Annotated in this window: 57 protein-coding genes, 1 tRNA gene and 1 pseudogene; 33 read left to right on the top strand and 26 right to left on the bottom strand. The window is 33.6% G+C overall.

The features are described 5' to 3' along the window. Positions 1-22 precede the first annotated feature (22 nt). The 11 genes from NBRC110019_RS06380 to NBRC110019_RS06330 form a co-directional block, all read right to left on the bottom strand. Positions 23-253 (bottom strand): DUF3820 family protein, encoded by a 231-nt coding sequence (locus tag NBRC110019_RS06380; RefSeq protein ID WP_281753397.1) that lies wholly within the window; start codon positions 251-253, stop codon positions 23-25. A gap of 50 nt (positions 254-303) precedes the next feature. Next, positions 304-855, bottom strand: coding sequence for a DUF922 domain-containing protein (locus tag NBRC110019_RS06375; RefSeq protein ID WP_281753395.1), 552 nt, complete (start codon positions 853-855; stop codon positions 304-306). After that, complete coding sequence (locus NBRC110019_RS06370) at positions 856-2,772, bottom strand: LysM peptidoglycan-binding domain-containing protein (protein ID WP_281753393.1); 1,917 nt, start codon at positions 2,770-2,772, stop codon at positions 856-858. A gap of 11 nt (positions 2,773-2,783) precedes the next feature. Continuing rightward, complete coding sequence (guaA, locus tag NBRC110019_RS06365) at positions 2,784-4,313, bottom strand: glutamine-hydrolyzing GMP synthase (protein WP_281753391.1); 1,530 nt, start codon at positions 4,311-4,313, stop codon at positions 2,784-2,786. A 137-nt stretch (positions 4,314-4,450) separates the two neighbouring features. Further along, positions 4,451-5,209 (bottom strand): T9SS type A sorting domain-containing protein, encoded by a 759-nt coding sequence (locus NBRC110019_RS06360; RefSeq protein ID WP_281753389.1) that lies wholly within the window; start codon positions 5,207-5,209, stop codon positions 4,451-4,453. A gap of 3 nt (positions 5,210-5,212) precedes the next feature. Continuing rightward, positions 5,213-5,758: an ankyrin repeat domain-containing protein gene (locus tag NBRC110019_RS06355; protein ID WP_281753387.1), complete on the bottom strand. Its 546-nt coding sequence runs from the start codon at positions 5,756-5,758 to the stop codon at positions 5,213-5,215. A gap of 7 nt (positions 5,759-5,765) precedes the next feature. After that, the gene (locus NBRC110019_RS06350) at positions 5,766-6,314 is read right to left on the bottom strand and encodes a YceI family protein (RefSeq protein WP_281753386.1); all 549 of its coding nucleotides are present in this window, start codon (positions 6,312-6,314) and stop codon (positions 5,766-5,768) included. Positions 6,315-6,328: 14 nt separating this feature from the next. Next, positions 6,329-6,685 carry a cytochrome c family protein gene (locus NBRC110019_RS06345; RefSeq protein WP_281753383.1) on the bottom strand — a complete coding sequence of 119 codons (357 nt, stop codon included), beginning with the start codon at positions 6,683-6,685 and terminating at the stop codon, positions 6,329-6,331. Between the two features lie 12 nt (positions 6,686-6,697). Continuing rightward, entirely contained in the window at positions 6,698-7,549 is an 852-nt protein-coding gene (locus NBRC110019_RS06340) for a DUF5777 family beta-barrel protein (RefSeq protein WP_281753381.1), read from the bottom strand. A gap of 5 nt (positions 7,550-7,554) precedes the next feature. Continuing rightward, positions 7,555-7,929, bottom strand: coding sequence for an OB-fold protein (locus tag NBRC110019_RS06335; protein ID WP_281753379.1), 375 nt, complete (start codon positions 7,927-7,929; stop codon positions 7,555-7,557). 128 nt (positions 7,930-8,057) lie between these two features. Then, a complete protein-coding gene (locus NBRC110019_RS06330) occupies positions 8,058-8,660 on the bottom strand; it encodes a Crp/Fnr family transcriptional regulator (protein WP_281753377.1) in 603 nt (200 codons plus the stop codon). Between the two features lie 1,004 nt (positions 8,661-9,664). Here NBRC110019_RS06330 and NBRC110019_RS06325 point away from each other — a divergent pair. Continuing rightward, positions 9,665-9,737: transfer RNA gene (locus tag NBRC110019_RS06325), tRNA-Gly, on the top strand. Positions 9,738-9,771: 34 nt separating this feature from the next. Here the strand turns inward: NBRC110019_RS06325 and NBRC110019_RS06320 are convergent. Together NBRC110019_RS06320 and pepE are read right to left on the bottom strand one after the other, a co-directional pair. Next, positions 9,772-10,686, bottom strand: a complete 915-nt coding sequence (locus NBRC110019_RS06320) for a glutaminase (RefSeq protein ID WP_281753375.1) — start codon at positions 10,684-10,686, stop codon at positions 9,772-9,774. A gap of 3 nt (positions 10,687-10,689) precedes the next feature. Further along, entirely contained in the window at positions 10,690-11,391 is a 702-nt protein-coding gene (gene pepE / locus NBRC110019_RS06315) for a dipeptidase PepE (RefSeq protein WP_281753373.1), read from the bottom strand. A gap of 117 nt (positions 11,392-11,508) precedes the next feature. On the opposite strand from pepE, the gene NBRC110019_RS06310 reads away from it, so the two are divergent. The 6 genes from NBRC110019_RS06310 to NBRC110019_RS06285 all read left to right on the top strand — a co-directional run bounded on the left by NBRC110019_RS06310 (position 11,509) and on the right by NBRC110019_RS06285 (position 17,363). Then, the gene (locus NBRC110019_RS06310; RefSeq protein ID WP_281753371.1) at positions 11,509-12,291 is read left to right on the top strand and encodes a BamP family beta-assembly machinery protein; all 783 of its coding nucleotides are present in this window, start codon (positions 11,509-11,511) and stop codon (positions 12,289-12,291) included. 80 nt (positions 12,292-12,371) lie between these two features. Beyond that, positions 12,372-12,881, top strand: a complete 510-nt coding sequence (locus tag NBRC110019_RS06305) for a DUF6702 family protein (RefSeq protein ID WP_281753369.1) — start codon at positions 12,372-12,374, stop codon at positions 12,879-12,881. A 69-nt stretch (positions 12,882-12,950) separates the two neighbouring features. Continuing rightward, positions 12,951-15,248, top strand: a complete 2,298-nt coding sequence (locus tag NBRC110019_RS06300) for a M1 family metallopeptidase (RefSeq protein ID WP_281753366.1) — start codon at positions 12,951-12,953, stop codon at positions 15,246-15,248. Between the two features lie 118 nt (positions 15,249-15,366). Next, a complete protein-coding gene (locus NBRC110019_RS06295) occupies positions 15,367-15,774 on the top strand; it encodes a BT0820 family HAD-type phosphatase (RefSeq protein ID WP_281753364.1) in 408 nt (135 codons plus the stop codon). 1 nt (position 15,775) lies between these two features. Next, a complete protein-coding gene (map, locus tag NBRC110019_RS06290; RefSeq protein ID WP_281753362.1) occupies positions 15,776-16,594 on the top strand; it encodes a type I methionyl aminopeptidase in 819 nt (272 codons plus the stop codon). 1 nt (position 16,595) lies between these two features. Next, the gene (locus tag NBRC110019_RS06285) at positions 16,596-17,363 is read left to right on the top strand and encodes a class I SAM-dependent methyltransferase (protein WP_281753360.1); all 768 of its coding nucleotides are present in this window, start codon (positions 16,596-16,598) and stop codon (positions 17,361-17,363) included. Positions 17,364-17,446: 83 nt separating this feature from the next. Here NBRC110019_RS06285 and NBRC110019_RS06280 read toward each other — a convergent pair whose 3' ends face one another. Next, a complete protein-coding gene (locus NBRC110019_RS06280; protein ID WP_281753358.1) occupies positions 17,447-18,205 on the bottom strand; it encodes an NUDIX hydrolase in 759 nt (252 codons plus the stop codon). 260 nt (positions 18,206-18,465) lie between these two features. Between NBRC110019_RS06280 and NBRC110019_RS06275 the strand changes: the two genes are divergently transcribed. The 8 genes and pseudogenes from NBRC110019_RS06275 to NBRC110019_RS06240 all read left to right on the top strand — a co-directional run bounded on the left by NBRC110019_RS06275 (position 18,466) and on the right by NBRC110019_RS06240 (position 22,056). Then, positions 18,466-18,843, top strand: coding sequence for a hypothetical protein (locus NBRC110019_RS06275; RefSeq protein WP_281753356.1), 378 nt, complete (start codon positions 18,466-18,468; stop codon positions 18,841-18,843). A gap of 2 nt (positions 18,844-18,845) precedes the next feature. Then, a complete protein-coding gene (locus NBRC110019_RS06270; protein ID WP_281753354.1) occupies positions 18,846-19,853 on the top strand; it encodes a hypothetical protein in 1,008 nt (335 codons plus the stop codon). Positions 19,854-19,932: 79 nt separating this feature from the next. Then, entirely contained in the window at positions 19,933-20,148 is a 216-nt protein-coding gene (locus tag NBRC110019_RS06265; RefSeq protein WP_281753352.1) for a hypothetical protein, read from the top strand. Between the two features lie 43 nt (positions 20,149-20,191). Beyond that, positions 20,192-20,770: pseudogene (locus NBRC110019_RS06260) on the top strand (glycoside hydrolase family 3 protein); the annotation flags it as partial. Then, on the top strand, positions 20,762-21,214 hold the full coding sequence (locus NBRC110019_RS16850) for a glycoside hydrolase family 3 C-terminal domain-containing protein (protein ID WP_309297641.1): 453 nt from the start codon (positions 20,762-20,764) through the stop codon (positions 21,212-21,214). The pseudogene NBRC110019_RS06260 and the gene NBRC110019_RS16850, both read left to right, overlap by 9 nt. A gap of 36 nt (positions 21,215-21,250) precedes the next feature. Further along, a complete protein-coding gene (locus NBRC110019_RS06250; protein WP_281753350.1) occupies positions 21,251-21,391 on the top strand; it encodes a hypothetical protein in 141 nt (46 codons plus the stop codon). Further along, complete coding sequence (locus NBRC110019_RS06245; protein WP_281753556.1) at positions 21,392-21,763, top strand: glycoside hydrolase family 3 protein; 372 nt, start codon at positions 21,392-21,394, stop codon at positions 21,761-21,763. A gap of 26 nt (positions 21,764-21,789) precedes the next feature. Continuing rightward, positions 21,790-22,056, top strand: coding sequence for a fibronectin type III-like domain-contianing protein (locus tag NBRC110019_RS06240; protein ID WP_281753348.1), 267 nt, complete (start codon positions 21,790-21,792; stop codon positions 22,054-22,056). A gap of 355 nt (positions 22,057-22,411) precedes the next feature. On the opposite strand, the gene NBRC110019_RS06235 is transcribed toward NBRC110019_RS06240, so the two are convergent. The 9 genes from NBRC110019_RS06235 to NBRC110019_RS06195 all read right to left on the bottom strand — a co-directional run bounded on the left by NBRC110019_RS06235 (position 22,412) and on the right by NBRC110019_RS06195 (position 30,856). Further along, positions 22,412-23,428: an FAD:protein FMN transferase gene (locus NBRC110019_RS06235; RefSeq protein WP_281753346.1), complete on the bottom strand. Its 1,017-nt coding sequence runs from the start codon at positions 23,426-23,428 to the stop codon at positions 22,412-22,414. 3 nt (positions 23,429-23,431) lie between these two features. Continuing rightward, complete coding sequence (locus NBRC110019_RS06230) at positions 23,432-23,791, bottom strand: DUF8840 domain-containing protein (protein ID WP_281753344.1); 360 nt, start codon at positions 23,789-23,791, stop codon at positions 23,432-23,434. An 84-nt stretch (positions 23,792-23,875) separates the two neighbouring features. After that, complete coding sequence (locus NBRC110019_RS06225) at positions 23,876-24,700, bottom strand: phage tail-like protein (protein WP_281753342.1); 825 nt, start codon at positions 24,698-24,700, stop codon at positions 23,876-23,878. 198 nt (positions 24,701-24,898) lie between these two features. Next, positions 24,899-26,182, bottom strand: a complete 1,284-nt coding sequence (nqrF, locus tag NBRC110019_RS06220) for an NADH:ubiquinone reductase (Na(+)-transporting) subunit F (RefSeq protein WP_281753340.1) — start codon at positions 26,180-26,182, stop codon at positions 24,899-24,901. A gap of 22 nt (positions 26,183-26,204) precedes the next feature. Further along, on the bottom strand, positions 26,205-26,825 hold the full coding sequence (gene nqrE / locus NBRC110019_RS06215; RefSeq protein WP_281753339.1) for an NADH:ubiquinone reductase (Na(+)-transporting) subunit E: 621 nt from the start codon (positions 26,823-26,825) through the stop codon (positions 26,205-26,207). Positions 26,826-26,858: 33 nt separating this feature from the next. After that, positions 26,859-27,581, bottom strand: coding sequence for an NADH:ubiquinone reductase (Na(+)-transporting) subunit D (locus NBRC110019_RS06210; RefSeq protein ID WP_281753338.1), 723 nt, complete (start codon positions 27,579-27,581; stop codon positions 26,859-26,861). A gap of 6 nt (positions 27,582-27,587) precedes the next feature. Next, positions 27,588-28,310 (bottom strand): NADH:ubiquinone reductase (Na(+)-transporting) subunit C, encoded by a 723-nt coding sequence (gene nqrC / locus NBRC110019_RS06205; protein WP_281753336.1) that lies wholly within the window; start codon positions 28,308-28,310, stop codon positions 27,588-27,590. A 3-nt stretch (positions 28,311-28,313) separates the two neighbouring features. After that, entirely contained in the window at positions 28,314-29,501 is a 1,188-nt protein-coding gene (locus tag NBRC110019_RS06200; protein WP_373876993.1) for an NADH:ubiquinone reductase (Na(+)-transporting) subunit B, read from the bottom strand. A 14-nt stretch (positions 29,502-29,515) separates the two neighbouring features. After that, positions 29,516-30,856, bottom strand: coding sequence for a Na(+)-translocating NADH-quinone reductase subunit A (locus NBRC110019_RS06195; protein ID WP_281753335.1), 1,341 nt, complete (start codon positions 30,854-30,856; stop codon positions 29,516-29,518). Between the two features lie 192 nt (positions 30,857-31,048). On the opposite strand from NBRC110019_RS06195, the gene NBRC110019_RS06190 reads away from it, so the two are divergent. The 4 genes from NBRC110019_RS06190 to pruA all read left to right on the top strand — a co-directional run bounded on the left by NBRC110019_RS06190 (position 31,049) and on the right by pruA (position 35,658). Continuing rightward, positions 31,049-32,290, top strand: a complete 1,242-nt coding sequence (locus tag NBRC110019_RS06190) for a type IX secretion system plug protein (RefSeq protein ID WP_281753334.1) — start codon at positions 31,049-31,051, stop codon at positions 32,288-32,290. Positions 32,291-32,324: 34 nt separating this feature from the next. After that, on the top strand, positions 32,325-33,521 hold the full coding sequence (locus tag NBRC110019_RS06185) for a DUF3667 domain-containing protein (RefSeq protein WP_281753332.1): 1,197 nt from the start codon (positions 32,325-32,327) through the stop codon (positions 33,519-33,521). 1 nt (position 33,522) lies between these two features. After that, the gene (gene apaG, locus NBRC110019_RS06180) at positions 33,523-33,909 is read left to right on the top strand and encodes a Co2+/Mg2+ efflux facilitator ApaG/CorD (protein ID WP_281753331.1); all 387 of its coding nucleotides are present in this window, start codon (positions 33,523-33,525) and stop codon (positions 33,907-33,909) included. 120 nt (positions 33,910-34,029) lie between these two features. Next, the gene (gene pruA / locus NBRC110019_RS06175; protein ID WP_281753329.1) at positions 34,030-35,658 is read left to right on the top strand and encodes an L-glutamate gamma-semialdehyde dehydrogenase; all 1,629 of its coding nucleotides are present in this window, start codon (positions 34,030-34,032) and stop codon (positions 35,656-35,658) included. A 161-nt stretch (positions 35,659-35,819) separates the two neighbouring features. Here the strand turns inward: pruA and NBRC110019_RS06170 are convergent, their stop codons facing one another. Both NBRC110019_RS06170 and rsmG read right to left on the bottom strand, forming a co-directional pair. Then, a complete protein-coding gene (locus NBRC110019_RS06170; RefSeq protein WP_281753328.1) occupies positions 35,820-36,536 on the bottom strand; it encodes a hypothetical protein in 717 nt (238 codons plus the stop codon). A 245-nt stretch (positions 36,537-36,781) separates the two neighbouring features. Continuing rightward, positions 36,782-37,411, bottom strand: coding sequence for a 16S rRNA (guanine(527)-N(7))-methyltransferase RsmG (gene rsmG / locus NBRC110019_RS06165; RefSeq protein ID WP_281753326.1), 630 nt, complete (start codon positions 37,409-37,411; stop codon positions 36,782-36,784). A gap of 313 nt (positions 37,412-37,724) precedes the next feature. On the opposite strand from rsmG, the gene NBRC110019_RS06160 reads away from it, so the two are divergent. From NBRC110019_RS06160 to porT, 3 genes are all read left to right on the top strand, one after another. Further along, on the top strand, positions 37,725-38,918 hold the full coding sequence (locus NBRC110019_RS06160) for a pyridoxal phosphate-dependent aminotransferase (protein ID WP_281753324.1): 1,194 nt from the start codon (positions 37,725-37,727) through the stop codon (positions 38,916-38,918). A 128-nt stretch (positions 38,919-39,046) separates the two neighbouring features. Then, positions 39,047-39,775 carry a bifunctional demethylmenaquinone methyltransferase/2-methoxy-6-polyprenyl-1,4-benzoquinol methylase UbiE gene (gene ubiE / locus NBRC110019_RS06155; protein ID WP_281753322.1) on the top strand — a complete coding sequence of 243 codons (729 nt, stop codon included), beginning with the start codon at positions 39,047-39,049 and terminating at the stop codon, positions 39,773-39,775. Between the two features lie 5 nt (positions 39,776-39,780). Beyond that, the gene (gene porT, locus NBRC110019_RS06150; protein ID WP_281753320.1) at positions 39,781-40,491 is read left to right on the top strand and encodes a type IX secretion/gliding motility protein PorT/SprT; all 711 of its coding nucleotides are present in this window, start codon (positions 39,781-39,783) and stop codon (positions 40,489-40,491) included. A gap of 28 nt (positions 40,492-40,519) precedes the next feature. Here the strand turns inward: porT and NBRC110019_RS06145 are convergent, their stop codons facing one another. Further along, positions 40,520-41,242, bottom strand: coding sequence for a TrmH family RNA methyltransferase (locus tag NBRC110019_RS06145; protein ID WP_281753318.1), 723 nt, complete (start codon positions 41,240-41,242; stop codon positions 40,520-40,522). A 48-nt stretch (positions 41,243-41,290) separates the two neighbouring features. Here NBRC110019_RS06145 and tamL point away from each other — a divergent pair, with 48 nt between their 5' ends. The 11 genes from tamL (at position 41,291) to NBRC110019_RS06090 (ending at position 57,612) form a co-directional block, all read left to right on the top strand. Continuing rightward, positions 41,291-43,843 carry a translocation and assembly module lipoprotein TamL gene (gene tamL, locus NBRC110019_RS06140; RefSeq protein WP_281753316.1) on the top strand — a complete coding sequence of 851 codons (2,553 nt, stop codon included), beginning with the start codon at positions 41,291-41,293 and terminating at the stop codon, positions 43,841-43,843. 51 nt (positions 43,844-43,894) lie between these two features. Continuing rightward, on the top strand, positions 43,895-44,962 hold the full coding sequence (gene fbaA, locus NBRC110019_RS06135; protein ID WP_281753313.1) for a class II fructose-bisphosphate aldolase: 1,068 nt from the start codon (positions 43,895-43,897) through the stop codon (positions 44,960-44,962). Positions 44,963-45,028: 66 nt separating this feature from the next. After that, positions 45,029-45,886 (top strand): acetyl-CoA carboxylase, carboxyltransferase subunit beta, encoded by an 858-nt coding sequence (accD, locus tag NBRC110019_RS06130; RefSeq protein WP_281753311.1) that lies wholly within the window; start codon positions 45,029-45,031, stop codon positions 45,884-45,886. Positions 45,887-46,091: 205 nt separating this feature from the next. Further along, entirely contained in the window at positions 46,092-46,361 is a 270-nt protein-coding gene (rpsO, locus tag NBRC110019_RS06125) for a 30S ribosomal protein S15 (protein ID WP_281753554.1), read from the top strand. A 137-nt stretch (positions 46,362-46,498) separates the two neighbouring features. Further along, on the top strand, positions 46,499-48,646 hold the full coding sequence (locus NBRC110019_RS06120; protein WP_281753309.1) for a polyribonucleotide nucleotidyltransferase: 2,148 nt from the start codon (positions 46,499-46,501) through the stop codon (positions 48,644-48,646). 167 nt (positions 48,647-48,813) lie between these two features. Continuing rightward, positions 48,814-49,527, top strand: a complete 714-nt coding sequence (locus NBRC110019_RS06115; protein WP_281753307.1) for a hypothetical protein — start codon at positions 48,814-48,816, stop codon at positions 49,525-49,527. Between the two features lie 39 nt (positions 49,528-49,566). Continuing rightward, entirely contained in the window at positions 49,567-52,359 is a 2,793-nt protein-coding gene (locus tag NBRC110019_RS06110; protein ID WP_281753305.1) for a TonB-dependent receptor, read from the top strand. A gap of 2 nt (positions 52,360-52,361) precedes the next feature. Continuing rightward, positions 52,362-53,588, top strand: coding sequence for a DUF4249 family protein (locus tag NBRC110019_RS06105; RefSeq protein ID WP_281753303.1), 1,227 nt, complete (start codon positions 52,362-52,364; stop codon positions 53,586-53,588). Positions 53,589-53,602: 14 nt separating this feature from the next. After that, positions 53,603-55,315: a hypothetical protein gene (locus NBRC110019_RS06100; RefSeq protein WP_281753301.1), complete on the top strand. Its 1,713-nt coding sequence runs from the start codon at positions 53,603-53,605 to the stop codon at positions 55,313-55,315. A gap of 241 nt (positions 55,316-55,556) precedes the next feature. Continuing rightward, a complete protein-coding gene (locus NBRC110019_RS06095; RefSeq protein ID WP_281753299.1) occupies positions 55,557-56,723 on the top strand; it encodes a hypothetical protein in 1,167 nt (388 codons plus the stop codon). Between the two features lie 121 nt (positions 56,724-56,844). Next, positions 56,845-57,612 (top strand): hypothetical protein, encoded by a 768-nt coding sequence (locus NBRC110019_RS06090; protein WP_281753297.1) that lies wholly within the window; start codon positions 56,845-56,847, stop codon positions 57,610-57,612. Positions 57,613-57,671: the final 59 nt, after the last annotated feature.

The raw sequence follows: 57,671 nt of genomic DNA, 5'->3' as shown, positions 1-57,671 counted from the left end.
ATTGGTTCATGGAGGTAAAAAATTAACCCCTACTGTAGAGCTCCCTTACTTTTCTAATCAAAGGTTCAAGACTGTTAATTTTTATTTCGTACATACTTTGCATCTGAAGCCCCAGCTTATTGTCTGGAAATCCTTTTTGCTTAAACCAAACATAATAAGGCTCAGGAATATCAACTAAGTAATATCCCTTATATTTTCCAAAAGGCATTTTAGCAAACGCTAACTCAACCAGTTTTTCTTTATCGTAATTCACCTGTAAAAATTGATAATCGATATATAATTTATCGACGTATTTTGAAGAGTTTACTGATAATTTTTCGTAGCTTCTAATTCTAGTGCAATTTTATGATGCCAATATGCTTGTTTCTCATCATTCATACTAAAATTAGTTTCTTTATCGTATAATTTCTGAAGCAAATCTAAAGAGTCTGAAACTTCAAAATAAATTTCTTTCACCTCTTGCTTCACGTTTTTAGTAAACTTTTTATTTGCTATTCGTTTTCTAAATTCACGTGCCATTAACTCAGATATATCGAAATGTAATTGCTCATGCCCCAAAGTACTCTTATCTGTCAAATGAAGCTTGCACCAAGATTCATAAGGATAAAAGTAAGCACCTACCTCACAATCCACTTCTACTACTGCATTCTCTTTTAATTCCGCAGATAATTGGTAACTTATTCCTGATGCAGTGATGGCAACAGCCCTAGAACCATCATCTGGAGCAGCTCTAAAATCATCCCAAGACAATCTATGCTCCTTATTCCATAAAATAGGTTTATCCTCTGAGTGAACCGTAAAAGCTAAACAAAAAAAGCTAAACGCAATCCAAAAATACTTCAAAATAAATCTCATTTAAGGAGCTTCAACAATCTCCATATCTTTATACATAACCACATAAACGGCATTGTTGGTAAAATAACCAAGTGGAGACGTAAGATAATAAAATTTATTCTCAACATAAGCAGTTTCACCCGAAAAAATTAGCATTTTATCGTCAATCGGGTCAGAAGAAGCTAAACGAAGTAATACATCCATAGCTACATCGTACCCTCTAGTTACTATCTTATCTGGGAACTTTTTATATTCTTTATAATACTTTTTAGCAAATGATGTATTAGAAGCAGCTGGTTTTTCTACCGTTGCATACAAAAAGTTTAACCTGTTAAGGTATTCATTTCTTATAGCATCTGCAGAAAAAGCATCTGATCTTAAACTTGTAGTCAACTGAATATTCATTTCTTCAGAAACCAAAGCACTTAACATATTAGTTATGTTCGTTAAAAACGGAACATTTGTGGTCTCCGCAAACACAAGATTTTTAGTTGTTGTAGAAAGTAATGGTGTTATACCCTTAATAGTTACCAACTCCTTATTAACCACTTTCGCATTCGGAAAGATTTGAGTAATTCTGTTTTGAGAATCTACATGCTCGTCATCAGCAAAAATTAAGATATTATAATCTAGTTCATGAACCTTTATATACGATAAAAGCGCATTACTTAATTCATTATTATTAGGCACAGTAGAGTAAACATTCGGGAATTGCTTCAAGTTTTTATTAGACAAAGGAGAAAACAAAGGTATTCCCTTTACATATAAGTCATTTGCTAACCTATTAAAAACAGCATTATACAAAGGACCTATAACCGCTTCTACACCATCAAATTCCCCTTCCATAACCATCTTCTCTACAACAGTTTCATCGCCTTGACTATCAAAAACTTTTAAATGTACCTCAACACCACGTTTCTGAAGAGTATCTACTGCCTGCAACACACCACTATAAAAATCTAACGACACATTTAATAGCTTATTGGTTTTTAGCTCACTAACCATATACGGAACAGAATCTATAGACATTCCTTCAGTCTTAAATGGTAATACTAAAGCTACATCAACCCTATTTCTTTTTATACTATCCATTAAATTAATAGAAGGAACCCCTAAAACTTTGTGCAAAACCGTCTTCTGAGATCTTTTAGGCAGTTTAAGAATCATCCCAGGTTTTAAACCATTCAACACCACTTCAGGGTTTAAACTCTCTATAACCTCTTTGGTATATCCCGTATTCTCCTTAATTCTAAAAAAACCTTCGCTCTGCTTTACGGTATAGTAATCGTATCTATCTTCTACAGTAGTATTTTCCGAACTAGTTTTAGTTGGCACCCAAAGCACATCTCCTTCTACCAAAGAATCTCCAATACCAGGGTTCAACTTTTTTAGCTCTTCCATAGTAATACCATGATTGGTAGCAATTCTAAAAATCCCTTCAGACTTTTGAACCGTATACTGCTCTAATTTCTGTTCCCCGTTAGTAGCTGCCGGAACAATTGTTTGCTGAACAAGTGTTTTACTGTATATAGGAATACGAACCTTCTCGCCTTTTCGTAGCTCACGGCTATACAACTCACTATTATACTTTTTGATATCTTCTATAGAGACGCCATACGCTCTGGAAAGTGAAGAAAGTGTTTCTCTCTTTCTCACCTTATGCTCTTTAAAAGTAACGCTTAACTCTCCGTTGCTAACAAGCTCTGTATTACTATTTACAGGGTTTTTAATCGGAATTATCAGAATGGCATCTTCACGCACTCCTCCTTGCACTTCAGGATTAAATTTATAAATATCTTCAGGTTGAATACCGTATTTCCGAGCTATACTTTTAACCGTTTCTCCACGTTCAACCTTATGACTTTTATATCCCTGAGCACTAATTACGTTAACAATTAAAAATAAGGCTCCAAAGAAATATACAAACTTCTTATTCATTCAAAAAAAATTTATTCCCACTCAATTGTGGCTGGCGGTTTAGAACTAATATCATATACTACTCTATTAACGCCTTTTACTTTATTTATTATTTCGTTAGAAGTTTTTTGCAAAAACTCATAAGGTAAATTAACCCAGTCTGCTGTCATACCATCTGTACTTTCAACCGCTCTTAGAGCCACGCATTTTTCATAAGTACGCTCATCTCCCATTACCCCAACACTATTTACCGGCAACAACATTGCTCCTGCTTGCCATACTTTATCATAAAGCCCCCAATTTCTTAGGTTCGTAATAAAGATATAATCCACCTCTTGTAGAATAGCTACTTTTTCAGGAGTAATATCCCCTAAAATACGGATTGCTAAACCAGGTCCAGGAAACGGGTGTCTTCCTAATAGTTCAGGATTCATCCCTAAACTAGCACCTACACGTCTTACCTCATCTTTAAACAGCATACGCAATGGCTCCACAATTTTCAGCTTCATAAAATCAGGTAAACCACCTACATTATGATGACTCTTAATAGTTGCAGAAGGCCCATTAACAGAAATGGACTCAATAACATCAGGATAAATAGTACCCTGACCAAGCCATTTCGCGTCCATAATTTTATGCGCTTCATCATCAAAAACTTCTATAAATACTCTACCGATGATCTTTCTTTTTTCTTCCGGATCATCAACTCCTTTAAGAGCATCCAAAAAGCGTGCCGAAGCATCTACACCTTTAACATTTAGCCCCATACCTTCGTATTGATGTAAAACACTTTCGAATTCGTACTTACGTAACAATCCGTTATTTACAAAAATACAATGTAGGTTTTCTCCAATAGCCTTATTAAGCAAAACAGCAGCAACAGATGAATCTACACCTCCAGATAAACCTAATACAACTTTATCTTCCCCTACTTGCTCTTTTAATTCATTCACAGTCATTTCCACAAAATTGAAAGGTGTCCAATTTTGTTTAACTCCAGCTATGTGTACTAAAAAGTTCTCAAGTAATAATTTCCCATCAGTTGAGTGGTATACTTCTGGGTGAAACTGTATTGCATACGTGTCTTCTCCATCAATTCTGTAAGCTGCATTTTCTACATCCTCTGTACTAGCAAGCTTAACCCCATTATCAGGTAACTGCTTAATAGTATCACTATGACTCATCCAAACTTGACTACCTTCTTCTATACCTTCAAAAAATGGCTCTCCTGATTTTACATAAGAAAGATTTGCTCTACCATACTCTCTAGTATTTGAAGGAGATACATTACCTCCATTAAAATGCGCCAAATATTGAGCACCATAACAAACTGCAAGCATTGGAATTTTTCCTTTTATTTCAGAAAGATCTGGATGCGGTGCTTCCTCAGAACGCACAGAAAATGGCGAACCTGAAAGTATTACGGCCTTAAATGAAGACACATTATCTGGTAAATTGTTGTAAGGATGTATTTCGCAATAAATATTCAGCTCTCTAACGCGACGAGCTATTAACTGGGTGTACTGCGAACCGAAGTCTAAGATTAAAACATTGTTTTGCATGCGCAAAAATACTATTAAATGTAGAAACTGAAAATCTACCTACGTTTTTTTTACACATATCTTTATTATAAAGAAAAAGGTCGTACTAAAAAAGCACGACCTTTAAAACAATTCTTACATTTATTATAAAGAACAAACTATTCTTTTATAAGTTTTCTATAAAGCGTTCCTAAATCCGATGCCAACTCTAAAAAGTACACTCCTCTATCTAAACTAGAAATATCTACATTAGATAACACATCAGATTTTTTAACCATTACAAGTTTACCATTCACATCATACATTTTCACTTCGTTAATAGGTATTGCAGATTCTACAGAAAAACTTTTTGCTGCCGGGTTAGGGTATACTTTAATTGAAGCAGCTTGAAATTCTTCTAAACCTAAAGTAAAAGAAGCATTTAAACTATACCCTCTTGAACCATGATAGGCCAGTGAATATGAAGAAGAACCTCCATAAGCATATGCAAAATCTAAAGAAGAATCTGAATAACTAAACGTAAAGTCATTTGCATCTCCTGTATTAAAACTTCTCGTTGCAACAATTGTTCTAACGCTACTGGATACCGTATTACTAGTAACCGTCCAATTATTTGTATCTGTAGTAGGAGTAGATCCTATACCATTCATTCTTGCATCTACCAAAGTAGATCCGTTATAATATACAACATCTTGCCCTGATGCCATTCCTTGACCAGACGAAAATGATCCAAATTGTAAAGCTATCCATCTATCAGATGGCCCTGTTAATGTTAATGTAGCAGTAGAAGTTCCATTATCAAGTTCAATTTCTGCTGACATAGAACTCCCCAAAGCAACCGTTCCGGTAGACTTAGATTGAGCATTCACTGCCCAAGTAAAACAACCAATAAATAATAATAGTAGAGTTTTTTTCATAAATCAATTTTTTAATAAGTTAATAATTTCTTGGTTCTTAGAAAAAACAGCATATTCAAAAGGACTCTTCCCCGTAGCATCCTTTTGAGATTTGTCTGCTCCTTTTTCTAGCAACAACTCAACCATTGGTAAATTTTTGAATTGAATTGCATATATCAGTGGAGTAACTCCATTTTTATCGGCCATATTAGGATCAGCTCCATAATCAAGCAGCTTTTTACTTAATTCTAAATTTTGCTTAAACACCAAAGCCATTAAAGCTGTTCCGTTATCACTTGAATAATTTATATTTTTTGTATGTTCTGCAACAAACACAGCCACCTCATCACTACCTCTATAACATGATAAAATCAAAGGCGTAAAACCACGCATATCAATACTATCTATTTTATAAGGCGTTTTTGTGTAAAGACTATCCATTTGCTGCAATGTCCCGTTCCTTGCTAAATCAAAAACGTTTACCCCATTTTCACTTGGCATAGCATCTTGCGCACTAACAGTATATTGAAAACTAAAAAAAATAAGACTTACCAAATAAAATAGTTTCATGTGTATATTATTGTTTCAGTTCAAAATCTAAACTCACAGATATGGTATCAGCTATTTTTTTACTTACCAAACTTGGTATCTTTATATCAAAATCTGCAGGTGCCACTTCAAAATTTCCTTTCACATACACCACATTATTTTTTAAATAAACTGTTGCATCTTTAATTTCTATTTTTTTTGTTTTACCATGTAAGGTTAAATCACCCAAAATATTCCAATGCAAGCTTTGATCTGTAAGTTTACTTTTATCGTACCCTTGAATTTCCCCTTTAAAAGTAGCTTTTGGATAGGTATCTGATGCTACGTAATTCTCATTAAAATGCTCTTCCATTAACGCTACTTTAAACCTAAAGCCCTTCATTAATGTCAACGCTGCCAACTTACCTGCGTGTGTATCTAATATAACAGACACTACCTTATTAGTAGCCGCTACTTCTTCAAAAGAAGGAACAGATGCTTCAAAAGAAACTTTACCCGATCGCGTACTATATTTTTGAGCATAACCAACGCCCGAAAACACAATTAAACAAATAAGTATAAGAAGTAATTTTTTCATAGCTATGATATTTATTATTGTAACCCGTCTTCATTCCATTGCAAAATAATATCTATATTATTTTGAGACATTCGTCCGTTAGCAGGCATCAAACCACTCTCTCCATTCTGTCGTTGAATCCTATCTAACATATTTGTATTTTGCATAGCTGACACTACTTCTGTATAATTAGTTAACAACCTAAAAGAAGCCGTTTGACCAGGTGCATGACAATTAACACAATTAGCATCTATTATAGATTTTACATTAGCCGTATAAGTTACATCATCCTCGATCACAACAGGATCTCCTGTAATATCTTCATAAGTATGCGTAGTACAACTAACAAAAAACCCTGTAAACAATACTATATATAGAACTGATTTTTTCATATAAAAAACATATTAAAACACTCTGTACAGATTAAACCCAAAGAAAAAATCTCCTTGCCCCCAATCTCCCGTTGCATTAGTTAAATATCCACTATCCGTCATGGCTTGCGAGTTGGTAAACAACAACTGAAAAACATGTCCTCCTGTTTCTATATCAACCCCTAATGACAAAGGCTGAGAATAGAATTCAGGTTGATTAAAATTATAGCCATACTCTAAATTCAACGATACCCTATTACTAAGTTTATACCTACTTCCGGCAGCTAAAACAAATTGTTTATCGTTCTCTAAATCTTTGTTATATAAATTTTTCTGCACATAAGAAGGAGCCAATTCCAATGACAAAGCAGCAGAAATTTTACGTGATATAAGTAACTGATTCACATACGCCAAACGATCTGTAAACGCTAAATTTTCATAATCATCTTTATCTATATAGCTATTTGCTCCCATAGAATGATACCCTACAATTGTAAACGGAAAGTTATCGCTCTGGTTAACCAACCTATACTTAATAGATAACTCATAGGTCTTTAATAACGTATGCCTAGAAAGTCCAACTGACATCCAATCGGTCACCCCATATATCCCTCCAAGTTTTGTAGTGGCGTTATCTAACCCGAAGAATTCAGAAAAACCATTTTTAACGGTTCCAAACCTATGAGAAACCACAAAATAGAAATCACCAGGAGCAGCTATTTTGGTCGATTGTAATGTAACTATTTGTAACGCCTTAAATGTAGAAGACACCGTTCCTTCATCAACAACCTCTTCATCTAATTCATCCAATAAATCATCCTGAGCGTACGAAAACAAGCCCACAAACAAAAACATAAAAAAACAGAAAGATAAAACTCTATTCATACAACTTATTTTAATATACACTGATCAAATTTCACTTGCTCAAAAAGCTCATCATACCCTAAACACCTACCTTTCAAAACAATAGAATCTTGCAACCCTACATTTATTTTAGCAGAAAAACTACAATATACAACATTATTTAGCACTACTGTAGAATCATTAAACTCACTTACACGCCCATTAATTTCAATTACTTTGTTTAAATAATCGGCTTGAGAAGTTTCGTAATCAGTTTTAAAGTTTTCTTGGATTTGAATTGCACTTAATGTTGCGTCGGGTGTTTCTGACGCTACATCTCTATGTCCTTTGTACATGTATAGATAAAAGCCAATACCAAGTATCAACACTACTAAAAGTGCTCCTAAAATTATTTTTCTCATAATTAACCTAAACCACAATTAAACACAAATTCTCAATTATCAAACTTTTTATCAAAAATCCACATTAATTAAGAATAATCAAAAATATTAACATTTACTATGATAACAATTGATCTAGATTAAGAAATCTACTTTTTGTTTTTAGGTAAGTCTTGAGCCATTTTAGATTTCATTCGACTAAAAAACTCAGGAGTAACACCAAGATATGACGCTATTAAATACTGAGGTATTCTGGAATCAAGATTAGGGTAGCATTGTAAAAATTGAAGAAAACGCTCATCTGCTCTCGAACACAACATACTTAAAATACGCTCATCCTTAGCAGACACTACTCTTTCATATATCATTCTAAAATAAATATTAAGCTTAGGGATTAATTCAAAAAGTTCTGCCTGATTATCATTACTTAGTAAAATAACTTCCGAATCTTCTACTGTTTCAATATAAAACTTAGCCTCGCATTTATTTAAAAAACTATTAATATCCGTTAACCAATAGCCTCTAACACCAAAAACCGTAGTATGCTCCACCCCTTCAACATTAATAAAGTACTGCCTTAAGCAACCATTATTTACAAAAATCGTATAATTAGCAACATTACCTGGCTTTAACAGAATCTCTCGTTTGCTAATATGTTTATATATCAATTTAGAAACAATCAATTTTTTTTCGTAGGCAGTAAGCGGCATATGCTTTTCCAAACTAGACAATAAATACTCAAATTCTTTCATTAGTTATAATGTTACTGCGTATAATCACTTAAAATAATTTTCAATTACCACATAAAAACACTATTAAACCCTACTACTTTTTAAAAGAGTAATTATCCCTATTTGCATGCTCAGCATATTAGGAAGAATATCAAGAATACTATTATACTTTATATATACAAAAACCTTTATAAAGGTCGCTACTTTGCTTATAATTTCAGCAGCAACAAGGCTTCGTATAGAAAACAAACTCTCCTACACCATATACAAAGTTTTCAATTATATAATAGACCTTTACAATCTTAAGACTTTACATTCTAAGCTTTGCGTAAAGTTATTATACGCATCTAAAGTTTTAGGTAAAAATTCTTCAACTATTGATTTCCAAAAGCTAAATTCTTTTATACTGCAGCTACTTTATAAAAAGCAAGCCACAGTTTGTAACAAATCCTTAATCTATAGCTTCCAACAGATGGTACACCGAAACACAAGAAACCTTCCCCACAATCTCATGCTTAAAAAAATCTATAGGATTCATCTTTTTTTATTCGTTTTAATTTAGGGCATTCTAAATAATCTTTTAGCTAAACACTACTAAAAAAGTATTTTTTAAAAAAAAATTAGAGTTTTTATGATGGCTCAATAATATGAAAAAAATTACACTTATTCTTTCACTAAGCTTATTTGTCTTATAAAAACGAGACAACAACACCTAGTATTCTTAATTTTGTAGGAACATGCTACAACACGTATTACAAAACCAGAGACAATAGTTTCTTTCAATCTTCATTACTAATGACAGAACTGTTAAGAACTCTTACACACTCCTATAAATTTAAGCTCTCTTAAGGCAACTATTAATGGCACTATAGAAACAAATGTTTATTATGGAATTACAATTCGGCAAGCGCAGATGTAGACTACTGAATACCAACAAGCAAGCTTAAACCACCTAAATAGGTAGTATCTTTTTTAAAAAATAATTGACCAAAAACTGAATAACTATTATATTTGCACCACTTTTTGCGGGAGTAGCTCAGTTGGTAGAGCGTCAGCCTTCCAAGCTGAATGTCGCGAGTTCGAACCTCGTCTCCCGCTCTTTTTTCCAAACAATACCCTTTTACATCATTTTTTAAAAAATCGAAAAACCAGTTTTTGTAGTCAATCGCTCTAAGGCTTCTATCCCTAAATAAGAATTCCCTTTTTTATTTAATTTCGGACTCCAAACAGCAACACTGTAATACCCAGGATGTACTGCCACAATTCCGCCACCAACACCACTTTTACCAGGTAATCCTACTCTAAATGAGAACTCCCCTGATTCATCATAAAAACCACATGTCTGCATTATAGCATTGATACGTTTCGCTTGTTGAGGCTCAATTAAAACTTCATCAGAGTCTAGTAGCATACCTTTATTAGCAAAAATCATGAATGATTTAGCTAAATCCTGACAAGACATCTCTAAACTACATTGATAAAAATAAAAATCTAAGATAGCGTCTACATCATTGTGTATGTTTCCGAAAGACTTTATTAAATTAGCTAAAGATGCATTTCTGTAACCATGCGCTTTTTCAGAAAATGCTACCTTTTCATTATAATCAATAGCATCGTTACCCGATATTTTACGCACAAAATTCAATAAGGCTTCTTTAGGATTTTGATAATAAGACATTAAAATATCGGCTACTACAATAGCTCCAGAATTAATAAACGGATTTCTGGGAATTCCGTTTTCATACTCCAATAAAGTTAATGAATTAAACGGGTCTCCCGAAGGCTCTACTCCTACTCGGCTCCAAATATCTTTATCGAGCACCTTCATTGCAAGCACTAAAGAATATACCTTTGAAATACTTTGGATTGAAAATTTTTCAAAAGCATTTCCTAAGCTTACACCCTCGCTCTCTATCCCATACAAATACACCCCAAACTTAGTCGCATCTACATTCCCTAATTGAGGTATATAATCTGCAACGGCTCCTTTGCTTTCAAGCACTAAAACCTCATCTTGTATTTCATTTAAGATAGTTTGATACTCCATTCATTAAAATTTTATGCTTGTCTCTGTTTCTACTTCATACCCCTCTCTTCCTTGCTCAAAAATTCTTGCACTTAAAGTCCCTTTCAAAGTAATCTCTTCTCCGATAACCTCTAACCAGCTACCTTCCCTTAAACCTATTACGGGCAGAGTGTTTATTTTATGAAACTCTTTAATACGGGTTTCACGGGTTTCTCCCATATGTTTACTTTGTTTATCGGCATCTATATAATGCGGATTGATATTAAAAGGAACCAACCCTAACGTTTTAAAACTAGGCGGGTAAATTATTGGCATATCATTGGTGGTTTGCATTGTTAGTCCGGTAATATTACTCCCCGCACTAGATCCTAAATAAGGCACCCCATTGTAAACCGCTTCTCTAATTGCTTCCATTACTTTATTCTTGTAAAGTTGTGTTACCAATAAAAAGGTATTTCCTCCTCCAACAAAAATAGCTTCGGCAGATTTCACTGCTTTTTCAGGAGACTCAAAAGTATGCAACCCCACAACTTCTTTACCAATAGCGGCAAAACCCTTAGACGCTATACCTGTATAATCATCATGAGAAATACCCCCCGGCCGCGCATACGGTACAAATAAAATAGTTTTTACTTCGGCAAAAAACTTCTCAAGTTCAGGCAATATATATGACAGATAGGTACCTCCATGAACTGTAGAAGTACTTGCTATAATCATTCTTTTCATTATTAAATATATTTTAAGTAAATTTAAGGAACATATTCATTAATTAACAAAAGTTTATACAAAGGTGTTTTTAAATTTGAGAAACTTATAATTTCTTTACCAAACAATTTCGATACAATGAAAAAAAATACAATATTCCTTCTTACCCTATTTATTACACTCCTTTCTTTTACCAAAATGAATGCTCAGGATGACGAACGTAAGCCGCTACGAGGTAAAGTAATTTACCAAAATGTAAGTGTAGAAGGTATGAACGTTATAAATACAACTGCCGAAACTGCTGTATCTACCAATGAAGACGGTGAGTTTGTTATTAATGTACAACCAAAAGACATACTAGTTTTTACCTCATTTAATTACGAACTAACATCCGTTGAAATTACAGATATTATTATTGATAATGGACGTTTAAACATTGAAGTAAATGAAAAAATCACAGAGCTTGAAGATGTGGTTATTACTCCCGAGAATAGAGAAAAATATCTTAATACTAAAAGTGAAGAATTTGCCGCATACGGAAAATACCAATACGAAGAAGATAACAGAACTAAAGAACTTGTAAATACCTCCATGCCAACACAAGCAATTGGTTTACAAAACGGTCTTAACATTTCTAATATTGCTAAAATCTTATTTAAGAAAAGAGATAAAGAGCGCAAAGAAGAAAATAAACCACATCTTAAATTAAGTGAAATATTGTTACAAGTATATGATCTTGAATTTTTTGTTTTAGACCTTAAAATACCTCTAAACAAAGTAAATGAGTTTGTCTATTTTATGGATTCTCAACCATTTTCAAGAGATCTTCTGAAAAAAGAAAACGAATTTTTATTCATAGATTATCTTGTAGACAGCAGTGACAAATTTAAAAAACAAATTGCAGAAAAAAGCGAGGAATAAACTGATCATTGATGCCTTTATTCTAGCAACATAGTATATACTTCTTTGGATAGTTACCTAAAATATACTTGCTTTGTGCTATGAAGAAACACTTAAAAATACTTTTTTTTTTAGTATTAGTTGGCGGACTATTTAGTTTTGCTATGCACAAATACTATGTAAGCACTACAAATGTAAACTATTCAAGTAAAGACAAATCGATACAAATTATATCTCGAATATTTATAGACGATATTGAGCAAACTATAAACGAACGCTACGGTATTAATTGCCAATTAGACTCTGACAAAGAACTTAAAGAAGCTCATTCCTATTTAAAAAAATATATAACCCAAAAATTCAAGCTATATATTAATGGCAAAGAAACACCATACAACTTCCTTGGAAAGGAATATGAATTGGATGAAATGAAATGCTACTTAGAAGTTCCAAACATTAATATAGCTACCATTAAAAGCATAGCAATTGAAAACACCTTGCTTTTTGACATGTTTCCGGAACAACAAAACATAATTCACTTCAAATTAAATGAAAAAGTAAAAAGCTTTGTTTTATCACGCGATAACACCAAAGCTTTGTTAAAAATTTAACATTTACACTACATTTTCTTTTTAATTAAGTAAATTCCGCCAAAAATTCATAATCAAAAATATATACTTATGAACAGACACTTAAATAGCCTATGGGTGTTTCTTATTATTTTAGGAGTAAGTTTTACGCATGCTCAGAACAAAGAAGAAAAAACAGAGCATAAGCCAGGACATACAAACACGAACAAATTCCGTCAATTATATCAGGAGTTTTCTTCACCTAATATGTTCAGAACCGCTTCTGGTGCTCCAGGACCTTCATACTATCAACAACAAGCAGACTATGTTATGGACATAGAGCTTGATGATAGAAATCAAAAAATCACAGGTTCAGAAACAATTACATACACAAATAATTCTCCTGATGTTTTAGAATATCTTTGGATGCAATTAGATCAAAATGTAAGAAGCAAAGATTCTAAATCTCCTTTAATCGATGAACAAGGTTTAAGCCCAGCAGCCAGACCTAACTCATTCACAAAAAGCTATTTGGAGGCTCCTTTTGACGGAGGTTTTAACATTGTAGAAGTAACCAATGTCAATGGTAAAACATTATCTTACACCATTAACCAAACAATGATGCGTATTAATATGGATACGCCATTACAACCTGGAGAAAAAACTTCGTTTAAAATTAAATGGTGGTACAATGTAAATAATCATGTTACCAACAGAGCTCGTTCAGGTTATGAACATTTTGATAAAGATGGTAACAACTTATATGTCATAGCTCAGTTTTATCCTAGAATGTGTGTATACAATGATGTTGAAGGGTGGCAAAACTTACAATTTTGGGGAAGAGGAGAATTTGCACTTCCTTTTGGTAACTACGATGTAAGTATTACAGCTCCTGCCGATCACATTTTAGATGGTACAGGAGTACTTGAAAACAGAAAGAAAGTATTTACTTCTAAAGAATATAAAAGATGGGAAAAGGCTCAAAAAACATTTCATGAGCCGGTAGTAATCGTTACTCAAAAAGAGGCGGAAGAAAAAGAGAAAAGTTTTAGCCAAAAAACAAAGACATGGCATTTTGTAGCAAACAATGTACGTGACTTTGCCTTTGCATCTTCTCGTAAATTTATATACGATGCTATGGCGGTTGATATTAATGGTAAAACCGTAATGGCTATCTCTATGTACCCTAAAGAAGGTAACCCATTATGGGGGGAATTTTCTACTAAAGCTATTGCTAGTACTTTAAAAAGCTACTCTAACTATACTTTTGACTATCCTTATCCTAAGGCCATTTCTGTACATTCGAAAAATCAAGGTATGGAATACCCAATGATTTGCTGGAATCATGGTAGACCTAATGAAGATGGATCATATACAGACCGAACTAAATTTGGGATGATTAGTGTAATTATTCACGAAGTTGGGCACAACTTCTTCCCAATGATTGTAAATTCTGATGAACGTCAATGGACATGGATGGATGAAGGATTAAACAGCTTTATGCAATATATTGCTGAACAAGATTTCCAGAAAAAATACCTTCCTGAAATCGGAGAGTACCCTTCAAAAAGAGGTCCTGCAAAAAACATAATTCCTTACATGGGTGGAGATCAAGAAAACATCTCTCCTATTATGTCTAATTCTGAAAATATTCATCAATTTGGATGGAATGCTTATTCTAAACCTGCTACTGCTTTAAACATTTTAAGAGAAACAGTAATGGGTGAAGAATTATTTGACCATGCATTTAAAACATATGCGAGAAGATGGGAATTTAAACATCCTACACCAGAAGATTTCTTTAGAACTTTAGAAGATGCTTCTGCTATGGATTTAGACTGGTTCTGGAGAGGATGGTTCTATACTACAGATTATGTAGATATGGGAGTTAAAAACATGAGAACCTTTTATGTAAGCTCTAAACCTAATAAAGAAATTAAAGAATTAGCTAAGCAACGTAATATCGCCTTATCAGACTTACCTCCATTAGTATACATGGTTGAGGAAGGAAGCGAAGATTACGAAGCTGTTCTAAAAGGTAAAACGGCTACTGAAAACTCTAAATCGCTAAACGAATATATGATGGATAATTTTACACCGGAGGAGCGTGCAAAATTAAAAACTCCAAAATATTTTTACGAAATTACATTTGAAAAACCTGGAGGAATTCCAATGCCATTAATCGTTGAGTACACCTATGAAGATGGTACGGTAGAAACGATAAAATATCCTGCTCAGATTTGGAGAAAAAATGATGCCGAAGTGAAAAAAGTGATTGCATCAGATAAAGTTTTAACCAAAGTTAAAATAGACCCTAAAGAAAAAACAGCTGATATAGACACTTCTAACAATTCATGGCCTAAAGAAACCTATGAAAGTGATTTTGATAAATTCAAAAACAAACAATAATATAATCACCTAATTGTATAATATTAACGGGTTCCCATATTAAGGAACCCGTTTTTTATTGCTACTCTTTCATTCGATTATAGTACTTCTCAAAAATCTTCCTATTTTTGCAGTTATTATGACAACAGGGCAGCTTATTATAGCAATAGATTTTGACGGCACCATTGTAGAGGATAAATTTCCTGATATCGGTACGCCTAAACTATTTGCTTTTGAAACTTTAAAAAAGCTTCAGGATGCAGGACATCTATTAATTCTTTGGACCTACAGAAATGAAACTAAATTACAGGAAGCTGTTGATTTTTGTAAAAAAAACGGTATTGATTTTTATGCCGTGAATAAAAGTTACCCAGAAGAAGTTTATACAGAAGAAATAAGCAGAAAAATTCATGCCGATATTTTTATAGACGATAGAAATTTTGGTGGAATGATAAGCTGGGGAGCTATCTACCAACAATTAGTTAAAGAAGAACCGGAACAAAAAACCCAGAAAAAGGGACTTTTTTCCTTTATAAAAAATAAATAGTATGATTGAAGTTAAGACTCTTGAAGAGATTGAATTAATGCGAGAAAGTGCTTTAATTGTTTCTAAAACTTTAGGAATGTTAACCACCGAATTAAAACCTGGGGTTACAACAAGCAAATTAGACGAGCTAGCTGAAACTTTTATAAGAGACCATGGTGCTTTACCTGGTTTTAAAGGATTATATGATTGCCCATCTACCTTACTAACCAGTGTTAACGAAGCGGTAGTGCACGGCTTACCAACAGATGTACCGTTAGAGGAAGGTGATATTATTTCTATTGACTGTGGTGCTTTAAAAAATGAATTTTATGGTGACCATGCCTATACTTTTGAAATTGGCGAAGTAGCACCAGAAACTAAAAAATTATTAGAGGTTACTAAGGAATCGCTATACCGCGGAATTAGAGAATTGAAAAACGGAAACCGTGTGGGTGACGTTGGGTATGCTATTCAAAATTTTTGTGAAGCTGAAGGATATGGTGTAGTTCGTGAATTAGTAGGACATGGATTAGGTAGGAAAATGCACGAAGATCCTCAAATGCCTAATTACGGTAAAAGAGGACGAGGTAAAAAATTTCTTGAAGGTATGGTAGTTGCTATAGAACCTATGATTAATTTAGGCACGCACCGTGTAAAACAATTAAAAGACGGGTGGACTATTGTAACAGCAGATGGTAAACCTTCTGCTCACTTTGAACATGATGTAGCTTTAGTAAATGGGCAACCTGAAATACTTTCTACCTTTGGATATATTTATGAAGCATTAGGTATTACGTCTGACGAAGAAAAAGAATTTAGAGCTAAGGAATTGGTATTATAATTTGAAAAAACTATTTAAAATAGTACTGAATACAGTACCTCGCCCCCTTTTAATTCGTTTAAGTTATTTAGTACGTCCTTTAGTTGCTATAGCTCTAAAGGGCTCCAAATACACTGATCCTATTGATGGAAAAAGCTTTAAAGAGTTTTTACCTTACGGATATGGCACTCAACGTAGCAACGTATTATCACCTTCTACCCTTTCTTTAGAAAGACATCGGTTATTGTGGTTATACTTAACCAACGAAACCGATTTTTTCACCAAAAAATTAAAGGTTTTACATTTTGCACCTGAACAGGCTTTTTATAAAAGATTTAGAAAGATGCAAAATCTCGAGTATACCACTACAGATCTTAATTCTCCTTTGGCAGATGTAAAAGCAGATATTTGTAATCTACCATTTAAAGACAACTCCTACGATGTAATTTTTTGCAATCATGTTTTAGAACATATCCCCGATGACACAAAGGCTATGCAGGAATTATTCAGGGTTTTAAAGCCCGGTGGTATGGCTATTTTACAAATTCCGCAAGACTATAACAGAGAAGTTACTTTTGAAGATAATACTATTACCGACAAAAAGCAGCGTGCAGAAATTTTTGGACAATACGACCATGTAAGGGTATACGGAATGGACTATTTTGATAAGTTAAGAAGTATTGGCTTCAAGGTTATTGAAGAAGATTATACCAACAAAATACCGCAAGAGCAAGTAAATACCTATTGTCTTGCAAAAGGAGAAATTATCCCAGTATGCCACAAACCTTAAGATGAGTAGCATAACAATTTTTTAAGGTTACTAATAGGAAATGATATTCACAAATGCTTCTTTTTTAATAACCCCCGAAGCTATTACCAAATATCTTTTAAACCATTTGTTACGGCATCATCATATCTCTCTTTATTAAATCTATAAAGAAACGGAGCCTTATGCGCACCTATATTTCGTATCTCGTTAAGCTTCTCCAGAATTTGATATTTCATCACTTTTCGATAGAAATTCCCACGATTTAATTTCCTATCTAATATAATTTCATATAAGTTTTGCAGTTCCGACAAGGTAAATTTTTCGGGTAGTAGACCATATCCCACAGGTCTTAACATTAGACTCCTACGAAGGCTTTCTAATCCTTCTTCAAAAATAGTTTGATGGTCTAACATAATTGCCGGAAGATCTTTTATGTCTTTCCAACCACAATCACTAGAAAGCTTATCTTTATTAGGTTTTACCTGCTTATAATCTACCAATGCATAAAAACCGACTGTAATAAAACGCCTTTTTAGCCACAGAACATTTGTATTTCCTTCAATAATTTCATCTGTTCGGTTTGCTTTACCAAAGGTTTTAAATTGCTTTAGGTAAATATCTTTAGCTCCTGTGCGTTCTTTCAAAACTCGTATAGCAGCGTCTTCCAAGTTTTCGCGTTTTCCTACAAACCCTCCAGGAAGCCCCCAATCTTCTCTGTGCTTCATTTTTAACATCAGTACCTTCAATTGTAATTGCTCGCTATCAAAGCCAAAAACAACACAATCGAGAGCTATATGTGGTAGAAAGTTTGATTCAAGATAATGAGACTCCTGAAGCTCTTTTTCGTTTTCTTCATTCTCCATTTCTTTCTCTAAATTTTCAAAATACAAAAGTCTCTAAAAAATACAACAAATTAAAACCATACAAAACTTTTTTCTCAAAAAAACACACTACAATACTTTTTTCACAAAAAAATAAGCGCTTATTTTTTTTCTAAAAAAACGCTTTATCATTGCTTTGAAATAAATCAATAAATTATCCGTAAACTTTTTTACTCCAAACACGTAAGAATTTTTACTGGATAAAACTTAACTAGATTGTATAACAAAAATTAACCGTATTAATGAAAAAATTTATATTTCTGCTAGTAGTTGCAATAACTATCTCTGGCAGTTTAAAAGCACAATCGTTGATTTACCCAAATTCGATAACTGATCCATTAACAACCTTAATGCCTAACTTGGTAGTTTATCCCGATGAGCATCAATCACTCCAAGGATACTTAAGAGGCTCTTCATGGGGAGCAGGAGAAACTTTTGATTACGCAAACGTTTTTGGTGAAGCAACAATTAAAGCCGACTATGCAAAAGGCTTTACTAAAGGCTATGGTTTCTTTAAAGGAGAGATAAGAGCTCGTAATGGAGATTTCTTTGGAGTTAGTGAAACCGAAATTGAAATTCGAGATTTGTATGTTGGTTTAGGAATCATGATATTGAAGTAACTTTGGGTAACCAAAATGTACAATGGGGAAGAGGAATTGGAGCCAACCCTACCAATAACATAAGCCCTTCAAATGGATTTTTCTTAACAGCTAATGGTAATGACCAAAAAATGTACAACTTTATGCTAAAGACAAAAGTGTACATTAACCCTAATTTAGAGTGGGAAGTTATAGCAATACCCATTTACAAAATGGATGTTGTTAGGTTAGATTTATTGAACATACCTGTTGCCACAATAGATGATTCGTTACCGGAAAAGAAATTTAAAAATGGATCATTTGCAACCAAATTAAATTTAAACGGAGGACCTGATGGTGCCTCACTATCCTACTACAATGGCTACAGCACCTCACCAGGAGTTAATACTGGATACGACCAAGAGGTAGGTCCGTACGCCTTTAATCAGCCATATAAGATGCAAGTATTTGGTGGTGATTTTATGCATCGATTCGCAGGAAAATCAGACGGAAAGGATGCAGATCCAAGCAACGAATTACTAATCTCTGCAGAAGCTGCTTATTCTAAAATTGAAAATAATGATGATGAGGGCTTTATTCCTCAATCCAATTTAGAATTTTCTGCAGGATTTATAAAACAATTTTGGAATAGCACTAAGCTAGATAACTTTACCTTGATAATGGCGTACAAAGGAAAATATACCCCAAACTTTGAAATCGCAGCCTCAGATGATACCGAAAAACTACTTTCGCAACAATTATTTGGGCAATTTAAAGGCTATGTTCAAGGGGTAACAGGCATATTCACAAAAACATGGATGAATCAAAAACTTAAATTAACTCTAGTAACCAACTACGTAATTACACCACAACCTGATGGCGATAGTACTGGACACTCTTTTTTAATATACCCGCAAGCAAACTGGGAAATTAATGACGATCTCATTGCTTCTGGTGGTTACTTCAACCTTGATGGAGCAGGTTCCAATGTTGCAGGCCCATTACTTAACGGTGCTTTCTTAGGTTTAAAATACAGATTAAAAATAAAATAATATTTTATCCTCAATAATTATGGACGTTAATAAAAGAATATGTATATACATATTCTTTATAAGCATACTATTGGGTACAATGGCAAATGCTCAGGAAAAAGTTTCGGCAGAAGATATCTTATCTAAAATGACACCGGAGCAAAAAATAAGAGAACTAAACGGAATAGACAACTATAAAAGTCACATCTTTAAAGACTTAATACACACAGGTCTTACAGGCAAATCAATACACACTCCAAGTGGAGGCAATAAAAAATTAGGTATCCCCTACCCTATATTGGGCAGATGGACATAAAGGGGTTAAAACAGGCGGTAAATGGACGGCCTTTCCAACCACCTTATTAAGAGCCGCTACATTTGATAAAGACCTTGAATATAGAGTAGGACAAGCCATGGCTTCAGAAATGGAAGCCTCAGGCGGAACATTGTTGGGTAGTTGTACTGCCAACTTATTGAGAAACCCAAGAGGAGGTAGATCCGAGGAATCTTATGGCGAAGACACGTTTTTATCGGGTGCGTTAGGAACTGAGTTGGTGAAAGGAATTCAGGCTAATGGCAAGGTTATGGCTTGCAGTAAACACTTCATTTTAAACAATATTGAAAACAACCGTTTTAACTTGAACGCTATTGCTAATGAAAGGGTTATGAGAGAAGTGTATATGCCACAATTCAAGAAAATGGTGCAGGAAGGAAACATAACGGCTTTCATGACTTCATATAATAAAGTGAATGGAGTGCATTGTTCTGAAAACGAACACCTTTTAACCGATATTTTAAGAAATGATTGGGGCTTTGATGGGTTTTTAATTTCAGATTGGGTGTACGGGACCTATAGCACTGCAAAATCTTTAAAAGCAGGTTTAAATATTGAATTGCCTATGCGTCACTATTATAGCCAAGACTCTATAATGGCTGCTATTGATAGAAAACAAATTACTTGGAAGGATGTTGATAAAGCGGTTTTACAAGTGCTAAGAAAAAAATTGGAATACGGATTTAGCAACCCACATAAATTGGATAAAAATGTACGGGACAATAACGAAGCCCATTCTCAGGAAACGGCCGAAAAAGCTATGGTGCTCCTAAAAAATGATAATGTGTTGCCATTTAACACATCTAAAATAAAAAATATTCTATTAGTTGGAGAGCTTGCCAAATATGATAATTTGGGACAATACGCTCACACACCTGAAGTGCCAAGCCATTTAAGAATAACACCTTATAAAGGGGTTAAAAGATATCTGAAAGGCACCGATGTTGCGGTATGGTATACTGACGGTAAAAATAAGGATGAATTTCAAAAATTAGCTTCAAGAGCAGATGCAGTTATTGTTTGTGTAGGGTTTACAGCGCTTGATTAAGCCGAAAACTTTCATACTTCCGAAGGATTGGATATCATGTCCTTACCAGGAGGAGGAGACAGACAAAATATGAATCTCCATCAAGACGATATTAATTTAATCAATCTAACGTCTCGTTACAGTAAAAATGTTGCCGTGGTAGTATTTGGAGGAGGTCCTCCTATTGTATCGCAATGAATTAACAGAGCTCCTTCTTTAATAATTGGTGGAGTTCCGGGACAGAACGGTGGAAACGCCCTAGCCAACATTTTGTTCGGAAAAGTAAATCCTTCAGGAAAACTGCCCTACAGTATTTTTAAAAATGAAAACGATTATCCGCCATTTCCAGACAGTCATTTAAAAATGCAAAAACAATGGGAAATAAATGAGGATAAATATATAGACCCCTTTGACGTGGAATATAATTATTATTTAGGGTACACACTAGCAGAAAAAAAGAACATTCCCGTTTCTTTTCATTTCGGATTTGGTTTAAGCTATACCCAGTTCAAATTCAATAATATTACAACAGACAAAAAACATATTCTGAAAACGATACCATCGAGGTAAATTGCACTATAACCAACATCGAGAATATGAAGGGAGGAGAAGTAATGCAAGTATATGTAGGGTATGAAAATGCTAAAATTGAACGACCTATGAAAGTTTTAAAAGGCTTTGAAAAAACATACTTGAACACTGGTGAATCTCAAAATATTAAGGTGAAAATCCCTGTAAAAGAGCTAGCGTACTGGGATGTTAATAGTAAATCATGGAAAGTAGAGAAAATAGACTATAGCATATATGTAGGGAATTCTTCTCAAAATGAAGACTTACAAAAACTACAAATTAGCGTAAAATAAAGCTAAATCACAATCCAAATAGAACGCCCTGAAATACGGGCGTTCTTTTATTTTATAGCACTGAATATCCTAAACAGATAAGTAGATTCTTTATTCATTACGTAACGTTTAAGAAATCTAAAAACACTGTTACTAATTCATAAAAAACTCCACTGAAAGAATCACTTTGTTGATTTAATATAATCAGCCATCATATAGGGATACATAAACATAGAGAAATAGAAGTATGAAAAATGAACCTACTATAAAAGGTTCTCCACAAAGTTTGGCTACATTTTGCTATTATTTAGTTCTGCACATTTTTGGATAGGAGTTTATCCCACTTATATCAGAAATTAAAAAACATTAGCACTACCTACTCCAACATAAGTTTTTTAAAATTCTCCGTTTGATAAAACTGCTCTTTGTTGCTATCATCCATATAAATAAAGTATGCATAAATTTCAGGATGCATTTTTAAAAATCCAATACTTTTATCTACATCCATCGTCATAAAAGCGGTAGCTAATCCATCAGCTCTCATTGTTTTTTCAGCTAAAACAGTAGCACTTAAAATCGTACCTTTTTGCGGCAAACCCGTTTTAGGGTTCATTGTATGTACGTATTTTTCACCCGTAACGGTATCTAATATCACTTTACGATAATTACCAGATGTAGCCATCCCCAAATCTTGAATATTAATTCTTGCTATCAACTTTCGTGGTTCATAAGGATCCTGTAAAGGATCATCTATCCCAACTACCCAATTTTTGTCCTTCAATGTATTCGTCCCTATTGCCGCTAATTCACCTCCTACTTCAACAATTGCATTGTTAATTCCATTGGCTTTTAAAAAATCAACTAATACATCTACAGAATACCCCTGAGCAATTGAGTTGAAGTCCATATAGATTTCCGGGTATAATTTTGAAATCGTACCATCGGGGCGTAATCTCACTTTCTCCAGCCCTATATAATCCATAACACTATCAAGCTGCTCTCTTGACAAATGTTTTATTTGTTTTTTAGGGCCAAAACCATATACCTTCATCAATGTTCCTACTGTAGGGTCAAACAAGCTATCAGACTCCATAAAAATACGCTCGGAAGCCTTCATTACCTTTTTAAAATGATCATCAACTACCACTAATGTGTCTCCGTCATTCACTTTACTTACTATAGAAGTAGGCACCCAAGTAGACATCGAATTATCAATAACCGCAAAAATAGAATCGATTTGCTTTTTTGAAACTACTTCCGACTCGCTAACATATTTAATAGCATACGTACTCCCCTGAGCAGTTCCTTGTATAACAAACTCTTTAATTTCTTCTTTTTTCTCACAACTTGCAAACACTCCTATAAGAGCAAGCAGCACACATATATTTTTCATAATTTATATTTCAACAATACCATTATAACTAACTACGTAATCATCATTCTTTGCTACTGGCTTTTGATAATCTGTAGCATTCGCCAAACCAACACCTGCATAATACGTGTTGGCATTAAACTTTAAAGCATGCTGCTTAATAGTTTCCATAAAAACATAATCTATGTCATGCGGATTATCAGGATACAAAATTACCCGTACTATTACAAAATGCTTTTTCTTATTAACATCTACACAAACAAACTGGGGATCTCTTTTTAACTGAGAATTCACAGCTAAAAATTCCCACTTTCTAGCCTCAAGCTCTTTACCTACAATGTTCATAGCTAAATTATGCAGCTCCTGTTCTGTTAGTACTTCCATAGCTACAAAAATAAATATCCTGAAATTGAAACTAGTCAACTTCAGGAATTATTTTAAATAAGTAATTACTTTATATAAAACTTGTTAGTCCTTATGTACTGACACACGTGTAACATCTTTTACAGTCAATTTAATTTTAGCAGAAGATTTGATAAAGAAGCTATACCCTTTACCCACTCCATAAGGTGCTGGCAGACTTTCACTGTTAGCTATTGTCATCATTAAAAAGGATACAGTACCTGTATTAGAAAATGCAAATGTAGATTGTTCTAAAACATATGAATCTACAGAACTATTATTATCCATTTTAAAAGTTAACTTGGTTTCCGAATTAGATCCAGCTCCAGTTTTCTCATAAGCAACCTCCACTCTCCATAAATGTACTTGACCTAAAACACCATTTTCAATAAACGTACCTAAATTGGAATTGTAAATACTGCTTTGAGTTGGATTTGTATCATTTTCAGGCCAATCGGTCACCGGAGAACCTGCAAAGACCAAATTTCCACTATACGTAATCGGTTGGTAAACGTTAACCTCATAGTTTTGATTTATATTCAAATAAGGATCACCACCTGCAGCACTTTCAATTTTTACAGTACCTTCGTTTTTTACTGGAGTTTCCCCACCTACATTTAAAATTTGCCAAGTAGTACCATCATAAAAACGAACCACTTTATCTGTCTTATCATACACAATCATACCTTCAACAGGGTTTATTATACCATCGTCAAAGTTACCAGCAACATTATCTGCTCCATCAGGATCTTCATTTCTTGGTAAAACTAAAGTCGAGTCATCAGAAACAATATCCAAAATACCTTGCGGATTAGTTGTTCCTATTCCTACCTGAGCCAAAGCTCCATTAAACATCATAAACAAAACAACAAAGGTGAATACTTTTTTCATAGCTAACAGTTTTAATCTAATAGATACACCAAAAATACAAACACTAACTATCTAAAAATGAGTAGTTCCGATAGGTTAAAATTTGGTTTCGACAAATAACAACTATCCTCCGATAAACTATTTCGCCCTACCAATTGTCGACAAAAAAAGGGCTGTCTTAACCAGACAGCCCTCTTATTTATATCGATAAATGGTTTATTATCCACCAAAGTCGTCGAAACGAACATTTTCTTTCGGCACACCCCAATCGTCACACATGTTAACAACAGCCTTGTTCATCATTGGAGGTCCACAGAAATAGAATTCAATATCTTCAGGAGCATCATGCTTAGATAAATATTTATCTATTACCGCCTGGTGAACAAATCCAACAAATCCGTCACCTTCGCTATCTGTATCTTCTTTCACCTTCCAGTTATCTTCTGGTAATGGTTCAGATAATACAATATAGAATTTAAAGTTAGAGAATTCTCTTTCTAATTCACGGAAGTGTTCTAAGTAGAACAACTCACGCTTAGAACGTCCACCATACCAGTAAGAAACTTTTCTTCCTGTTTTCAACGTTTTGAATAAGTGATATAAGTGCGAACGCATTGGTGCCATACCTGCTCCACCACCTACATATAACATTTCAGCATCAGAATGGTTAATAAAGAATTCACCATAAGGACCAGAAATAATTACTTTATCGCCTTGTTTTCTAGAGAAGATGTATGAAGAAGCCACCCCTGGATTCACATCCATCCATCCGTTCTTAGCTCTGTCCCATGGCGGAGTAGCAATACGAACGTTCAACATAATATCTCTACCTTCAGCAGGGTAAGAAGCCATTGAATAAGCTCTTTCTACTGTCTCAGCATTTTTCATTACTAATGGCCATAAGTTAAACTTATCCCACTCTAATTTAAATTTATCAGGAGTTTCGTGCTCCTCTGGGTGAGCTGTGATATCAATATCACTATATTTTACCTCACAAGTAGGAATCTCAATCTGAATGTACCCACCAGCTTCATAATCCATATCTTCAGGAATTCTAACTACAAATTCCTTAATAAAAGAAGCAACGTTATAGTTACGTACCACTTCAGCTTCCCATTTTTTAATCCCAAAAATCTCTTCTGGAACTTCGATTATCATGTCTTGCTTTACTTTCACCTGACATCCTAATCTCCATCCATCTTTTAACTCTTTTCTTGTAAAGTTAGGCACCTCTGTTGGCAATGCCTCTCCACCACCTTCTAATACCTTACACTTACACTGTAGACAGGTACCACCACCACCACAGGCAGAAGGTAAAAATATTTTATTATTACCTAACGTTCCTAATAGTGAACTTCCTGAGGAAACTTCTACATTTTTTTCTCCGTTTATCTTTAAGGTTACAGGCCCTGAAGGAACTAATTTTGCTTTAGCTCCTAAAAGTATACCTACTAATAATAGGATTAACCCTAAGAAAACCACTAAACTTGCTATAATTACCATAGTATAATATCTTCTTTACTAATTAATCTAAACTTATACCCATAAAACTCATGAACCCAATAGCCATTAGCCCAGTAATAATAAAGGTAATACCTAACCCTTTTAACGGAGCGGGAACATTAGAATAAGTTATTTTCTCTCTAATAGCTGCGATTGCTAATATAGCCAAGAACCAACCTACACCAGAACCTAAACCATAAGTGGCAGCTAAACCAACATTAGAAAAATCTTTTTGTTGCATAAATAACGATCCTCCAAGGATAGCACAGTTTACCGCAATAAGAGGTAAAAAGATACCCAACGCACTATAAAGTGCCGGAGCAAATTTTTCAACAATCATTTCTACTAATTGTACCATAGAAGCTACTACGGCTATAAACATGATAAAACTCAAAAAGCTTAAATCCATACTGGCGTACTCTTCACCTAACCAACTTAAAGCTCCGGGTCTTAATAAATACTTATCTAACATATAGTTTGCAGGCACAGTAACAAATAATACAAAGATTACTGCCGCCCCTAAACCTACTGCTGTTTTAACAGACTTAGAAACTGCTAAATAAGAACACATTCCTAGGAAATATGCGAAAATCATATTATCTATGAAAATGCTTCTTACGAAAAGATTAATATACTCTTGCATTCTACTAATATTTTTTTAGTTATAAAAACCCGATTAGTTTTCAATTAATTTACGGTTACGCGCACGTTGCACCCATATAAGAATACCAACAATAATAAGTGCCATTGGTGATAATAACATTAAACCGTTATTCTCATATCCCAATGCATATAAACCTGTAGAGTCAGCCATCGTAGCTCCTTTTTCACCAAAAATTGGGAAACCTAATAATTTACCAGATCCAAGTAATTCTCTAAAGAATGCAACAATAATTAAAATTGCTCCATAACCAGCAGAGTTACCAATACCATCAAGAACCGATTTCCATGGACCGTTACCTAAAGCAAAGGCTTCTAAACGTCCCATTACAATACAGTTGGTAATAATTAAACCTACGAATACCGAAAGCTGTTTACTTACATCATAAGCAAATGCTTTCAATACTTGGTCTACCAAAATTACTAAAGCTGCAACAACAACTAATTGAACGATAATACGAATACGATTAGGAATTAAGTTTCTTAAAAGTGATACAATAAGGTTACTAAACGTAACAACTGCCATTACCGCTAACGACATTACAATAGCAGGTTTTAACTGTACTGTAATTGCCAAAGCAGAACAAATACCTAGTACCTGTACTGTAATAGGGTTATTATCATCTAAAGGATCTGAAAGTAACTTTCTGTTTTTCTTAGAAAAAAGAGGCTCTTTTTCCTTAGCTACAAAAAGCACTATTGGTGCTTTCACACTATTTTCTTTTACTTTATTCTCCATAACTCTTTAGTTCTTTAAAGCTATTGTTGATTCTTGTTTTTTAAAGTAAGCAAGATAATGCTCTAAACGCTCTTTTATCATTGCCTCTACACCTTTACTAGTAATAGTTGCTCCAGAAATTGCATCTACAGCATTATCATTCCCAGCGCTTCCGCCTTTCATCACAGTGATACCAACAAATTTTCCACCCTCATCTTCAATTTTCTTATCATGAAAACGTGCCTGAAACCATCCTTGAGTTATCTCTGCTCCTAATCCAGGAGTTTCTCCTTTGTGATCAAAAACAACACCTTTAATAGTATTTAAATCACTATCTAAAGCAATATATCCCCAGATAGCATCCCAAAGACCTGCTCCTCTTAATGGTATTACATAAAATGTTTCACCATCCAATTTAGCTATGAATAACGGATAATGTTGTTCACTCTCTGGTCTTTTAATTTCACTAGTTAAATCAATGTCAAAAGCAACTTCATCTTTATCTACAGTTCCATCGTTGTTTAGTGCTAATTGATTTTCAGTGGTAAAATATTTATCAAATAAAGGCTTTGCTGCATCTCTCTCTACCTCTACTCCAATGGTAGAAAGGATATTTTGCATTTTCTCATTCTTTATATTCTCGTTCTGTCTGTCTTTTAAAGATTCAGAAGTAAATGCTAATGTAAATGCAACAATAATTACCATTACAATAGCAAATATAAAAGTATATGCGTTACTATCTCTATTCATGACTTACGTAGTTTTTAGTTGTTTAACAGCCAATCTCCTCTTTCTTCTATTTACACTAGCCTCAACCACATAATGGTCAATAGTTGGTGCAAATACATTAAGTAACAAGATTGCCATCATTACTCCTTCAGGATATGCAGGGTTAAATATTCTAATCATAATACAGAACATCCCAACCAAAACACCATAAATCCATTTTCCTTTAGTAGTCTGAGCAGCCGATACCGGATCGGTAGCCATAAACACAAGACCAAAAGCAAAACCTCCAATCATTAAATGTTCATACCATGCTAAAGTCATTAATGCATTTACATGAAACACGTTAAAAATAAGTCCCATAATAGTTGCTCCTATAACACCACCTACCATAATTCTCCAGCTAGCAACACCTGTAAGTATTAAAATAGCAGCTCCAACTAAAATCCATAAAGTTGAAGTTTCTCCAATAGAACCAGGTATAGCACCAGAAAACATACTCCAAGCATCATACTTGTCATGAACCATATTTAATACATCTGTAACTTTATCTCCTTTACCCTCGGCAAGTTGTCCTAAAATTGTAGCACCAGAAATAGCATCTGTAGTAGAAGCATCGGCAACCCATACTTTGTTACCAGACATAAAAGTAGGATATGCAAAAAATGCAAAAGCTCTGGCTGTTAACGCAGGATTCAAAATATTCATCCCAGTACCACCAAAAGCTTCTTTACCAATTACAACTGCAAAAACTACTGAAACCGCTACCATCCATAAAGGTATATCTACCGGCATAATCATAGGAATAAGTAATCCTGAAACAAGATACCCTTCGTTTACCTCGTGACCTCTATAAATAGCAAAGGCAAATTCAATACCTAAACCAACTGCATAAGAAACCACAATCATTGGTAACACTTTCCACAAACCAAACATAAAACAGCTCATAAAATCTACAGCCTCACCTGTTTGTACGTTGTGTTGGTATCCTGTATTATACATACCATAAATTAAAGCAGGTATAAGTGCAATAACTACAGTAATCATGGTTCTTTTTAAGTCAACACCATCTCTAATGTGTGCTCCTTTTTTTGTAGTGTGATTAGGAACAAACAAAAAAGTGTCTAATGCATTAACAGCAGGTGCCCACTTTTCATATTTTTCGCCTTTCGCAAAAGGCTTCTTAAAATTATCTATTTTATCTCTTAAACTCATAATACCTGTAATTATTAACCAACTTCTTTAATCATTACATCTAACCCTTGTCTGATTATTTCCTGTGCTTCAATTTTAGAAGTACATACATAATCTACCAAGGCAAAATCTTCTGGAACAACTTCGTAAATACCTAGACTTTCCATTTTCTCCAAGTCTAAAATCATACATGCTTTAAGTAATTGCATTGGATATACATCCATAGGCATTACTTTCTCCATTTCGCCGGTAACAACAAGAGCACGCTCTTCACCATTTATGTTTGTATTAGCATCAAACTTTTTACCAGATAACCAAGCAAAAGAAGTTTTAGCATAACTATGTACAGAGTTATCTTTAAATGGCATCCACCCTAAAAATCTGTAATTATTACCTTCAGGTATTACAGTAATCTCATTATCATAGAAACCTAAAAACCCATCAGCAGTTACTTTATCACCCGTCAATACGTCTCCAGAGATAATTCTACAATCTTCAGAAACACTACCAATAATATCAGAAACCGAAGCTCCTATTTTAGTTTGGTAATATTTCGGCTCACTAATACATGAACCTGCTAATGCAATAACTCTGGAAGCATCAAATTTCCCCGTTAAGAAAAGTGTTCCGATGATAGCAACATCCTGAGGACTTACTACCCAAACACGCTCTCCTGCATTTATAGGATCTATATGATGAATTTGAACTCCAACATTTCCTGCCGGGTGCGGACCAGAAACCCCATGAAGTTCAACTCCTGTAATTTCTTTAAAATAAGAAGAAGACGTTTTATCAATGCTTAAATGTACCTTCCCAGTAGTTAACTTGGTAAGCGCATTGACACCTTCCTGAAAAGCATCTTTTTTATCTTTCAATGCAAATGTTACATCAGCCGCAAGCGGAGCTGTATCATACCCTGAAATAAAAATTGCTTTTGGTGCATCTGCAGGATTAGCTATAACGTCATAAGGGCGTTGCTTTATAAATGGCCAACAACCACTATCTAACAAAGACTGTTTAACCTCATCACTGCTCATGGCAGCAAGAGATTTAACACCATGCTCTACAAACGTATCTGTAGCGTCTGCTTCAATTAACACATCTAAAATAACGCGCTTGGCACCTCTTCTAACTTCCTTAACTTTTCCACTTACAGGCGACACAAATTTAACTGAACTACTATATTTTGAGAAAAATATAGTCTCTCCAGCCTTAACGGTGTCTCCCTCTCTTACAACCATTTTAGGGGTAACGTCATGAAAATTTGAAGGTTTTATAGAAAAGACTTTAGACCTTGGCGCTTCCGAAAGTAGGCATTCCGCCTCTCCTTTGAGCTTGATATTTAAGCCTTTTTTAATACGAATGTCGTTTGACATATTTACTTGATTTGATATATTAGTTGCATAAAAATCCTCGCAAATTTACTGAATTACACTTATTTTTTTAAGGCATATTTCATTTGATCGTTTATTTATATTTATTCTAAATAAACGTAGAAAATTCAAAATTAACATTTTATCTTTAACACAATATTTTGATTATATTTATCGAAATTTAGAAGTGTAAAAATGCAAAGAATATATATTTTATTCAGTTTAACCTTTATATCTCTTTTTTCCTATTCTCAAGAAAAAAAGGAAGTTACACCACCTGACTATATCAAAACAATCATTTTCAAAGGCCCAACAGACGACCAATTCCCTGTTATTACACTTAGCGAATATTTTACGTTAGAGTTTGATGATCTAACGGCATCCGAAGCTGATTATTACTATAAAATCATTCATTGTAACTACGACTGGACACCTTCAAACCTAAGCAAAAGTCAATACCTTAATGGTATTGATGACCAACGAATTACCACCTACGAAAACTCTTTTACCACACTACAATCATACTCGCATTACACTCTCACTTTACCAAATACCCAGACAAGATTATCCATCACTGGAAACTACCTTTTAGAAATATACAACGACTACGATGAGCTCATGTTCTCTAGAAGGTTTGTGGTATATAAAGCCAGCCATGGCATTGATGTAGAAATTAAACGATCAAGAGATTTAAACTACTCGACAACTAAACAAGTCGTTCATTTTGAAATAAGCAACACCTCATCAATCATCAATCCTCAACAACAATTAAAAACAGTAATTCTACAAAATTATAACTGGAATACTGCCATTAAAGACATTAAACCTCAGTACACATTAGGAAATCGTCTTGTATATAAATACGATCAAGAAACTGCCTTTTGGGCTGGGAATGAATACCTTAATTTCGATAATAAAAATGTACTTGTATCGGGTAATGGGGTTCGAAGCATAGAATTACAAAACATCTATCACACCTATTTATATACTGCAGAAAGACGCAATAACAAATTGTACACTTATTTCCCAGACATTAATGGGGACTTTGTTTTAAATACAACTAACGGTAGAAATAATGAAACTGAAGCAGAATACACCTATGTACATTTTAGCCTAGAATATGATCCCTATATTGGATTTAACGATGTATATGTTTTTGGCAAATTCACCAACTACGAACTTTCTGAAGAATTTAAACTAGAAAAAGATGACCATACAGGACTTTTACAAACAACTACATTATTAAAACAAGGTTTTTACAATTACAAATATGTTATTGTAGATAGCAATAATAATGTAGACTACGATTTTATTGATGGTAATTTTTACCAAACCGAAAACAGCTACATGGTACTACTTTATTATAGAGGATATGGAGATTTATATGACAGCCTTATAGGCATAGGCTACGGAAATAGCAAGTACATTAGTAACTAAACCTACTACACGCAAACAGCAACCAACTAAATGTATGTGGAAAAAAATAAAAAGCAAACGCAAACAACTTAAATATAGAGGAACAGAATGTCTTAACTGCAAGCACCCACTAGATTTAAGTGATAGATATTGCCCAAAATGTTCTCAAATAAATTCTACCAAAAGAATCACTTTTTTAGATTTAATTAGAGACTTTTTTGACACCATTTTCTCGTACGATTCTAAATTCAGAAAAACCATCTGGGTTATGTTCAGATACCCAGGGAAAATTACAAAAGAATTTACCTTAGGAAAACGAATGAATTATTCAAATCCTTTTCGGTTTTTCCTAAGCATATCATTTCTATACATTATTATTTTACTACTTTTTATTGATCTTTGGCAAATAGATGATTTTGTAAACGATAAAAGCCAAGATATTTTCGGAAAAATTCCTTCTACCGAAGCCATAAACGACTCAATAGAAAAAGAATTAGCTGATGAAGATAAAGAAACGCGTGAAAAAGCTAAACAATTTATAACTATTAATAGCGCAAATAAAAAGAAAGAATCTCAGGAAGAAGCTGAAAAAGAAGCTAACCAAGATTCCGTCCAACAAATTAAAGACTCAATACATTATTTTAATGCCCCTAAATTCTTTGATTCTATTTCTCAAAACGTTCCCAGAATAATCAAAAGAATTGATTTTAAAGCTGATGCTTTTCACTACGGAATAAAACAAAAAAAAATATACTCCTTAGACAACCTTTTAAAAGATATGAGACTCCCCCATTCTTGGGAAAATCAAATCTCCTACAAATTCGCTTTCAATAAACACCGAATTAAAAACTCTCCAAGCCTTTATATTTCCTTTATTATAAACAAATTACCGTTTGTTATTTTCTTTACAGTACCATTCCTTGCATTTTTTATTTGGCTTATCTATTCCAAAAAGAAATTTTTATACATGGATCATATGGTATTTTGCTACCAAACCTTAACCATCCTTATTCTCTCTATACTTATTTGGACATTAGTAACACTCCCTTTCGGAGAATCATCTTTCTCAGCAACACTATTCCTCATCTTATATTTTTACAATATTATCTACTTATATAAAGCAATGCGTAGGTTTTATGACCAGTCTAGAATTAAAACTTTTATTAAATACGTCTATATCAATACCTTTTTTAGTATATTAGCAGTACTATTTATAAGTATATTTGCACTAATTAGCTTCATCATGTATTAAGATGGTAACACAAGTAACCCGAGGTATTAAAATAACAGTTAGCACGTCTTTTGAAGGTACTTTCTTCAAAAACTATAAAATGCACTATGCTTTTGGGTATTGGATTACCATTGAAAATCAAAGTAAAGATTCTGTACAACTTGTATCAAGACACTGGGATATTTTAGACTCTCTAAACGACGTAGAATTTGTTGACGGGGAAGGTGTTATTGGTAAAAAACCAGTTATTAAACCAGGAGAATCGCACACTTATAATTCAGGATGTTTATTAGCATCTCCTATTGGAGCAATGAAGGGATATTTTAATGTGGTAAACTTCACTACCACTAAAAAGTTTAAGGTTATTGTACCTACCTTTAGATTAAACGCTCCTTTTGCAATTAATTAATAATTTACACTAAGTACATAACATTAAGAGTATTCTAACGCTTTTAACTACAATTATCTGTTTTTAAAATTATACATTTGTGAAAAGCAAATAATAATTTTTTTAAAACAATTAGAAGATATGGGAAAAGGTTTTTTTCAAGTCCCTGTTGCTATTAACGAACCTGTTAAATCGTATGCATCGGGAAGCCCTGAAAGAGCGTCTGTTTTAGAACAATATAAAGCATTTTACAATAGTACTGTAGAAATCCCTATGTACATTGGTGCTGAAGAAATAAAAACTGGTAATACCGCAAACATCACCCCACCTCACGACCATCAGCATGTTGTTGGTTTGTACCACTTAGCTGAAAAATCACATATAGAAAAAGCTATTGCTACATCGCTGGAAGCAAAAACCAAGTGGGCTGCTATGCCATGGGAACAAAGAGCTGCTATATTTTTAAAAGCCGCTGAACTTATCTCTGGACCTTATAGAGATAAAATGAACGCAGCTACTATGATAGCGCAATCTAAAAACATATATCAAGCAGAGATTGACTCGGCTTGTGAGATTATAGACTTCCTCCGTTTTAATGTTGAGTACATGTCCGAAATCTACGAAGACCAACCAGCATCTGACAAAGGAATTTGGAATCGTGTAGAGCACCGTCCTTTAGAAGGTTTTGTATACGCTGTTACTCCATTCAACTTTACTGCTATTGCTGGTAACTTACCAGCGAGCGCAGCAATGATGGGTAACGTAGTTGTATGGAAACCTAGTGATAGTCAAGTATATTCTGCAAAAGTAATTGTAGATGTATTCAAAGAAGCCGGTGTACCAGACGGCGTTATCAACGTAGTTTATGGTGATCCTGCAATGATTACCGATACTGTTTTAGCGAGTCCTGATTTTGCAGGTATTCACTTTACCGGATCTACAAACGTATTTAAAAACATATGGTCTAAAATAGGAGCCAACATCCATAATTATAGAACCTACCCTAGAATTGTAGGTGAAACTGGGGGTAAAGATTTTATTATTGCACACCCTAGCTCTATAGAAAAGCAAGTAGCAACTGCCATTTCTAGAGGTGCTTTTGAATTTCAGGGACAAAAATGTAGCGCTGCTTCAAGAGTATACTTACCTAAATCTAAAGCAGAAACCATTTTAAATTACGTGAAAGAAGATGTAGCTTCTTTTAAAATAGGCTCTCCTGAAGACATGAGTAATTTTATTACTGCGGTAATTCACGAAGGTTCTTTTGACAAACTAGCTAAATATATTGACCAAGCCAAAGCAGACGCTGATGCAGAAATTATTGCAGGTGGTAACTATGACAAATCAAAAGGGTACTTTATTGAGCCTACGGTAATTTTAACCACCAACCCTAAGTACACCACTATGGAGACTGAGCTTTTTGGTCCGGTAGTAACTATATATGTATACGAAGATGAAAAATGGGCTGACACGTTAAAACTTGTTGACGAAACTTCTGAGTACGCTTTAACAGGAGCCGTATTTTCTCAAGACAGGTATGCACTTACAGAAGCTACACAGGTATTGGAAAATGCAGCAGGTAACTTCTACCTTAACGACAAACCAACCGGAGCTGTTGTAGGACAGCAACCATTTGGTGGTGCCAGAGCATCAGGAACCAACGACAAAGCAGGTTCTGCAATTAACTTGTTAAGATGGGTTTCTCCAAGATTAATTAAAGAAACATTTGTATCTCCTATAGATTATAGATATCCGTTTTTAGGAGAATAGAGAGTATTAAAATAGTAGCTATTAAAAGAGTCAGCAAATGCTGGCTCTTTTTAATTTATAATGTATTGCAACCCTAAAGCCATCCCTCCAATGTTTACACCTCCAATATTATTATAATGCCATCCAATATAAGGCGCTAAACGTTTCATATGATACTTTGCTTACACATGCAATTCGTTCAGATACGTTTCATTAATAAAACTCTGCTTAAACAACATCCTAAAACTTATAGGATCTACAGGAAAAACATCCACTCCGGCCCGATAAGCAAAACCACCTTTATTAACATCGTTCGCTATTCTAGTATATCCTAACCCCCACCAACCGGTTACATATTTTGTTCGCACTCTATAGTAGTTCGCCATAATACTAAAAATATCTAGCTCTACATTATCTTCTAATATATCCTCATACCAGTGACTATAACTTACATCAATCCCCACTAAAAAAAAAGGTCTAAAATCAATTTTAGTCTGAAAACCATTTACCGAACCCCCAGAAAAATAATTAAGATTAGCTCTAAGATCCGATTTTTTGTACTCATATACTTGATCGGATGAAAAACCATCTAAAGAATCGGTTTCTACCCATCCTGTATATTCTCCTGGCACACCATCATAGTACGGATATATATTCAAGTCCGTCCAATTAGCCTCCCCAAAAAAAGCGGGGCCAACAACATAGCACACCCCTTCAAAAACAAGCTCAATAGACCTTACCAGCAGTTCTGTTTGAACACCACCACTACCATCACCATCGTCGCCATCTCTACCTTTATCAGATTTACCACTACCAGACGATTCAGAAGTTTTATTTAATTTAGATTTTGCTTTATTTAATTTTCCTTTTTGTGCAGAAAGAGACAATGCACAAAACATAAAAGTATAGTAACAATTCGTTTCATTGGTTGGTTTTATTCATTGATAAATAAAATAAAAAACCATACCTTTTTAAAGCATTCACTAATATTTTTCTTACGTAATTCTTTAATACACTTACCAATATCATCAACCAATCAAGCTTATCTCATGAAAAACAAAAAAGTCTTTAGGGCTTTTTTGTTAAACTACCATACAGTACAGTTAACAAAAAGAATATTCCCTATACTATAGATTAGCAGTTTCTACCCCTTATACTTCAATGGCAGATACACCACTTTTTTGGTCTCAAAAAAGTCTTCCTCAAAGTAATCGGGTAAATCAAACAACTGAACATTTCTATACACTGCAAGTTCTTCAGACAAATCTCCTCCTTTTAAATATAAAATTCCATTCTTTAATTCATGTACCGATTCTTTCTTAATTTTATCCTTTACCCATTTCACAAAATCGGGCATATTGGTCACCGCTCGGCTTACAATAAAATCAAACTGTTGCTTTACTTTCTCCGCTCTACCATGTACCGCCGTTACATTAGTCAACCCAATAGCATCTGCTACCGCCTGTACTACTTTAATTTTTTTACCAATAGCATCAATTAAATAAAACTCGGTCTCAGGAAATAAAATTGCCAATGGAATCCCTGGAAACCCTCCACCAGTACCCACATCCATTACATGGCTTCCGGGCTTAAAAGCTTGTACCTTAGCTATTCCTAACGCATGTAACACATGCCTTATATACAATTCATCAATATCTTTTCTGGAAATTACATTAATCATTGCATTCCATTCTTTATACAGAGTCTCCAATTGTGCAAATTGTTCTATTTGTTTTGCAGTTAAATCTGGGAAGTATTTTAAAATTATATCCATACACTGGGCTATAGTTGATTTTTTAACAAAAGTAACCAAAATGAAATAGATATTTATATAGAAAAAATGTAAGCACCTAAATAGAATTAGTACATTTGTAGCTAGTATTTTATGTTTTGTTCAACAAGAGTTTTATAAAAAACCGAAAGCATTGGATTTATTTTTAAATAAAATTTTCACTGTTTTAACACCAATCTATTTTAGATTGTAATCAGAATAAAACTTTAAAATACATTAAAAATCATAATCATCTTAAGGAAAGGAAGTGCCTGACCTTAGTAGTATAATTTAAAAACATTTGTAATCTATAAAAATGAATCAGCATTTATCTGAAAGAGTTTTGAACATGGCAACATCAGCTACGCTTGCCATGGCAGCCAAAGCCAGAGAGCTTAGAGCAGAAGGAAAAGATATTATTGGACTAAGTTTAGGAGAGCCTGACTTTAACATTCCAGATTTCATTAAAGATGCAGCCAAAGAGGCTATAGATCAAAATTACAGCAGCTACTCTCCTGTTGATGGATATGGAGATTTAAAACAAGCTATTGTAAACAAATTTAAAAGAGATAATGGTTTAACATACGGTCTAAACCAAATACTTGTTTCTACAGGGGCTAAGCAATCATTAGCTAATATAGCATTAGCTATTATTAACGAAGGTGATGAAGTTATTTTACCTGCTCCTTATTGGGTTAGTTACAGTGATATTGTAAAGCTTTGTGGCGGCGTACCGGTAGAGGTTAAAACTTCTATTGAAACCGATTTTAAAATGACTGCAGAACAACTACAGGCAGCTATTACCCCTAAAACAAAAATGATGTGGTTTAGCTCTCCTTGTAACCCAAGTGGGTCTGTTTACAGTAAAGAAGAGTTAGAATCGTTAGCAGAAGTGCTTAAAAACCACCCTGATATTTTTGTAGTGTCCGATGAAATATACGAGCATATTAACTTTACAGAAACAGGACATACAAGTATTGCAAGTATAGACGGAATGTTTGATCGTACCATAACGGTAAATGGCGTTTCTAAAGCATTTGCTATGACTGGTTGGAGAGTTGGATACATTGGTGCTCCTGAAGCTATTGTAAAAGCATGCATTAAAATACAAGGACAAATGACAAGCGGTGCTAATGCTATTGCACAACGCGCTACCATTGCTGCACTTGAAGCTCCGGTAAGTTCAATCAAATTTATGATTGACAAGTTTCATGAAAGAAGAGATCTTGTATTAGGATTGCTAGGAGAAATTGAAGGTTTTCAATTAAATGTACCGGAAGGTGCCTTCTATATTTTCCCTAACATTTCTTACTTCTTTGGAAAAACACTAAAAGGAAAAACCATTAAAAATGCTTCTGACTTTTCATTATTCCTATTAGAAGAAGCCAATGTAGCTACAGTAACCGGGGAAGCTTTTGGTAATCCTGACTGTATTAGAATTTCTTATGCAGCAGCAGAAGAAGAACTAAAAGAAGCTGTTAAAAGAATTAAAGAAGCACTAGCTTCTTAATACACTTATAAAAAGAAATTAAAAAGCTGCCCGATGGGCAGCTTTTTTTTATGCTTCCTCTAAAATAATCTTACTTGTGATTTGTTTCATAAATCATTATGTATCTTTGCCCAAATTTTGAGAGATTGATGTCTGAAAAAATAAAACCATATAAAGATTCCGAGCTAAGTAAAAAAGAACAGGTAACCCAAATGTTTGACAACATTTCTGGTACATATGACGGTTTAAACCGTGTAATTTCTTTCGGAATAGATATTAGATGGAGAAAAAAGGTAGTTGCCATTGTTAATAAAAATAATCCAAAAAAAATATTGGATATAGCAACAGGCACAGGAGATTTAGCCATTGCCCTAGCTAACACTAAACCAGAAAAAATTATTGGCTTAGATATTTCTCCGGGAATGCTTTCCATTGGAGAAAAAAAAGTTGCTGAAGAAAACTTATCGAAAACTATCGACATGATGTTGGGGGATAGTGAAGATCTTCCGTTTACAGACAATGAATTTGACGCTATTACAGTTTCTTATGGTGTTAGAAATTTTGAAAATCTTGAGAAAGGATTATCAGAAATCTACAGAGTATTAAAACCAGGAGGTGTTTTTGTTGTTTTAGAGACTTCAGTTCCTACAAAAACTCCTTTTAAACAAGGGTATCATTTCTACACCAAAAATATAATGCCAATTATAGGAAAACTTTTTTCTAAAGATAAAACAGCCTATGCTTATTTGTCTGAATCTGCAAATGTTTTCCCTTATGGAGAAAACTTCAACAATATTTTGAAGAAAATTGGGTTTATAGATGTAGAAGATAAACCTCAAACGATGGGGGTGTCTACCATTTATGTAGCAATGAAATAATTTATATGAAACGTAATTTGCTAATTATAATCCTTTTAGGATGCATCACAACCTCTTTTGCTCAAAGAAACAGAACTCACAGAGTAGTAGAGCAATTACCTGATTTTGATAATCAAGCTGTACATTGGGGATATTATTTAGGTTTTAACAAGTACGACTTTTTATTCAACTACAATCAAACACCTGAAGGTGGCGGTGAAACCTTAGTAGATGCCGGAATGGGATTTAATGTAGGTTTAATAGGTAACTTACGATTGAGCGATTATCTAGATCTTAGATTAGAACCCGGATTATATTACACAAAAAGAACTCTTAACTATCAAGATCCTGCTTTATTAGGTGATGACGCTATTAGAGAAACAAACTCTTCTTATATACATGTGCCTTTATTATTAAAAGCAAGTGCTAAAAGATGGGGTAATGTTAAACCTTATTTAGTAGGTGGATTTTCAACTTCTTTAAACTTAGGCAGTAAAGAAAACAGTATTGATGATAATAGCGCCGGTGTTTTTAGAATGAAGAAAAACACCTATTATTATGAGATTGGCTTTGGTATAGACTTCTACACCCCTACTTTCAAATTCTCTCCTTCTATTAGAGGAGTCTTTGCTTTGAATAATGAAATGGTTAAAGACATAGATCCTGACAGCCCATGGACTGGCAATATAAACACCATGAAAACTAGAGGTGTTTTTATTAACTTCACCTTTGAATAAGGAATTGCTTTTAAATTTACTTTTTTAACTACCTCCTTTTAAATTCACTTAAAAGTATAGAGGTTGCCATAGCTACGTTAAGGCTTTCCGTTTTTTGAATTGTTCCAAAGCGAGGAATCCCTAAAATCGTAGTTATTAAGTTAGTCACTACATCTGTTAGCCCATTTGCTTCATTACCCATTACCAAAACCCCTTCTTTAGGAAGTTCGATTTCATATACATTTTCACCCCCCATATCGGCAGCAAAAGAAGGTAAACACGTTTCAGTTAAAAAGTCTTCCAAATTTGCATAAACAACGTTTACCCTACTCAACGAACCCATAGTTGCCTGAATAACTTTAGGGTTATAACAATCTACCGTATTTTCAGAACAAACTAAATGCTCAACTCCAAACCAATCGCACAAACGAATAATTGTACCCAAGTTCCCTGGGTCGTTAACCCCATCTAGAGCAACTATAAGCCCCTGCTCTACTATCGATTTTTCTTCAGGAATTCGAAATAATGCCACCCCTACATTAGGAGTACTTAACCTAGTTATTTTTTTAAGTTCAGTTTCAGAAATAATTACAACATCAACATCATCCGGAAAGCAGTCGGTTTTAATAGCAAACAAATTTGCTAACTGAAAACCGGCTTCCAAATACTCATTTATCACCTTTACGCCTTCTGCAACAAATAATCTGTTCTTTTGTCTAAACTTTTTTTGCTGAAGGCTCGTTATTAATTTTATTTGGTTTTTACTAACCATGTAAATAATGTACTTTTGAAGTTAAATTTCACAAAAACGCTTTAGTTATTGAAAACGCTTCTGGCAAAAATAACAGTAATTGTCTTATTATTTTTACTTGGTTCATGTAATGTTGTAAAAAGAGTACCTAATGGTGAACTACTACTCACCAAAAATACCCTTATAGAAAACAACGAACCAATTAAGGATATTAATATGGAAGGGCTGTATTACCAAAACCCTAACAGTAATGTTTTAGGGTTTCCGCTTGGTTTGCATATTTACAACATTGCCAAACCTAAGTCCGATTCCATTTATTTAGCCCGATTAGACACTACGCTAAAAAAGAACACGCTTGCCGAAAATATACTTTCTAAAAAACAATTGATTGAGTGGACTAAAACTAAAATAAATTTCCAGAATTGGTTACGAAAAACAGGCGAAGCCCCTATTATAATTCAAAACCTGCAAACAAAAAAGACATCGGATAAATTAAAAGCCTATTTATATACCAAAGGATATTTTAACGCCGATGTTACATACAATATAAAACCCCTCGAAAATAAAAAGAAAAAAGGGAAAGTGGATTATATCCTTGAAAGAGGAAAACCGTATTACATAGATTCCATTTCCAGAGAAGTAGCATCACCTCAAATCGACTCTATCTTTAAGCGCTTCAAAAGAAATTCATTTATTAAAGAAGGAGCCCAATACAATTTAGAAAATTTTCAGAAAGAAAGAGACCGTCTGACATTTATCTTTAGAAACTCAGGTATTTATAACTTTCAGCAAAACTCTATTGAATACCTAATTCTAAGAGACACAGTTATGGAGCATAAAGATTATAAAATGCCCGTAAAACTAATTATAAATAATTACGCCGAGCGTAATGGCGACAGTATTACACAACAGGAATACAAGGTTCATACCATAGATAAAATTAACATCTATGCAGACTATTCGTTTTCGGACAACTACTATGAACTAGACACTATTAATTATAATGGATACACAATATACTACTCTAAAAAACTAAGGTATTCTTTAAAAACACTAACCAATGTTATCGCTGCCAAGAAAGGAGCTATTTATAGAGATATTGACCGCACCAATACATATCGTCAAATTAGCAACTTAAATACTTTTAAGTACCCTAACATAGACTACACATACGAACCAACAGACAGCACACAAACAAAGCTTATAAATAACATTTACCTAACGCCATTAAAAAAGTTTACAGCCGTACTAGATGTTGATTTATCACATTCCAACATTCAAGATTTTGGTATATCGTTTATGGGATCTATTATTAGCAGAAATGTATTTAGAGGAGCCGAAACATTGAAAATATCAGGGCGCAGTACCTTTGGTTCACAAAAAAGTGCTGCAGAAAACGACCGCTTTTTTAATATCTCAGAAATAGGTGCCGATGTTAAATTAAATTTCCCTCGCATATTTTTTCCATTAAATACAGATAAGTGGATTACCAAAAGTATGATTCCAACAACGGTATTCTCCGTTGGATCGAGCGTACAACAAAATATTGGTTTAGACAAACGAACACTTGATGGTTCATTGGCTTACAACTGGCACCCTACATCCTTAAAAAAGGTAGGATTGGAATTATTAGACATTCAGTACATTAAAAATGTAAATATTGACAACTTTTTTAATGTTTACCAAACCACCTATAGCAGACTTAATGATATTGCTCAAGATTATGATTTAGATGACACATACCTTAATGAAAGTGATAATTTATCTATCCCAACAGGAGCTAATAGTTTTATCACAGATGCATTAGCAAACCAAATAAATGTTAGCTCTGATGATCGGGAAGACATAAGAAGTATTAATGAGCGTAAAGAACGTTTAACAGACAATAACCTTATTGTTGCATCAAACATTACATACACCATAAATAGTCGTAGAGGACTACTAGACAATAACTTTTACCTATTCAGAACAAAATTTGAATTAGCTGGAAATTTACTATCACTTATTGCTAACTCTGCAAATCTTGAAAAAACAAGTGACGACAAAAACTTGTTGTTTGGTGTACAATATTCGCAATATGCTAAAACTGAATTTGACTACATTAAATACTTTGAAGTCTCTAGAAATAAAGTACTAGCTTTCAGGGGCTTTTTCGGAGTAGCAATTCCGTTTGGAAATTCTACAAGCATCCCTTTTTCTAGGAGTTATTTTGCAGGAGGATCTAACGACAACCGTGGTTGGCAAGCCTACTCATTAGGTCCCGGAAGCTCTGGCTCTGTAAACGACTTTAATGAAGCCAATTTAAAATTATCCTTTAACCTCGAATATCGTTTTCCTATTGCTGGAAGCATTAAGGGAGCTCTTTTTGCAGATGCAGGAAACATTTGGAATTTTCTAGATAATGTAGAAGATGATAGCTCTTCCTTTAACAGTATATCATCATTAGGAGATATTGCCCTTGCATCGGGAATTGGACTTCGATATGATTTTGGCTTTTTTGTTTTTAGATTAGACACCGGATTTAAAGTTTACGATCCTGCATTGGCATATAATCGAAGATGGCTGACAAATATCAATTTTAATAATGCTGTCCTTAATATTGGTATTAATTATCCTTTCTAGCCCCCTAAATTTTATTACATTTGTATGTAACATAAATTAAAATACATACTCATGAGTTATAACATTCAACCTGGTGTGGCTACCGGTAAAGAAGTACAAGAAATCTTTAAACTTGCCAAAGAAAAAGGATTTGCTTTACCTGCAGTAAACGTAATCGGATCTAGCACAATAAATGCTGTATTGGAAACAGCTGTTGCGTTAAATTCTCCAGTAATTATTCAATTCTCAAATGGTGGTGCGCAATTTAACGCTGGTAAAGGTCTTTCTAACGAAGATCAAAAAGCAGCCGTTGCTGGTGCTGTTGCCGGAGCTAAACACATTCATGAATTAGCGAAAGCGTATGGAGCTGTTGTTATTTTACATACAGACCACTGTGCTAAAAAACTTTTACCATGGGTTGATGGTATGTTAGACGCAAGTGAAAAACACTTTGCTGAAACTGGAAAACCATTATTTAGCTCACACATGATTGACCTTTCTGAAGAACCAATCGAAGAAAACATCGAGATTTGTAAAACATATCTTGAAAGAATGAGTAAAATGGGAATGACACTTGAAATTGAATTAGGTGTTACAGGTGGTGAAGAAGACGGTGTTGATAACACAGACATTGATAGCTCTAAATTATATACACAACCAGAAGAAGTTGGATTTGCTTACGAAGAGCTTTTAAAAGTAAGCCCTCAGTTTACAATCGCTGCTGCTTTTGGTAACGTTCACGGTGTTTACAAACCAGGAAACGTAAAACTTACTCCAAAAATTCTTAAAAACTCTCAAGAGTACATTACTGAAAAATACAATGTACCTGCAAATACTGTAGATTTTGTTTTCCACGGTGGTTCTGGTTCTACAGTAGAAGAAATTAGAGAAGCTATTGGATACGGAGTTATTAAAATGAATATTGATACTGATTTACAATACGCGTACTTAGAAGGTATCAGAGATTATATGGCTGAGAAGACAGACTTTTTACAAGGTCAAATAGGAAACCCTGAAGGTGCTGATTCACCAAATAAAAAGTTCTATGATCCAAGAGTTTGGGTTAGAGAAGGTGAAAAAACTTTTAGTGCAAGACTTAAAAAAGCCTTCGAAGATTTAAATAATATCGATACTTTATAAGATATTTTTTTATAATTTAGCGCTGAATTATGTATAACATTATAATTCAGCGCTTTATTTTTTTATATGACTTGGTTTAAAAGAACAGAAAAAGGAATTCAAACTGCTACTGAGCAGAAAAAGGACACACCAAAGGGACTTTGGTATAAATCTCCTACAGGTAAAATTGTTGAAGCAGATGAACTTGCTAAAAATTATTATGTAAGTCCTGAAGATGATTATCATGTACGAATTGGAAGTAAAGAGTACTTTGAAATACTTTTTGATAATAACGAGTTTAAAGAACTTAATGAAAAAATAGTTTCTAAAGACCCGTTAAAGTTTGTAGATACTAAAGAATATGTAAATCGTCTTAAAGATGCTAAGGCTAAAACCGGACTTAATGATGCGGTTAGAACAGCCGTAGGTAAATCTAAAGGAAAAGATTTAGTTATTTCTTGTATGGACTTTGCCTTTATTGGTGGTTCTATGGGAAGTGTTGTTGGAGAAAAAATTGCAAGAGGTATTAAATATGCCTTAGATCATAAAATGCCATTTTTATTAATCTCTAAATCTGGTGGAGCAAGAATGCAAGAAGCTGCACTTTCTCTTATGCAAATGGCTAAAACTTCGGCTAGATTGGCACAACTAGCAGAAGCACAATTACCATACATCTCTTTATGTACCGACCCAACTACCGGAGGTATTACAGCATCGTATGCTATGTTAGGAGATATTAATATTGCAGAACCTGGAGCATTAATTGGTTTTGCGGGTCCGCGTGTAATTAAAGAAGCTACAGGAAAAGAATTACCTGAAGGTTTTCAAACTTCAGAGTTTTTATTAGAACATGGTTTCTTAGACCATATTGTTCACAGAAGAGAGTTAAAAGATAAGATTAATTTATATATAGATTTAATTCAAAATCTACCTTTAAGAAATTAATCATAAAAATATTTAAGCCCCTGTTATCAGGGGTTTTTTATTGGTAAATTAACTAAGCATAAACAAGCTTCTATTAAGCTGTACAACTTCATCTTAGATTTAATAAAAAATCAAAAACTACAATCAATATTAAAAAATATGATTACATTTGCAGCTTGATAAGAAAGACTTATCAATACATAAAAATCATTTAAATAATATTGGCATGTATTTAACTAAAGAAGTTAAAGAAGACATTTTCAAAAAGCACGGTGGTGTTGAATCAAACACTGGTTCTGCTGAAGGACAAATTGCATTATTTACGCACAGAATTAATCACTTAACTGAGCATTTAAAAAGAAATCGTAAAGATTATAACACAGAGCGTTCATTAGTGAAGCTAGTAGGTAAAAGAAGAAGCTTACTAGATTATTTGAAGCATAAAGATATTGAAAGATATCGTGCAATTATCAAAGAATTAGGATTAAGAAAATAATCATAAAAAGAGGCTTCGTGCCTCTTTTTTTATTTGCCAATAATATTTATAAAAAGCTGAAGATCATTAGTTTTTCATTGGGTTCACAACAACTACACAACAACACAACACCCATTGTTTAATTAATTAAAAAATTTATGATTCCTGAAGTAAAACAAGAAGTTATTGAATTAGGGGATGGAAGAACCATTACCCTAGAAACAGGAAAATTAGCAAAGCAAGCAGATGGATCGGTAGTAGTACGCATGGGTAATGCCATGTTATTAGCGACAGTTGTTTCTGCTAAAACTTCCGACCCATCAATAGATTTCCTACCATTAACTGTAGACTATAGAGAAAAATTTGCTGCAGCAGGTCGTTTCCCTGGAGGTTTTTTCAAAAGAGAAGCTCGTCCAAGCGATCAGGAAATCCTTACCATGCGTTTAGTGGACCGTGTGTTACGTCCTTTATTCCCTAAAGACTATCACGCAGAAACTCAAGTGATGATTCAATTAATGTCTCATGACGAAAACGTAATGCCAGATTCATTAGCAGGGTTAGCTGCTTCTGCATGTATTGCCCTTTCTGATATTCCTTTTGAATATCCAATTTCTGAGGCACGTGTTGCTAGAGTAGACGGAGAATTTATTGTAAACCCAACTGCTAAGCAACTAGCTGAAGCAGACATCGACATGATGGTTGGTGCCTCTGAAGATTCTGTTGCTATGGTTGAAGGTGAAATGATGGAAGTGTCTGAAAAAGAAATGGCCGATGCAATTAAATTTGCTCATGAGGCTATTAAAGTTCAGTGTGCAGCCCAAAAACGTTTAGCTGAAAAAGTTGGTGTTAAACCTGTAAGAGAGTATGAGTCTGAGAAAGAAAATGAAGAAATGGCTCAGAAAATTAATGACTTTGCATACGAGAAATGTTATACTATTGCAAAGGATGATACTGGTAAACAAGAACGTGGAGAGCGTTTTGCTGAAGTAAAAGAAGCTTGTAAAGATTTATTTACTGAAGAAGAGCTAGAAGAAGATGGCGACTTAATAGGTAAGTACTTTGGTAAAACTCAAAAAGAAGCGGTTAGAAATCTTATCTTAGATGAAAACATCCGTTTAGATGGTAGAAAAACAACTGATATCAGACCCATCTGGTGTGAAGTAAATTATTTACCTTCTACACATGGTTCTTCTATATTTACCAGAGGGGAAACTCAAGCATTAGCTACTGTTACTTTAGGTACTTCTAGAGAGGTTAATGTAATTGATCTTCCTACCGAACAAGGTGAAGAGAAGTTCTACTTACACTATAACTTCCCTCCTTTCTCTACCGGAGAAGCAAGGCCTTTAAGAGGTACGTCTCGTAGAGAAGTTGGTCACGGTAACTTAGCTCAGAGAGCTTTAAAAAATATGATTCCTACTGACTGTCCTTATACAGTAAGAGTAGTTTCTGAAGTATTAGAATCTAACGGTTCTTCTTCTATGGCAACCGTTTGTGCAGGTACTATGGCATTATTAGATGCAGGTATTCAAATGAAAAAACCAGTTTCTGGTATTGCTATGGGATTAATTACCGATGGTGATAAGTATGCGGTTTTATCAGATATCTTAGGAGATGAAGATCACCTAGGCGACATGGACTTTAAAGTTACAGGTACCGAAGATGGTATTACAGCGTGTCAAATGGATATTAAGATTAAAGGACTTTCTTATGAAATTTTAGAGAACGCTCTTAATCAAGCCAAAGAAGGACGTATGCACATACTTAACAAGTTAACAGATACTATACCAGCCGCTGCTGATACTGTGAAAACTCATGCTCCTAAAATTATCAAAGTTCAAATTCCTAAAGAATTTATTGGAGCTATTATCGGACCAGGTGGTAAAAACATCCAAGCACTTCAAGAAGAAACTGGAACAACTGTTGTTATTGAAGAGGTTGATGATTATGGAATTGTTGAAATATTAGGTACTTCTCCAGAAGGAATAGAAAAAGCTATCAAATCTGTTGAAGCTTCTACGTTTACTCCTAAAGAAGGGGAAACTTATAAAGTAAAAGTGGTTAAAATCTTAGACTTTGGGGCTGTTATAGAATTTGTACCAGGCAAAGATTCTTTACTACATATATCTGAATTAGCATGGGAGCGTACTAATAATGTTACCGATGTGGTTAACTTAGGTGATGAAATTGAAGTAAAATACATTGGCATCGATCCTAAAACTAGAAAACCTAAAGTATCCAGAAAAGCTTTATTACCAAGACCTCCTAGACCAGAAAAAAAACCTTTTAAGAAAAAGGAAGAATAGTAATTTATAGTTTTAGCAAATATTCAAAGCATCATTCAACATGATGCTTTTTTTATCTTGTTTTTAGACTAACTCACCCAATATTGTTGAATTTTAACATAAAAAACATAATAAAAATTAAGGAATATCGTACATTTCATCCCTATTTTATAAACACCAACTATTGTATGCTAAAGAATTTTACATCCCCCACTAGGAAGTTACTTTTGGCTATTGTTTTGATAACAGGAAGCAGTGGCTTAGTGAGTGCACAAGATGAGAATCAAACTTATAAACAGTTTGATCATATTTTAGGTGAAACAAACCTAAAAATATACAGTGGTCTTTTCTTTAAAGATGATGACCTACTTTTAGAAACAGACAGGTATTTATTTTCAGATTATAAACATGCTGAAGTAATATATAACAATAGTGTTTTCTATGGATACCCAATAAAGTATGATCTTTACAATGACTTTATAATAGTTAAACCTAAAAATACCGGATCTAATATTGCTATTCAATTAGTGTCTTCTAATATAGAATCTGTAAATTTAGAAGGTATCCATTTAAAAAATTTAACTGGAAAAACTACACATAAAGATATTGTAGGTTTTTATGATACTATAGAATTAATAGATAACGTGTCATTTCTAGTAAAATATTATAAAACTAAAAATGAATACATTAAAGGTTCTGACGTATATCAAGATTATAAATTACATTATAAGTTTTACCTAATTAAAGATGGTAATGAAAACTTATATGACGCAACAAAAAAAGAAAACTGGACTACCCTACTCCCCACTAAAGAAGCCCATATCCTCAATGCTTTTGGTACCAGTAAAACAACAGATGATTTGGCTACCTTGAAAGAGCTAGCAACATCAATCATTGAATAACAACAACAATTAACCTAAACTCAGACGGTTTCTTTTAATATGAGGAAATATTTATTAATTTTCATAAGTATACTATGTGCTCAAAGTTTATATAGTCAGGCAGATAGTACCAAAATATCAATCCAACTTAAGCAAAATACTATTAAGGAGGCTATTTCAAAAATAGAAGCTAAATCCGATTATCATTTCTTTTATCAAGATAATTGGACAGACATTGATTCTTTAAAATATACGAAGAACTATAATAATACGGTTAAATTTATTTTAGCTGACTTATTGGATAAAACAAATTTGAACTACTTTATTAAGGACAATAATATTGTTTTAACCCAAAATAGAAGAATATACAGTAAGCTTCCAACAAATTTCTTTGTAGATGATACCACGTCTTCGCAAAATGAACAAGAGGAAGATTCTTTTATTAAACCAGTATTTATTGCTAATGTTGCAGAAGAAGAACCCAAAACTAAAATCAACAATGTAATTACTACCAAAACAGAATTTATTGGTAAAGAAAGTAACAACAATAAGAATGCATATTATACGCTTTCTGGGATTATTACAGATGGTAAAACTAACGATCCTATACCAAATGTATTGGTAAGAACACCAGATAATAAACACACAAGTGTTACTGGCCTTAGCGGTAAATACGCTATAAAATTACCATCAGGAGTAAACAATATTGAAATAACTTCTGTAGGCTTTAAAACTATTAAAAGTGAAATTATACTTTATAACAATGGTACAAGAGACTTTGTATTATCTGAGAGTATAACAGAATTAGACGAAGTTGTAGTTTCTACTAGCAAAAGTGAAGAAATTAGAAAGGAAATTGCGGGTGTTACTGTAATTGATGTTAAAGATGTGAAAAACATCCCTATGGTTTTAGGAGAAAGAGACATTGTTAAAGTAGCTACAATTATGCCTGGGGTTAAAACTGTTGGAGAAGGTTCTGCTGGCTTTAATGTTAGAGGTGGTAAGTCTGACCAAAACTTATTTCTTTTAGATAATGGAGTCATATATAATCCATTTCATTTTTTCGGATTCTTTAGTGCTTTAAATCCATATACTATTGCATCTGCTAACATTTATAAAGGTAATATCCCTGCCCAATATGGAGGACGCTTATCTTCTGTGTTTGACATTCAAACTAAAAACGGAAATGTTAATAAACTTGAAGGGGAAGGTGGTATTGGTCCAGTAACTAGTACGCTAATGCTTAGCATGCCTATTAAAAAAGAGCGCTCTAGTTTAACTATTGGTGGAAGAGCTACATATTCTGACTGGATTTTAAAATCTTTAGATAGTGATGAATTAAATAATAGTAGTGCCAGTTTCTATGATGTTATCTTAAAATACTATGATCACATTAACGATAACAACACGGTAAAAGCGACTGGTTACTATAGTCATGATGCATATAACATTACATACGATTCTTTATATACATATCGTAATGCAATGTTCTCTGTAGAATGGAATCATAAGTTTAATAACAAACATTCTGGAAGCTTAATTGTAACACATAGTAATTACGATTTAAACATAGACTTTGAACAAGGAGGTGCCGATGACTTTGAATATGGTTACAGTTTAAATGAGACCATGGTAAAATTAAAAATGGATTACGATTTAAACGATAAACATTCATTCATCTATGGTATTTCCTCTAAACTATATAATACCGACCCTGGTTATTTAGACCCAAAAGGAGGAGAAAATAGCAATATGGATCCTTTAGATGTGGAAGATGAAAAGGCACTTGAATCAGCTGCATTTATTTCTGACAACTATAAAATAAACGATAAATTATCTTTCATTGCAGGATTACGCTTCTCTATGTTTAATGTATTAGGCCCTTCAACGCAGCGTATTTACGAAGACAACATGCCTAAAAATGATGCTACTGTATCAGAAACTATTACCTATGATGACAATGAATTTATAAAAACATATACTGGCTTAGAAATAAGAGCTTCGTTAAATTATGATATAACTGATGATTTATCTGCCAAATTAAGTTATAACAAAAACAACCAGTATATTCATCTACTTTCTAGTAATACCACTCAATCTCCAACAGACACATGGAAACTTTCTGACTTGAACATCAAGCCTCAATCAGCTCAAATGGTATCCCTTGGCTTCTATAAAGAACTTAAAAACAACACCTACGAAGTTAGTTTAGAAGGATACTATAAAAAAATGGACGATATACTAGACTACAAAGTTGGGGCAGAATTAGTATTAAATGAAAACATAGAAACCGAAATTTTCCAAGGAGAAGGTAAAGCTTACGGTGTAGAGTTTTTACTTAAGAAAAAAGAAGGTGACTTAAATGGTTGGATTGGTTATACGTATTCACGTGCTTTTTTAAGATCTAACAGCACATATTCTGAAGAAATCATAAATAACAACGAATATTTTCCTGCTAACTTTGATAAGCCACATGATTTCAGTTTAGTATTAAACTATAAATTCTCTCGTAGATATAGTTTATCTGCTAATTTTATTTATCAAACAGGTAGACCAATCACCTTTCCGGCAGGAGCATTTCAATTCGGAAATAGTGAATATGCATTTTATAGCGACAGAAACCAGTATCGAATTCCAGACTACTATAGATTGGATCTTGGTATAAATATTGAAGGAAATCATAAAATTCAAAAATTCAGCCATAGTTTCTGGAATATTTCTGTTTACAATGTACTAGGGCGTAACAATCCTTATTCTGTATTCTTTGTAACTGAAGACGGAAACATCGAAGCATATAAAACAACTATTTTCTCAATACCTGTTCCCACGATTACTTATAACTTTAAATTCTAAAAATGTTAAAAAAGAAATTCATAAATAGAGGTATTTTATTCTTATGTGCAGCACTAATGATTACTGCATGTACAGAAAAATATGAAGTAGACTTAAATGACACTTATGAAGATTTACTTGTTGTTGAAGCTATTATTACAAATGAAAACAAACAGCATGAGATTACTTTATCAAAAACCGCAGCCTTAGGTAGTGATGACTCTACAGAGTACGTTAGCACCGCTGAAGTATACATTACAAGTGATTCTGGAGATAATTATACTTTTTCTTATAATGCTGGTTCTACTAAATATATTTCGGACATTGCCTTTTTACCTGTTGCAGATGTAAATTACACCCTACATATTGATTATAATGGTGATACCTTTACAAGTACAGATGTACAAATGGCTCCTGTAGCAGAAATGACAGGATTAACCATAGAAAGAAAAGAAGTATCTGGCACAGATGGTATACAAATTAGTTTATCTACTAATTCGCCAGATTCTAAACTACTTAGATACACATATGAAGAAACGTTTAAGATTATAGCTCCTAAATGGTCAGATAAGAAAGCCTCTTTTTACTATGAGTACCACTGGCCTCCAGCTGACCCTACACCTAGTTTTGAATGGACATATAGAGAGGGTGAGTCAAGAACATGCTATAGAACTCAATACAGCGAAAACATCATTTTAAACCAATTTGATGATACACAACAATCTGATAATATAAATGATATGCAAATAAGGTTTATTCCTAATGATAGTTACATCATGAGTTACAGATACTGTATTAAAACTAAACAGTTTGTGCATAATGCAACTGCTTTCAGTTTTTATAAAGGACTTAAAAACACATCTAGTAGCAACAGTACACTTTCTCCTATACAACCAGGTTTTGTGAAAGGAAATATTACAAACGAAACCAATTCTTCACAAAAAGTGATTGGTATTTTCGATGTGGCTACTGTTACTGAAAGCGAAAGAACATTTTTTAATTATGAGGATTACTACCCTAATGAAGATTTACCTCCATATTATTCAGATTGTGATGAAATAGAACTTGATGGTACTGAATTCGACAGAGAATCCGGTGAGATTGATGGTTATGTCTTGCTAAGCTACATAGAGCAAGGATCACACGTATTATACAAAGTAGAGGGCGACATCTATACTATGGTACCTGCTGCTTGTGGAGATTGTACAACATTAGGATCTAACGTAGCTCCAGAATTTTGGGTTGACTAATAAAACTAATTACTATGAACAAAATTAAAGTTATTATAACAACAGTTTGCTGCTTTATTGGTTTGGCATTATTTGCCCAAAATAATAAAGCCATAAACGAAACAGTTTACATTCACAGTAATGCTAGTACGGTTTTAGCCGGAGAGCAACTTTATTACAAATTTTACTGCTATGATGTAAATAGCAATAAGCTAAGTTCTTTTAGTAAAATAGGCTATATAGAACTAATAGATGCTAAGCAACAACGTGTTTTTCAACAAAAAGTTAATTTAATAAACGGCGCTGGTTTAGGTGATTACTTAATCCCTACAGATATAAAATCGGGAGTATATAAACTTGTAGGCTATACAAAATGGATGCTTAACCCCCCATTTAATGAGAGCATCTTTAAAACTGAGATATACATTATCAATCCATATCAATCTAGTGATATTGCATCAGAACAATATACACTAACTGAAAAAGAGGCTATTCCTGAAGTGCATAATGCTAGTGCTTTTAAATTACCTAAACATGAATACAACAACAGAGAAACTGTTGCGCTTACAATAAATGATTCTTATTTAGATATCCTTAAAGGCGGCAGCTATTCTATTTCTGTTAGGAAAATGGAAGAACTACCAACACCTGAGACACCTGCGTTTAGAACCCAGCTAGAACATGCTAGGTCAATTGATTCTCAATTAAACTTAAGCCAAGCAACATATCTACCTGAATTAAGAGGAGAGCTATTATCAGGAAAACTTACTAATGATACAGATCCTAACAGTGTAGCCGGATTTTTAGTAGGTGTTAGTTTACCAGGAGAAAAATTTTTCAGTGGAATTACTAAAACAAATGAAACAGGTAAATTTTATGTGACCCTAGATGCTAATACCCCCTCTACAGAAGTGGTTATACAACCTTTAAACACAACTAGTGAGGTAACCTTTACCCTAGACCCTATTTATCAATACAACAGTCCTGTTACCATTTCTAGTAAATTACCATTATTAATGAAATACGAGGATGCTATTGTAAATAGATCTCTTAGCAATCAGATAGAAAATGCTTATTATTCGGTTAAGAAGGATACCATTTTAGATCTTACTAAAGAACAGAATTTTTTTGGAGAAGGGAAAGAATATCTACTTTCAGATTATACCAAACTGAAAAATCTTGAGGAGGTAATTCTAGAGTTGATCCCTGAAATGTACACAACCAAAAGAAAAGATATTTATAAAATACACTTAAGAGATTATAACAATGTTAAAAACAGATCGTACTACGGCGAAACTTTAGTTTTAGTTGATGGGATACAAGTAAAAGATTTAAATCCACTATTTGAAATACCTGTTGGAGATATTAAAAAAATAACCATACTAAACAGAGGATACATTATAGGTAAGGACATCTATAACGGAATTGCTTCTATTGAAACTTTTAGCGGTAACTACATCCAAGAGCATAGTGATATTTTTAATGTTTCTACCTTTACTTATGAACGTACTGCCGATAGTAAAAAGTACTATTTAAACAAGTACTCTTTAACAAGTAATTCAAGAATTCCTGACTACAGATACCAATTGCTATGGAATTCTATATCAGATATAGCTAAAGAAGATTTAACCTTCACTACATCCGATATATCAGGTGAATTTATGATTGAATTGAAAGGGTTTACTAAAGAAGGAAAATATGTAACTTATATGAAACCGATTAAGGTAACTCCTTCTCAGGATTTTTAATAGTTTGAAGTAATCATCAAACACTATAAAAAACAAAACCTATAAAGTTAACTTTATAGGTTTTGTTTTTTTTTAAAGTTACAACACTAACATCCCATCATTTTGAATAGCTTCACTTCATATTTTTGATACATTTTCTTCGCCCAGCTTTTAATATCAAACGCTGTTTCTACATTCACCCCTATAACATTCAGCAACGGAACAACTTATCTCGAATGGTTTAGAATATAAATTCAGCTTTTTGCCAGATTATCGTAAAGTTGACTATACTGCAAGCTATGAACGGAAAGGCTATATTACACTACCAACTGATTTTAAATTTCATCAAACAAATATAGACACACTATCCGGATACGTCATTGTTATAAAAGATACATTCAACCTTAATAGCGATACTATTAAAATTCCAAAATACACTACAGGAACAATTTTACATTTTGAGAGTGGTCAGCTTTATAATGGTTCCATATCATCAAGCAACATCTATTATGTTGATGGGTCATACCAGCATGGATTAAAACTACTTGATAACATCTATTATGCAATACCTTTCGGAGAAAATAACTTAATATTAGATGTTACGGACTTACCATTAACATTAGCAAAATATAATTTGATTCCTAATGATTTAAGTATGGGTCATGAAAATTCATTAAACTTCGAAAATATCTTTGATAATAGCTGGTTTCAAAGATTATCTCAGCTTAAAAAAGTAACTCTATTGTTTCCTGCTTACGTTAAAGGAGGAGTCGCCGTAAATGTTTTTTCATTTAGTAATATACAAGTAAATGACTTAACCTTTAGACCTATAAAAATAAAGAATAAAAGATTTGATATCAATATCATGCTAGGTGCAGATATCAAGGCAAACATGAGTACCGTAACATTAAAAGAACCATACGACGAAAATTCTATTGAAAACCAAAACTTTTCAGTAGAAGATCATTCTTTATTTTATTTCCTTAATTGCAATAGTTTAACAATAATCGGTACTTCTAAATTAAAAACATCACAATATGAAAAAACAAACAGATCCATCATTGATGGAAGCTGGGATGATCTCAACAACACCTTCAATGGAAATTATTATGAAGGTTTTACACTGAATAATATAAATTACAATAGTTCGGCAACTCAATTCATTTTTAAAATTCACTATTGCGGACATGCAGTCCTAAAAAATTTACATTTTACCAATTCAATTCATGGTACCAGTGTAATTGCTAATAATGTCGAAATTATCAATTGTGAAGCAAGTAAATCAATTGGTGATAACGGTATTACCGTAGGCGGATGGCACGAAACACTATTACCGGAAGACTCAAAAATCTACATTAGAGATTGCTATTTTCATGACTGCGACGATTTAGGGTTATCCATTCAGGGGAATTCAGCTATGTACTTCTGAAAATTGTGGAAATAACAACACATCTGCTTCTATATACGCAGACAGTAATAACCCTGAATACAATCCGATACTTGGTATAAAGAATGCTAGTGTTAACGCCGGAGGTGGCTTTTCTATAGAAATGTTAACTGAAAACAAAAGTGAAGCAGTTACAAATGGCTCCATCATAAGTCAAAGAGAAAAAGTCAATGTTAAATTTGAAAATTGTGTAGCTAAAAATTGCTTCAACTATGGCTTTTACTCAGATGCCGGTGGTGTAAAATTTACCGATTGTACAATTGAAAATATAGTACCTTCTTATGTAGTTCTTAACATGCCTACTCCTTATCCCTATATTCATAGTAGGAACAATACAAGAGCAGGAGCAGCTTTTATTAGCGGATCCACAGGAATTAAACTATTTGAATTAGTAGAAGTAACATTTTCAGATCTTCAAAATGGTGAAACGATAACTCTCGCAGGACTAACATATACTGCACCATATAATGTAACAGCGCAATTCGTAGCAAGCGTATTTGAAAACCTAACAGTTAATTATGTAGGTACCGGTAATTTATCCGGAACATTAACCGATTTCAATACTGGTAGTGCCAACGGAAATACAGTTATATTCACAAACGACACTAAGGGTAATAACACAGGAATAAGTCTTGATGATAATGACACAGGGAGTGTCAATAACATTAGTATAACACCAGCTAGTAAACGCTATCCTTTACAAATTAAAGGAGGTGAAATAATAAATGTACCTAAGCTACATAAAGGCATATACGGCATATCCAAAGCACTATTTGATTCCGTAGTAATAGAAAACGTAACAGATGACACCGACGATTTTGAAAACATAGGAGATAATTCTAATTCTTATTCAGGTGCTCTGTATTATTAACGTAGGCTATACGGAAAATCCGTTAAATACCTATCAAAACAATAATTACTTAGAATTAT

It is taken from the genome of Neptunitalea chrysea, from assembly GCF_027924145.1.
GTDB classification, from domain to species: Bacteria; Bacteroidota; Bacteroidia; order Flavobacteriales; family Flavobacteriaceae; genus Neptunitalea; species Neptunitalea chrysea.
This window is presented reverse-complemented; position numbering and strand designations above follow the sequence as displayed.

Bases quoted from the DNA above. Each gene is read 5' to 3' on its own strand.
- NBRC110019_RS06230 (WP_281753344.1), bottom strand. From the start codon at position 23,791: ATGGAAGTACTAACAGAACAGGAGCTGCATAATTTAGCTATGAACATT.
- NBRC110019_RS06240 (WP_281753348.1), top strand. From the start codon at position 21,790: ATGAAGGGAGGAGAAGTAATGCAAGTATATGTAGGGTATGAAAATGCT.
- apaG (WP_281753331.1), top strand. From the start codon at position 33,523: ATGGTAACACAAGTAACCCGAGGTATTAAAATAACAGTTAGCACGTCT.
- ubiE (WP_281753322.1), top strand. From the start codon at position 39,047: ATGTCTGAAAAAATAAAACCATATAAAGATTCCGAGCTAAGTAAAAAA.
- NBRC110019_RS06105 (WP_281753303.1), top strand. From the start codon at position 52,362: ATGTTAAAAAAGAAATTCATAAATAGAGGTATTTTATTCTTATGTGCA.
- NBRC110019_RS06090 (WP_281753297.1), top strand. From the start codon at position 56,845: ATGTTAACTGAAAACAAAAGTGAAGCAGTTACAAATGGCTCCATCATA.
- pruA (WP_281753329.1), top strand. From the start codon at position 34,030: ATGGGAAAAGGTTTTTTTCAAGTCCCTGTTGCTATTAACGAACCTGTT.
- porT (WP_281753320.1), top strand. From the start codon at position 39,781: ATGAAACGTAATTTGCTAATTATAATCCTTTTAGGATGCATCACAACC.
- NBRC110019_RS06160 (WP_281753324.1), top strand. From the start codon at position 37,725: ATGAATCAGCATTTATCTGAAAGAGTTTTGAACATGGCAACATCAGCT.
- NBRC110019_RS06265 (WP_281753352.1), top strand. From the start codon at position 19,933: ATGGCAAATGCTCAGGAAAAAGTTTCGGCAGAAGATATCTTATCTAAA.
- NBRC110019_RS06375 (WP_281753395.1), bottom strand. From the start codon at position 855: ATGAGATTTATTTTGAAGTATTTTTGGATTGCGTTTAGCTTTTTTTGT.
- NBRC110019_RS06345 (WP_281753383.1), bottom strand. From the start codon at position 6,685: ATGAAAAAATCAGTTCTATATATAGTATTGTTTACAGGGTTTTTTGTT.
- NBRC110019_RS06280 (WP_281753358.1), bottom strand. From the start codon at position 18,205: ATGGAGAATGAAGAAAACGAAAAAGAGCTTCAGGAGTCTCATTATCTT.
- NBRC110019_RS06340 (WP_281753381.1), bottom strand. From the start codon at position 7,549: ATGAATAGAGTTTTATCTTTCTGTTTTTTTATGTTTTTGTTTGTGGGC.
- nqrF (WP_281753340.1), bottom strand. From the start codon at position 26,182: ATGGTAATTATAGCAAGTTTAGTGGTTTTCTTAGGGTTAATCCTATTA.
- map (WP_281753362.1), top strand. From the start codon at position 15,776: ATGATTGAAGTTAAGACTCTTGAAGAGATTGAATTAATGCGAGAAAGT.
- NBRC110019_RS06355 (WP_281753387.1), bottom strand. From the start codon at position 5,758: ATGAAACTATTTTATTTGGTAAGTCTTATTTTTTTTAGTTTTCAATAT.
- NBRC110019_RS06350 (WP_281753386.1), bottom strand. From the start codon at position 6,314: ATGAAAAAATTACTTCTTATACTTATTTGTTTAATTGTGTTTTCGGGC.
- NBRC110019_RS06300 (WP_281753366.1), top strand. From the start codon at position 12,951: ATGAACAGACACTTAAATAGCCTATGGGTGTTTCTTATTATTTTAGGA.
- rsmG (WP_281753326.1), bottom strand. From the start codon at position 37,411: ATGGATATAATTTTAAAATACTTCCCAGATTTAACTGCAAAACAAATA.
- NBRC110019_RS06185 (WP_281753332.1), top strand. From the start codon at position 32,325: ATGTGGAAAAAAATAAAAAGCAAACGCAAACAACTTAAATATAGAGGA.
- NBRC110019_RS06370 (WP_281753393.1), bottom strand. From the start codon at position 2,772: ATGAATAAGAAGTTTGTATATTTCTTTGGAGCCTTATTTTTAATTGTT.
- pepE (WP_281753373.1), bottom strand. From the start codon at position 11,391: ATGAAAAGAATGATTATAGCAAGTACTTCTACAGTTCATGGAGGTACC.
- NBRC110019_RS06305 (WP_281753369.1), top strand. From the start codon at position 12,372: ATGAAGAAACACTTAAAAATACTTTTTTTTTTAGTATTAGTTGGCGGA.
- NBRC110019_RS06210 (WP_281753338.1), bottom strand. From the start codon at position 27,581: ATGGAGAATAAAGTAAAAGAAAATAGTGTGAAAGCACCAATAGTGCTT.
- NBRC110019_RS06120 (WP_281753309.1), top strand. From the start codon at position 46,499: ATGATTCCTGAAGTAAAACAAGAAGTTATTGAATTAGGGGATGGAAGA.
- NBRC110019_RS06115 (WP_281753307.1), top strand. From the start codon at position 48,814: ATGCTAAAGAATTTTACATCCCCCACTAGGAAGTTACTTTTGGCTATT.
- guaA (WP_281753391.1), bottom strand. From the start codon at position 4,313: ATGCAAAACAATGTTTTAATCTTAGACTTCGGTTCGCAGTACACCCAG.
- NBRC110019_RS06195 (WP_281753335.1), bottom strand. From the start codon at position 30,856: ATGTCAAACGACATTCGTATTAAAAAAGGCTTAAATATCAAGCTCAAA.
- fbaA (WP_281753313.1), top strand. From the start codon at position 43,895: ATGAGTTATAACATTCAACCTGGTGTGGCTACCGGTAAAGAAGTACAA.
- NBRC110019_RS06100 (WP_281753301.1), top strand. From the start codon at position 53,603: ATGAACAAAATTAAAGTTATTATAACAACAGTTTGCTGCTTTATTGGT.
- NBRC110019_RS06330 (WP_281753377.1), bottom strand. From the start codon at position 8,660: ATGAAAGAATTTGAGTATTTATTGTCTAGTTTGGAAAAGCATATGCCG.
- NBRC110019_RS06110 (WP_281753305.1), top strand. From the start codon at position 49,567: ATGAGGAAATATTTATTAATTTTCATAAGTATACTATGTGCTCAAAGT.
- nqrE (WP_281753339.1), bottom strand. From the start codon at position 26,825: ATGCAAGAGTATATTAATCTTTTCGTAAGAAGCATTTTCATAGATAAT.
- NBRC110019_RS06170 (WP_281753328.1), bottom strand. From the start codon at position 36,536: ATGTTTTGTGCATTGTCTCTTTCTGCACAAAAAGGAAAATTAAATAAA.
- NBRC110019_RS06335 (WP_281753379.1), bottom strand. From the start codon at position 7,929: ATGAGAAAAATAATTTTAGGAGCACTTTTAGTAGTGTTGATACTTGGT.
- NBRC110019_RS06275 (WP_281753356.1), top strand. From the start codon at position 18,466: ATGAAAAAATTTATATTTCTGCTAGTAGTTGCAATAACTATCTCTGGC.
- rpsO (WP_281753554.1), top strand. From the start codon at position 46,092: ATGTATTTAACTAAAGAAGTTAAAGAAGACATTTTCAAAAAGCACGGT.
- NBRC110019_RS06320 (WP_281753375.1), bottom strand. From the start codon at position 10,686: ATGGAGTATCAAACTATCTTAAATGAAATACAAGATGAGGTTTTAGTG.
- NBRC110019_RS06360 (WP_281753389.1), bottom strand. From the start codon at position 5,209: ATGAAAAAAACTCTACTATTATTATTTATTGGTTGTTTTACTTGGGCA.
- NBRC110019_RS06310 (WP_281753371.1), top strand. From the start codon at position 11,509: ATGAAAAAAAATACAATATTCCTTCTTACCCTATTTATTACACTCCTT.
- nqrC (WP_281753336.1), bottom strand. From the start codon at position 28,310: ATGAATAGAGATAGTAACGCATATACTTTTATATTTGCTATTGTAATG.
- NBRC110019_RS06145 (WP_281753318.1), bottom strand. From the start codon at position 41,242: ATGGTTAGTAAAAACCAAATAAAATTAATAACGAGCCTTCAGCAAAAA.
- NBRC110019_RS06225 (WP_281753342.1), bottom strand. From the start codon at position 24,700: ATGAAAAAAGTATTCACCTTTGTTGTTTTGTTTATGATGTTTAATGGA.
- NBRC110019_RS06295 (WP_281753364.1), top strand. From the start codon at position 15,367: ATGACAACAGGGCAGCTTATTATAGCAATAGATTTTGACGGCACCATT.
- NBRC110019_RS06200 (WP_373876993.1), bottom strand. From the start codon at position 29,501: ATGAGTTTAAGAGATAAAATAGATAATTTTAAGAAGCCTTTTGCGAAA.
- NBRC110019_RS06190 (WP_281753334.1), top strand. From the start codon at position 31,049: ATGCAAAGAATATATATTTTATTCAGTTTAACCTTTATATCTCTTTTT.
- accD (WP_281753311.1), top strand. From the start codon at position 45,029: ATGACTTGGTTTAAAAGAACAGAAAAAGGAATTCAAACTGCTACTGAG.
- NBRC110019_RS06250 (WP_281753350.1), top strand. From the start codon at position 21,251: ATGTCCTTACCAGGAGGAGGAGACAGACAAAATATGAATCTCCATCAA.
- NBRC110019_RS16850 (WP_309297641.1), top strand. From the start codon at position 20,762: ATGGCTGCTATTGATAGAAAACAAATTACTTGGAAGGATGTTGATAAA.
- NBRC110019_RS06235 (WP_281753346.1), bottom strand. From the start codon at position 23,428: ATGAAAAATATATGTGTGCTGCTTGCTCTTATAGGAGTGTTTGCAAGT.